This is a genomic window from Streptomyces sp. B93, from assembly GCF_018070565.1.
In the GTDB taxonomy this organism is placed as follows: Bacteria; Actinomycetota; Actinomycetes; order Streptomycetales; family Streptomycetaceae; genus Streptomyces.
The window spans coordinates 1-55,005 of record NZ_JAGPXL010000033.1 but is presented as its reverse complement, the minus strand read 5'-3'; the positions used below and the strand labels follow the sequence as shown (position 1 = coordinate 55,005).

56 protein-coding genes, 1 tRNA gene, 1 pseudogene and 1 riboswitch (1 of these 59 only partly in view) are annotated in these 55,005 nt (G+C 71.6%); of the genes and pseudogenes, 39 read left to right on the top strand and 19 right to left on the bottom strand.

Features of this window, described 5'->3' with window-relative positions; translation table 11 throughout:
* The 7 genes from KBY47_RS26385 to KBY47_RS26355 form a co-directional block, all read left to right on the top strand.
* A protein-coding gene (locus tag KBY47_RS26385) for a 2Fe-2S iron-sulfur cluster-binding protein (protein WP_210925033.1) crosses the window boundary here: on the top strand, positions 1–592 show its end. It extends 992 nt beyond the left edge of the window; 592 of the gene's 1,584 nt are visible here — the last part of the coding sequence; the start codon falls outside the window, past its left edge; the stop codon is at positions 590–592.
* A complete protein-coding gene (locus KBY47_RS26380) occupies positions 589–2,898 on the top strand; it encodes a molybdopterin cofactor-binding domain-containing protein (protein ID WP_210925031.1) in 2,310 nt (769 codons plus the stop codon). Before KBY47_RS26385 ends, KBY47_RS26380 begins: the two co-directional genes overlap by 4 nt.
* Before the next feature lie 133 nt (positions 2,899–3,031).
* Complete coding sequence (locus KBY47_RS26375) at positions 3,032–4,255, top strand: SUKH-4 family immunity protein (RefSeq protein ID WP_210925029.1); 1,224 nt, start codon at positions 3,032–3,034, stop codon at positions 4,253–4,255.
* Between the two features lie 101 nt (positions 4,256–4,356).
* Positions 4,357–5,808, top strand: coding sequence for an MFS transporter (locus tag KBY47_RS26370; protein ID WP_210925027.1), 1,452 nt, complete (start codon positions 4,357–4,359; stop codon positions 5,806–5,808).
* Between the two features lie 162 nt (positions 5,809–5,970).
* Positions 5,971–7,773, top strand: coding sequence for a DEAD/DEAH box helicase (locus tag KBY47_RS26365; protein ID WP_210925025.1), 1,803 nt, complete (start codon positions 5,971–5,973; stop codon positions 7,771–7,773).
* A gap of 307 nt (positions 7,774–8,080) precedes the next feature.
* Positions 8,081–8,722 (top strand): IclR family transcriptional regulator, encoded by a 642-nt coding sequence (locus tag KBY47_RS26360; RefSeq protein WP_210925023.1) that lies wholly within the window; start codon positions 8,081–8,083, stop codon positions 8,720–8,722.
* A 242-nt stretch (positions 8,723–8,964) separates the two neighbouring features.
* Positions 8,965–9,756: a S16 family serine protease gene (locus KBY47_RS26355; protein WP_210925021.1), complete on the top strand. Its 792-nt coding sequence runs from the start codon at positions 8,965–8,967 to the stop codon at positions 9,754–9,756.
* Between the two features lie 10 nt (positions 9,757–9,766).
* On the opposite strand, the gene KBY47_RS26350 is transcribed toward KBY47_RS26355, so the two are convergent.
* From KBY47_RS26350 to KBY47_RS26330, 5 genes are all read right to left on the bottom strand, one after another.
* Complete coding sequence (locus KBY47_RS26350) at positions 9,767–10,744, bottom strand: glycine betaine ABC transporter substrate-binding protein (RefSeq protein ID WP_210925019.1); 978 nt, start codon at positions 10,742–10,744, stop codon at positions 9,767–9,769.
* Entirely contained in the window at positions 10,741–11,562 is an 822-nt protein-coding gene (locus tag KBY47_RS26345) for an ABC transporter permease (RefSeq protein WP_210925017.1), read from the bottom strand. Before KBY47_RS26345 ends, KBY47_RS26350 begins: the two co-directional genes overlap by 4 nt.
* Positions 11,559–12,818, bottom strand: coding sequence for a betaine/proline/choline family ABC transporter ATP-binding protein (locus tag KBY47_RS26340; protein ID WP_210925016.1), 1,260 nt, complete (start codon positions 12,816–12,818; stop codon positions 11,559–11,561). Before KBY47_RS26340 ends, KBY47_RS26345 begins: the two co-directional genes overlap by 4 nt.
* The gene (locus tag KBY47_RS26335; RefSeq protein ID WP_210925013.1) at positions 12,811–13,458 is read right to left on the bottom strand and encodes an ABC transporter permease; all 648 of its coding nucleotides are present in this window, start codon (positions 13,456–13,458) and stop codon (positions 12,811–12,813) included. Before KBY47_RS26335 ends, KBY47_RS26340 begins: the two co-directional genes overlap by 8 nt.
* A gap of 98 nt (positions 13,459–13,556) precedes the next feature.
* On the bottom strand, positions 13,557–14,036 hold the full coding sequence (locus tag KBY47_RS26330; protein ID WP_210925011.1) for an Lrp/AsnC family transcriptional regulator: 480 nt from the start codon (positions 14,034–14,036) through the stop codon (positions 13,557–13,559).
* A gap of 125 nt (positions 14,037–14,161) precedes the next feature.
* Between KBY47_RS26330 and hppD the strand changes: the two genes are divergently transcribed.
* On the top strand, positions 14,162–15,307 hold the full coding sequence (hppD, locus tag KBY47_RS26325) for a 4-hydroxyphenylpyruvate dioxygenase (protein ID WP_210925009.1): 1,146 nt from the start codon (positions 14,162–14,164) through the stop codon (positions 15,305–15,307).
* A 33-nt stretch (positions 15,308–15,340) separates the two neighbouring features.
* Here the strand turns inward: hppD and KBY47_RS26320 are convergent, their stop codons facing one another.
* Complete coding sequence (locus KBY47_RS26320) at positions 15,341–16,741, bottom strand: lipopolysaccharide assembly protein LapB (RefSeq protein ID WP_210925008.1); 1,401 nt, start codon at positions 16,739–16,741, stop codon at positions 15,341–15,343.
* Positions 16,742–16,850: 109 nt separating this feature from the next.
* Between KBY47_RS26320 and KBY47_RS26315 the strand changes: the two genes are divergently transcribed.
* Positions 16,851–18,218 (top strand): FAD-binding oxidoreductase, encoded by a 1,368-nt coding sequence (locus KBY47_RS26315; protein ID WP_210925007.1) that lies wholly within the window; start codon positions 16,851–16,853, stop codon positions 18,216–18,218.
* Between the two features lie 10 nt (positions 18,219–18,228).
* On the opposite strand, the gene KBY47_RS26310 is transcribed toward KBY47_RS26315, so the two are convergent.
* Entirely contained in the window at positions 18,229–18,639 is a 411-nt protein-coding gene (locus KBY47_RS26310) for an SsgA family sporulation/cell division regulator (RefSeq protein WP_210924999.1), read from the bottom strand.
* Positions 18,640–18,888: 249 nt separating this feature from the next.
* On the opposite strand from KBY47_RS26310, the gene KBY47_RS26305 reads away from it, so the two are divergent.
* Both KBY47_RS26305 and KBY47_RS26300 read left to right on the top strand, forming a co-directional pair.
* Positions 18,889–20,307 carry an RDD family protein gene (locus KBY47_RS26305; RefSeq protein WP_210924997.1) on the top strand — a complete coding sequence of 473 codons (1,419 nt, stop codon included), beginning with the start codon at positions 18,889–18,891 and terminating at the stop codon, positions 20,305–20,307.
* 89 nt (positions 20,308–20,396) lie between these two features.
* Entirely contained in the window at positions 20,397–21,149 is a 753-nt protein-coding gene (locus tag KBY47_RS26300) for an RDD family protein (RefSeq protein ID WP_210924995.1), read from the top strand.
* A gap of 94 nt (positions 21,150–21,243) precedes the next feature.
* Here the strand turns inward: KBY47_RS26300 and KBY47_RS26295 are convergent, their stop codons facing one another.
* Positions 21,244–21,522 (bottom strand): hypothetical protein, encoded by a 279-nt coding sequence (locus KBY47_RS26295; protein WP_210924993.1) that lies wholly within the window; start codon positions 21,520–21,522, stop codon positions 21,244–21,246.
* A gap of 407 nt (positions 21,523–21,929) precedes the next feature.
* Between KBY47_RS26295 and KBY47_RS26290 the strand changes: the two genes are divergently transcribed.
* Positions 21,930–24,272 (top strand): immune inhibitor A domain-containing protein, encoded by a 2,343-nt coding sequence (locus KBY47_RS26290; protein ID WP_210924990.1) that lies wholly within the window; start codon positions 21,930–21,932, stop codon positions 24,270–24,272.
* 121 nt (positions 24,273–24,393) lie between these two features.
* Positions 24,394–24,735: a hypothetical protein gene (locus KBY47_RS26285; protein ID WP_210924984.1), complete on the top strand. Its 342-nt coding sequence runs from the start codon at positions 24,394–24,396 to the stop codon at positions 24,733–24,735.
* 36 nt (positions 24,736–24,771) lie between these two features.
* On the opposite strand, the gene KBY47_RS26280 is transcribed toward KBY47_RS26285, so the two are convergent.
* Both KBY47_RS26280 and KBY47_RS26275 read right to left on the bottom strand, forming a co-directional pair.
* Positions 24,772–25,365 (bottom strand): nicotinamidase, encoded by a 594-nt coding sequence (locus tag KBY47_RS26280; protein ID WP_210924982.1) that lies wholly within the window; start codon positions 25,363–25,365, stop codon positions 24,772–24,774.
* A gap of 216 nt (positions 25,366–25,581) precedes the next feature.
* Positions 25,582–26,928, bottom strand: a complete 1,347-nt coding sequence (locus tag KBY47_RS26275) for a nicotinate phosphoribosyltransferase (protein WP_210924980.1) — start codon at positions 26,926–26,928, stop codon at positions 25,582–25,584.
* 8 nt (positions 26,929–26,936) lie between these two features.
* Between KBY47_RS26275 and clpS the strand changes: the two genes are divergently transcribed.
* The 7 genes from clpS (at position 26,937) to KBY47_RS26245 (ending at position 31,877) form a co-directional block, all read left to right on the top strand.
* Entirely contained in the window at positions 26,937–27,302 is a 366-nt protein-coding gene (gene clpS, locus KBY47_RS26270) for an ATP-dependent Clp protease adapter ClpS (RefSeq protein ID WP_210924978.1), read from the top strand.
* 31 nt (positions 27,303–27,333) lie between these two features.
* Positions 27,334–27,936, top strand: a complete 603-nt coding sequence (locus tag KBY47_RS26265) for a DUF2017 domain-containing protein (protein WP_210924976.1) — start codon at positions 27,334–27,336, stop codon at positions 27,934–27,936.
* Positions 27,937–28,308: 372 nt separating this feature from the next.
* A complete protein-coding gene (locus KBY47_RS26260) occupies positions 28,309–29,847 on the top strand; it encodes a sodium:alanine symporter family protein (RefSeq protein WP_210924974.1) in 1,539 nt (512 codons plus the stop codon).
* Positions 29,848–29,937: 90 nt separating this feature from the next.
* Positions 29,938–30,360 carry a Mov34/MPN/PAD-1 family protein gene (locus tag KBY47_RS26255; protein WP_210924971.1) on the top strand — a complete coding sequence of 141 codons (423 nt, stop codon included), beginning with the start codon at positions 29,938–29,940 and terminating at the stop codon, positions 30,358–30,360.
* Positions 30,361–30,448: 88 nt separating this feature from the next.
* Positions 30,449–30,544, top strand: coding sequence for a putative leader peptide (locus KBY47_RS37405; RefSeq protein ID WP_374103111.1), 96 nt, complete (start codon positions 30,449–30,451; stop codon positions 30,542–30,544).
* 97 nt (positions 30,545–30,641) lie between these two features.
* Positions 30,642–30,920 carry a MoaD/ThiS family protein gene (locus KBY47_RS26250; protein WP_210924969.1) on the top strand — a complete coding sequence of 93 codons (279 nt, stop codon included), beginning with the start codon at positions 30,642–30,644 and terminating at the stop codon, positions 30,918–30,920.
* A gap of 6 nt (positions 30,921–30,926) precedes the next feature.
* Positions 30,927–31,877, top strand: coding sequence for a PLP-dependent cysteine synthase family protein (locus KBY47_RS26245; RefSeq protein WP_210924967.1), 951 nt, complete (start codon positions 30,927–30,929; stop codon positions 31,875–31,877).
* A gap of 119 nt (positions 31,878–31,996) precedes the next feature.
* Here KBY47_RS26245 and KBY47_RS26240 read toward each other — a convergent pair whose 3' ends face one another.
* Positions 31,997–32,446, bottom strand: a complete 450-nt coding sequence (locus KBY47_RS26240) for a type II toxin-antitoxin system PemK/MazF family toxin (protein WP_210924965.1) — start codon at positions 32,444–32,446, stop codon at positions 31,997–31,999.
* Positions 32,447–32,651: 205 nt separating this feature from the next.
* Between KBY47_RS26240 and KBY47_RS26235 the strand changes: the two genes are divergently transcribed.
* On the top strand, positions 32,652–33,404 hold the full coding sequence (locus tag KBY47_RS26235) for an MBL fold metallo-hydrolase (protein ID WP_210924963.1): 753 nt from the start codon (positions 32,652–32,654) through the stop codon (positions 33,402–33,404).
* Positions 33,405–33,477: 73 nt separating this feature from the next.
* Here KBY47_RS26235 and KBY47_RS26230 read toward each other — a convergent pair whose 3' ends face one another.
* A complete protein-coding gene (locus KBY47_RS26230) occupies positions 33,478–34,728 on the bottom strand; it encodes a PTS transporter subunit EIIC (RefSeq protein WP_210924961.1) in 1,251 nt (416 codons plus the stop codon).
* A gap of 185 nt (positions 34,729–34,913) precedes the next feature.
* Positions 34,914–36,209, bottom strand: a complete 1,296-nt coding sequence (locus KBY47_RS26225) for a PTS transporter subunit EIIC (RefSeq protein WP_210924959.1) — start codon at positions 36,207–36,209, stop codon at positions 34,914–34,916.
* 155 nt (positions 36,210–36,364) lie between these two features.
* On the opposite strand from KBY47_RS26225, the gene KBY47_RS26220 reads away from it, so the two are divergent.
* The 4 genes from KBY47_RS26220 to rdgB all read left to right on the top strand — a co-directional run bounded on the left by KBY47_RS26220 (position 36,365) and on the right by rdgB (position 38,702).
* The gene (locus KBY47_RS26220) at positions 36,365–36,628 is read left to right on the top strand and encodes a glucose PTS transporter subunit EIIB (protein WP_210924957.1); all 264 of its coding nucleotides are present in this window, start codon (positions 36,365–36,367) and stop codon (positions 36,626–36,628) included.
* A 73-nt stretch (positions 36,629–36,701) separates the two neighbouring features.
* Positions 36,702–37,439 (top strand): ribonuclease PH, encoded by a 738-nt coding sequence (gene rph, locus KBY47_RS26215; RefSeq protein ID WP_210924955.1) that lies wholly within the window; start codon positions 36,702–36,704, stop codon positions 37,437–37,439.
* 142 nt (positions 37,440–37,581) lie between these two features.
* Entirely contained in the window at positions 37,582–37,983 is a 402-nt protein-coding gene (locus tag KBY47_RS26210) for a hypothetical protein (RefSeq protein WP_210924953.1), read from the top strand.
* 116 nt (positions 37,984–38,099) lie between these two features.
* The gene (gene rdgB, locus KBY47_RS26205; protein WP_210924951.1) at positions 38,100–38,702 is read left to right on the top strand and encodes an RdgB/HAM1 family non-canonical purine NTP pyrophosphatase; all 603 of its coding nucleotides are present in this window, start codon (positions 38,100–38,102) and stop codon (positions 38,700–38,702) included.
* A gap of 14 nt (positions 38,703–38,716) precedes the next feature.
* Here the strand turns inward: rdgB and KBY47_RS26200 are convergent.
* Both KBY47_RS26200 and bcp read right to left on the bottom strand, forming a co-directional pair.
* Positions 38,717–38,803: transfer RNA gene (locus tag KBY47_RS26200), tRNA-Leu, on the bottom strand.
* 55 nt (positions 38,804–38,858) lie between these two features.
* Complete coding sequence (gene bcp, locus KBY47_RS26195; protein ID WP_210924949.1) at positions 38,859–39,326, bottom strand: thioredoxin-dependent thiol peroxidase; 468 nt, start codon at positions 39,324–39,326, stop codon at positions 38,859–38,861.
* A 123-nt stretch (positions 39,327–39,449) separates the two neighbouring features.
* Between bcp and KBY47_RS26190 the strand changes: the two genes are divergently transcribed.
* The 3 genes from KBY47_RS26190 to KBY47_RS26180 all read left to right on the top strand — a co-directional run bounded on the left by KBY47_RS26190 (position 39,450) and on the right by KBY47_RS26180 (position 40,664).
* On the top strand, positions 39,450–39,782 hold the full coding sequence (locus KBY47_RS26190; protein WP_210924947.1) for a DUF3618 domain-containing protein: 333 nt from the start codon (positions 39,450–39,452) through the stop codon (positions 39,780–39,782).
* A 43-nt stretch (positions 39,783–39,825) separates the two neighbouring features.
* Entirely contained in the window at positions 39,826–40,185 is a 360-nt protein-coding gene (locus KBY47_RS26185) for a co-chaperone GroES (protein WP_210924945.1), read from the top strand.
* Positions 40,186–40,233: 48 nt separating this feature from the next.
* A riboswitch (guanidine-III (ykkC-III) riboswitch) is annotated at positions 40,234–40,307 on the top strand.
* 36 nt (positions 40,308–40,343) lie between these two features.
* Positions 40,344–40,664 (top strand): multidrug efflux SMR transporter, encoded by a 321-nt coding sequence (locus KBY47_RS26180; protein WP_210924943.1) that lies wholly within the window; start codon positions 40,344–40,346, stop codon positions 40,662–40,664.
* Between the two features lie 34 nt (positions 40,665–40,698).
* Here KBY47_RS26180 and KBY47_RS26175 read toward each other — a convergent pair whose 3' ends face one another.
* Complete coding sequence (locus tag KBY47_RS26175; protein ID WP_210924941.1) at positions 40,699–42,993, bottom strand: transglycosylase domain-containing protein; 2,295 nt, start codon at positions 42,991–42,993, stop codon at positions 40,699–40,701.
* Between the two features lie 232 nt (positions 42,994–43,225).
* Here KBY47_RS26175 and KBY47_RS26170 point away from each other — a divergent pair, with 232 nt between their 5' ends.
* From KBY47_RS26170 to KBY47_RS26150, 5 genes are all read left to right on the top strand, one after another.
* Positions 43,226–43,996 carry an ABC-2 family transporter protein gene (locus tag KBY47_RS26170; protein ID WP_210925100.1) on the top strand — a complete coding sequence of 257 codons (771 nt, stop codon included), beginning with the start codon at positions 43,226–43,228 and terminating at the stop codon, positions 43,994–43,996.
* Positions 43,997–44,045: 49 nt separating this feature from the next.
* Positions 44,046–44,810, top strand: a complete 765-nt coding sequence (locus KBY47_RS26165; RefSeq protein WP_210925090.1) for an ABC transporter permease — start codon at positions 44,046–44,048, stop codon at positions 44,808–44,810.
* A 5-nt stretch (positions 44,811–44,815) separates the two neighbouring features.
* A complete protein-coding gene (locus KBY47_RS26160) occupies positions 44,816–45,808 on the top strand; it encodes an ATP-binding cassette domain-containing protein (protein ID WP_210924939.1) in 993 nt (330 codons plus the stop codon).
* Between the two features lie 34 nt (positions 45,809–45,842).
* Positions 45,843–46,643 carry a DUF1707 domain-containing protein gene (locus KBY47_RS26155; RefSeq protein ID WP_210924937.1) on the top strand — a complete coding sequence of 267 codons (801 nt, stop codon included), beginning with the start codon at positions 45,843–45,845 and terminating at the stop codon, positions 46,641–46,643.
* A gap of 130 nt (positions 46,644–46,773) precedes the next feature.
* On the top strand, positions 46,774–47,232 hold the full coding sequence (locus KBY47_RS26150) for an SRPBCC family protein (protein WP_210924935.1): 459 nt from the start codon (positions 46,774–46,776) through the stop codon (positions 47,230–47,232).
* A gap of 21 nt (positions 47,233–47,253) precedes the next feature.
* Here the strand turns inward: KBY47_RS26150 and KBY47_RS26145 are convergent, their stop codons facing one another.
* Positions 47,254–48,594: an SGNH/GDSL hydrolase family protein gene (locus tag KBY47_RS26145; protein WP_210924933.1), complete on the bottom strand. Its 1,341-nt coding sequence runs from the start codon at positions 48,592–48,594 to the stop codon at positions 47,254–47,256.
* Positions 48,595–48,871: 277 nt separating this feature from the next.
* Here KBY47_RS26145 and KBY47_RS26140 point away from each other — a divergent pair, with 277 nt between their 5' ends.
* Positions 48,872–50,260: a DUF445 domain-containing protein gene (locus KBY47_RS26140; protein WP_374103110.1), complete on the top strand. Its 1,389-nt coding sequence runs from the start codon at positions 48,872–48,874 to the stop codon at positions 50,258–50,260.
* 19 nt (positions 50,261–50,279) lie between these two features.
* Here the strand turns inward: KBY47_RS26140 and KBY47_RS26135 are convergent, their stop codons facing one another.
* On the bottom strand, positions 50,280–50,729 hold the full coding sequence (locus tag KBY47_RS26135) for a hypothetical protein (RefSeq protein ID WP_210924931.1): 450 nt from the start codon (positions 50,727–50,729) through the stop codon (positions 50,280–50,282).
* A gap of 151 nt (positions 50,730–50,880) precedes the next feature.
* Here KBY47_RS26135 and KBY47_RS26130 point away from each other — a divergent pair, with 151 nt between their 5' ends.
* From KBY47_RS26130 to KBY47_RS26110, 5 genes are all read left to right on the top strand, one after another.
* Positions 50,881–51,837 carry a GlxA family transcriptional regulator gene (locus KBY47_RS26130; RefSeq protein ID WP_210924929.1) on the top strand — a complete coding sequence of 319 codons (957 nt, stop codon included), beginning with the start codon at positions 50,881–50,883 and terminating at the stop codon, positions 51,835–51,837.
* Between the two features lie 102 nt (positions 51,838–51,939).
* Positions 51,940–52,362, top strand: a complete 423-nt coding sequence (locus tag KBY47_RS26125; RefSeq protein WP_210925087.1) for an Hsp20/alpha crystallin family protein — start codon at positions 51,940–51,942, stop codon at positions 52,360–52,362.
* A gap of 151 nt (positions 52,363–52,513) precedes the next feature.
* Entirely contained in the window at positions 52,514–52,978 is a 465-nt protein-coding gene (locus tag KBY47_RS26120; protein WP_374103109.1) for a DUF2267 domain-containing protein, read from the top strand.
* Between the two features lie 84 nt (positions 52,979–53,062).
* Positions 53,063–53,551, top strand: a complete 489-nt coding sequence (locus tag KBY47_RS26115; RefSeq protein WP_210924927.1) for a MarR family winged helix-turn-helix transcriptional regulator — start codon at positions 53,063–53,065, stop codon at positions 53,549–53,551.
* A 162-nt stretch (positions 53,552–53,713) separates the two neighbouring features.
* Complete coding sequence (locus tag KBY47_RS26110; RefSeq protein ID WP_210924925.1) at positions 53,714–54,547, top strand: alpha/beta fold hydrolase; 834 nt, start codon at positions 53,714–53,716, stop codon at positions 54,545–54,547.
* Positions 54,548–54,662: 115 nt separating this feature from the next.
* Here the strand turns inward: KBY47_RS26110 and KBY47_RS26105 are convergent.
* Positions 54,663–55,005, bottom strand: a pseudogene (locus tag KBY47_RS26105) (hypothetical protein); the annotation flags it as partial.

Genomic DNA, 55,005 nt, shown 5'->3' with positions numbered 1-55,005 from the left:
GCTGTACGTGCTGCGGGAGCGGCTCGGCCTCGCGGGCGCCAAGGACGGCTGCTCGCAGGGCGAGTGCGGCGCCTGCAACGTCCAGGTCGACGGACGGCTCGTCGCCTCCTGCCTGGTGCCCGCGGTCACCGCGGCGGGCAGCGAGGTGCGCACCGTGGAGGGCCTGGCCGCCGACGGGCAGCCGTCGGACGTGCAGCGGGCGCTCGCCAGGTGCGGCGCGGTGCAGTGCGGCTTCTGCGTGCCCGGCATGGCGATGACCCTGCACGACCTGCTGGAGGGCAACCCCGCCCCGACCGAGCTGGAGACCCGCCAGGCGCTCTGCGGCAACCTGTGCCGCTGCTCCGGCTACCGGGGCGTCCTGGACGCCGTCAGGGAGGTCGTCGCCGAACGCGAGGCGCACGCCGCAGGCGATGATGAGCCCGCCGAGGGCCACGACGGCCCCGACGCCGGGGAGCCCCGCATCCCGCACCAGGCGGGTCCGGGCGCCGGCGGCGTCAACCAGGCCGCGTTCGAGTCATCGGGGTCGCCCGGCGCACCGGGACCGCATGACCAGCAGCCGTACGGACACGGACAGGACGGAGGCCAGGCGTGAGCAACGAAGCCGCCACCGCGACCACCGCCGCGCAGCCCGCCCCCGTCCCGGAGCCGATCCCGCACGGCCTCGGCGCCTCCCTGCCCGCCGCCGACGCCCGCGCCAAGACCGAGGGCACCTTCCCCTACGCGGCCGACCTGTGGGCCGAGGGCCTGCTGTGGGCGGCCGTGTTGCGTTCGCCGCACCCGCACGCGCGCATCACGTCCATCGACACCACCCACGCGCGCGAGATGCCCGGCGTGCGGGCCGTCGTCACCCACGAGGACGTGCCCGGCACCCCGCTGCACGGACGCGGCCGGGCCGACCGGCCGGTGTTCGCCTCCGACGTCGTACGCCACCACGGCGAGCCGATCGCGGCCGTCGCCGCCGACCACCCGGACACCGCGCGGATGGCCGCCGCCGCCGTCATCGTCGAGTACGAGGTGCTCGACCCGGTGACCGACCCCGAGCAGGCCTTCGAGGCCGAACCGCTGCACCCTGACGGCAACCTGATCCGGCACATCCCGCTGCGCCACGGCGACCCTGACGCCGCCGGGGACGTCGTCGTCGAGGGCCTGTACCGCATCGGCCGCCAGGACCCCGCGCCCATCGGCGCCGAGGCCGGTCTCGCCGTGCCCCGCCCGGACGGCGGCGTGGAGCTGTACCTGGCCTCCACCGACCCGCACACCGACCGGGAGACGGCCGCCGCCGCGTTCGGTCTGGAGCCCGAGCGTGTCAAGATCGTCGTCACCGGTGTGCCCGGCGCCACCGCCGACCGCGAGGACCAGGGCTTCCAGCTGCCGCTCGGTCTGCTCGCGCTGACGACCGGCTGCCCGGTCAAACTCACCGCCACCCGCGAGGAGTCCTTCCTCGGCCACGTCCACCGCCACCCCACCCTGCTGCGCTACCGCCACCACGCGGACGCCGAGGGCAGGCTGGTCAAGGTCGAGGCGCAGATCCTGCTCGACGCGGGCGCCTACGCCGACACCTCCTCGGAGGCGCTGGCCGCCGCGGTCGCCTTCGCCTGCGGACCGTACGTCGTCCCGAACGCCTTCATCGAGGGCTGGGCGGTGCGCACCAACAACCCGCCGTCGGGCCATGTGCGCGGCGAGGGCGCCATGCAGGTGTGCGCCGCCTACGAGGCGCAGATGGACAAGCTCGCCAAGAAGCTCGGTGTCGACCCGGCCGAGCTGCGGCTGCGCAACGTCCTGGCGACGGGCGACCTGCTGCCCACCGGCCAGACGGTGACCTGCCCGGCGCCGGTCGCCGAACTCCTCCAGACGGTCCGGGACTTCCCGTTGCCGCCGCTGCCGAAGGACACCCCCGAGGAGGAGTGGCTGCTGCCCGGCGGGCCCGAGGGCGCGGGCGAACCCGGCGCGGTGCGGCGGGGCGTGGGATACGGCGTCGGCATGGTCCACATGCTCGGCGCGGAGGGCGCCGACGAGGTGTCCACGGCGACCGTGAAGGTCCACGACGGGGTGGCGACCGTGCTGTGCGCGGCCGTGGAGACCGGCCAGGGCTTCACCACGCTCGCCCGGCAGATCGTGCAGGAGACCCTCGGCATCGACGAGGTGCACGTGGCGCCCGTCGACACCGACCAGCCCCCCGCCGGGGCGGGCTGCCGGGGCCGTCACACCTGGGTGTCCGGCGGTGCGGTGGAGCGCGCGGCGAAGATGGTCCGCACCCAGCTCCTCCAGCCCCTCGCCCACAAGTTCGGTATGTCCACCGAACTGCTCCAGATCACCGACGGCAAGATCACCTCGTACGACGGTGTCCTGTCGACGACGGTCGCCGAGGAACTGGCGGGCAAGGAGCTGTGGGCGACCGCCCAGTGCCGTCCGCACCCGACCGAGCCGCTGGACGCGACCGGGCAGGGCGACGCCTTCGTGGGGATGGCGTTCTGCGCGATCCGTGCCGTCGTCGACGTCGACATCGAGATCGGCTCGGTACGGGTCGTGGAGCTGGCGGTCGCGCAGGACGTCGGCCGGGTCCTCAACCCGGCGCAGCTGGCGGCGCGGATCGAGGCCGGGGTCACCCAGGGCGTCGGTATCGCCCTCACCGAGAACCTGCGCACCCCTCGGGGCGTGATACGGCATCCCGACCTCACCGGGTACGCGCTGCCGACGGCGCTGGACGCCCCCGACATCCGGATCGTGAAGCTGGTCGAGGAGCGGGACGTGGTCGCCCCGTTCGGCGCCAAGGCGGTCAGCGCGGCGCCGGTGGTGGCGTCCCCGGCGGCGATCGCGTCGGCGGTGCGGGCGGCGACCGGACGGCCGGTGAACCGGCTGCCGATCCGGCCGCAGGCGGCCGTGGTGACGGGGCAGTAAACAGCGCCGGGGACGGCCCGGCACCGGACCGTCGCCGCGGGTTGGGGCCGTTGTCAGTGGTGCCGCGTAGTGTTCCGGGCAGTGGGACGAGGCGGTCGCGACGACCGCCGGACGGAACATGCGCGGGGGACCGATGAGCACGACTGACGCCGTAGTCGCGACGATCACCTTCACCGAGGCCGGCCTGGACCCGTATGTCACGCACGCGCCGACGCGCCGCTGGCTGACGGGACCCGGACTGCCGGGCGGCGGTGACCTGTTCACCTTCGAGGTGCTGCGCGGGGACGGGCTGCGCACGGTCGCGGACTCGACGGGCGACGCCCCCCGCGCGCTCGCTGCCGGGCTGCGGGACCAGCTGGTCATAGGGGAACTGCTGGCGCCCGGCGGCATGGAGGGCGAGTCGGTCCTGCTCGACGGCGCGACCGGCGAGGTCTCCACGACGTACGTCCTGCACGACCGGCCCGACCTGATGGAGGCCAGCCCGCTGGCGCCCTCGCTGCGGCTGCTGGTGCGGTTCGCGGCGGCGACGGAGGAACTGGCCGGGCTGCGCGGCCAGTTCGCGTCGTACGCGGGCCGCCATGGCCAGCAGGCGGCGGCGGAGGCGTCCCGGCAGCTGCTGGCGGTGTTCGAGGAGGGCATGCGCGAGGCGGGGTCGGACGCCGAGATGCCGCTGTACTGGCGGATCGCGGCGGTCATCCGTCCGCTCGCCCTGGTCGCGGGTCCCGGCACCAGGTCGGGGCTGGCGGTCGACCTGCCCGCGTGGCTGCTGGAGGAGGAGTACGGCGCCGGGGCCGTGGTCCGCTTCGAGGACATCGACTTTCCGGCCGCGCTGGTCCATGAGCCGACCCGGCGCTTCCTGCGGGAGGTCGGGCTGCCGGAGGACGGCGTCTGGTTCGGCCTGGACTCGGACGTGCCGCTGCCCACCCTCGCCCAGTACGTCGCGGACGAGCGGGAGAGCGTCTTCCGGACCGCCGGCGTCCCGGCCCGCGACCGCCTCCCCGAAGGCGCCCACCGGCTGATACGCCTCGGCCACCTGCTGGAGGACACCAGCCTGGTCGTCGACGGCGGCTCGGGCGCGGTGTTCGCCTGGAGCGAGGCCGGGACGGTCCTGCGCCCGCTGAACACCGACGTCTCCACGCTGGCGTTCACCCTGTGGCTGATCCAGCGGGCCAAGTCCCTCGACGCCGAGTACGAACTGACCGACGCCTACGAACAGCTCGCCGCCACCCTGGCCCGCACCCTGGCCGCCGTCGACCCGCTCGCCGTCGACCCGGCGCCGCGGACACCGGGCGACGACGGCTGGCGGTACTGGCCGGAGATGTTCGAAGACGAGGCGGGGGGCGGGCTGTGCGCATAGCCGGTGCTCCGGGTGCTCCGGTGGTCGTAGGACGAAGGTCGCGGTCCCGGCCCGACCTCTGACAGCAGTCACCCGGCACTGTGACCCTTACGCTGTCCGGCATGACCAAGCTGGAGCCGCGCGACAACGGTGTCGCCGAGGCCCCGGAGGAGAGCCTCCGGGGCGAGACCGAGACGGTGCTGGGGCGGTCCTTCAGGGCGTTGAGCACCGGGATCGTGTCCGTGGTGCTGCTGATCGCCTTCGAGGCGACCGCGGTCGGGACGGCGATGCCGGTGGCCGCCCGGGAGCTGGACGGGGTGTCGCTGTACGCGTTCGCGTTCTCGGCGTACTTCACCACCAGCCTCTTCGGCATGGTCCTCGCCGGTCAGTGGTCCGATCTACGGGGCCCGATCGCGCCGCTGAGCTGCGGAATCGGCGCCTTCGCGGCGGGGCTGCTGCTGTCCGGGGCGGCCGGGGCGATGTGGGTGTTCATCGCCGGGCGGGCGGTGCAGGGGCTCGGCGGCGGGCTGGTGATCGTCGCGCTGTACGTGGTGGTCAGCCGGGCCTACCCGGAGCGGCTGCGGCCCGCGATCATGGCGGGGGTCGCCGCGGCGTGGGTGCTGCCGTCCGTGCTCGGCCCGTTGCTGGCGGGCACGGTCACCGAACACCTCGGCTGGCGCTGGGTGTTCACGGGCATCCCCGTCCTGGTGGTGCTCCCGCTGGCCCTCGCGCTGCCGCAGATACGGCGGCGGGCGGCCGGGCCGGTCGGGGGCGCCGGAGACCGGGGCTCCGGCAACCGGCGGCGGATCCGGCTGGCGCTCGGCATCTCGGCGGGCGCCGGACTGCTCCAGTACGCCGCGCAGGACCTGCGGTGGGCGTCCCTGCTCCCGGGGGCCGCGGGGGTGGCGCTGCTGGTGCCGGCGGTGCTGGGTCTGCTGCCGCGCGGCACCTACCGGGCGGCGCGGGGGCTGCCGTCCGTGGTGCTGCTGCGCGGGGTCGCCGCCGGGTCGTTCATCGCGGCGGAGTCCTTCGTGCCACTGATGCTGGTCACCCAGCGGGGGCTGACCCCGACCCTGGCCGGGCTCTCCCTCGCGGCGGGCGGCGGGACCTGGGCGCTGGGCTCCTGGGCGCAGTCCCGGCCCCGCCTTGAGCCGTACCGGGAGCGGCTGATGGTGTTCGGGATGGTGCTGGTGGCCGCGTCGATCGCGACCGCGCCGACGGTGCTGGTCGACTCGGTGCCGGTGTGGACCGTCGCCGTCGCCTGGGGCTTCGGCTGCTTCGGCATGGGCCTGGTGATCTCCTCGACCAGCGTGCTCCTGCTGAGCCTGTCCGCCCCCGAGGAGGCGGGCAGCAACTCCGCCGCCCTCCAGATCTCCGACGGCCTCTCCAACGTCCTCCTCCTCGCCACCGGAGGAGCGGCCTTCGCGGCCCTCGGCGGCGGCACGGTCTCCCACGCCTCAGCCGAGGCGGGCGCCTCCCCGCCAGCGGCCTTCGCGGTGGTGTTCCTGCCGATGGCGGCGGTGGCCCTGGCGGGGGCCTGGGTGGCGGGGAGGGTGCGGGCGCGGGCGGACTGACCCCGCCCGGTTTCGGTCCGGTCGCCGGGTCCCGCCCGCCGACTGTGAGGTGTGTCCCACCCTCGGCGGCCCGGCGGCGTCCCCGCGATGACCGCCTCGTGGCGCCGGTAGGGTGGCCCGGTTGTCATACGTAGCCGAGCCGTTCGACCCACCACGGAGACCGTGACTACCACCGCCCACTCGACGTCCTCGCACTCCCACCATCTGTCGCCCGCCTTTCCGGGACGGGCGCCCTGGGGTACCGCAAGCAAGCTGCGGGCCTGGCAGCAGGGGGCGATGGAGAAGTACCTCCAGCAGCAGCCGCGTGACTTCCTCGCGGTCGCCACGCCCGGCGCCGGGAAGACGACGTTCGCGCTGACGCTGGCGTCCTGGCTGCTGCACCACCATGTCGTGCAGCAGGTGACCGTGGTCGCGCCGACCGAGCACCTGAAGAAGCAGTGGGCGGAGGCCGCGGCGCGGATAGGGATCAAGCTGGACCCCGAGTACAGCGCCGGGCCGCTCGGCAAGGAGTACCACGGGGTCGCCGTCACCTACGCGGGTGTCGGCGTGCGGCCCATGCTGCACCGCAACCGGGTCGAGCAGCGCAAGACGCTCGTCATCCTCGACGAGATCCACCACGCCGGTGACAGCAAGTCCTGGGGCGAGGCCTGTCTGGAGGCGTTCGAGCCCGCGACCCGGCGGCTCGCGCTCACCGGTACGCCGTTCCGCTCCGACACCAACCCGATCCCCTTCGTCACGTACGAGGAGGGCGGCGACGGCATCCGGCGCTCCGCCGCCGACTACACCTACGGGTACGGCTCCGCGCTCGCCGACCACGTCGTCCGCCCCGTCATCTTCATGTCCTACAGCGGCAACATGCGCTGGCGGACCAAGGCCGGTGACGAGATCGCCGCCCGGCTCGGCGAACCCATGACCAAGGACGCCATCAGCCAGGCCTGGCGCACCGCGCTCGACCCGCGCGGTGAGTGGATGCCCGCCGTGCTGCGCGCCGCCGACCAGCGCCTCACCGAGGTGCGCAAGGCCATTCCCGACGCGGGCGCGCTGGTCATCGCCTCCGACCAGGACTCGGCCCGTTCCTACGCCAAGCTGATCCGCGAGATCACCGGGCACGCGGCGACCGTCGTGCTCTCCGACGACGCAGGGGCGTCCAAGAGGATCGACGAGTTCAGCGAGGGCGACGACCGGTGGATGGTCGCCGTCCGCATGGTGTCCGAGGGCGTCGACGTGCCCCGGCTCGCGGTCGGCGTGTACGCCACGACCATCTCCACCCCGCTGTTCTTCGCCCAGGCCGTCGGGCGTTTCGTGCGGTCGCGGCGGCGCGGCGAGACCGCGTCCGTGTTCCTGCCGACCGTGCCCGACCTGCTCTCCTTCGCCAGCGAGATGGAACGCGAGCGGGACCACGTCCTCGACAAGCCCAAGAAGGGCGGCGAGGAGGACCCGTACGCCGAGGAGGAGAAGCTCCTCAAGGAGGCCGAGCAGCAGAAGGACGAGGACACCGGCGACCAGGACATGCTGCCCTTCGAGGCGCTGGAGTCCGACGCCGTCTTCGACCGGGTGATGTACAACGGCGCCGAGTTCGGCATGCAGGCCCACCCGGGCAGCGACGAGGAGCAGGACTACCTCGGCATCCCGGGCCTGCTGGAACCCGACCAGGTGCAGATGCTGCTCCAGAAGCGGCAGGCCCGGCAGATCGCGCACAGCCGCAAGAAGCCCGACCACGAGGCCGACCTGGTCGAACTGCCCGCCGAGCGGCGGCCGGTGGTCACCCACAAGGAACTGATGGAGCTGCGCCGCCAGCTGAACACCATGGTCGGCGCCTACGTCCACCAGAGCGGCAAGCCGCACGGCGTCATCCACAACGAGCTGCGCCGGGTGTGCGGGGGACCGCCGAGCGCGGAGGCGACGGCGGGGCAGCTGCGGCAGCGGATCGCCAAGGTGCAGGAGTGGGCCACCCGGATGCGGTGAGGGGTGCGCGCGGGCTTCGCGCGCCGTGCGTATCAGGGCAAAAGGAAGGCAAAGGGAACCCGCGTCGACAGGTCGGTGCCCGGATTCTGGACGGAGCCTTCCGCTCAGCGAACCTGCTTCGCTAATGTCCCGCTACGCACACGCCCCGTGGCAGCGCCGCCGCGGAGCGCAGCCGTGAAGCGACTGGGCCCGGAGCGGCCGGGCCGTCCGCCGATCGGCAGCCTCTGAAGCGCGTCGCCGGGACGGGACCCGGTGGCGCAACGACCGCGAGGGGGCTGCCGACCTCACCACTGAAGGAGTGGGCGTCGTGACCGCGGAGACCTCTCAGACGCTCGACCGGGGACTGCGGGTCCTCAAGCTGCTGGCCGATACGGATCACGGGCTGACCGTCACCGAGCTGTCCAACAAGCTCGGAGTGAACCGGACCGTTGTCTACCGGTTGCTCGCCACGTTGGAACAGCATGCGCTGGTACGGCGTGACCTCGGCGGGCGGGCCCGGGTCGGGCTCGGGGTGCTGGGGCTGGGCCGACAGGTGCATCCGCTGGTGCGGGAGGCCGCGTTGCCCGCGTTGCGGGCGTTGGCCGAGGACATCGGGGCGACGGCGCATCTGACGTTGGTGGACGGGACGGACGCGTTGGCCGTGGCGGTGGTGGAGCCGACGTGGACGGACTATCACGTGGCGTACCGGGCCGGGTTTCGGCATGCCTTGGAGCGGGGGGCGGCGGGGAAGGCGATTCTCTCCGCTCGGCAGAAGCCGTTCGGTGATCCTGGTTACACGCTGACGCATGGGGAGCTGGAGGCGGGGGCGAGTGGTGCTGCGGCGCCGTTGCTCGGGGTGACGGGGGTCGAGGGGAGTGTGGGGGTCGTGATGTTGGCGGATGCGGTGCCGGAGCGGGTGGGGCCGCGGGTGATGGATGCGGCGCGGGAGGTCGCGGAGGCGTTGCGCTAGCGCGGGCTGGGCGGGGCGGGGGCGATGCGGTGACCGGCGGTTGGCTGGTGCGCGGCGTTGGTGCTGGGCGGGGGGCGTTGCGCAGCCCGGCGCTGGCGGGTGCCGCTGCGCCCACCCGTGCCGCCCTGCGGCACGACTGCCCGCAGCTACGCGGAGACGGGCCCGCAGCTACGGGGAGGCGGCCCGCAGCTACGGGGAGGCGGCCCGCGGCTGCGCCAGGGCTCGCAGGTTAGATTGAACCCGTGTTCTCTCGTCTCTCTCGGCCGTGGGCCGTCGTCGTGTCCGCTGTGCCGGTTGTGGGGCTGATTGTCACTGCCGTGGCCGCGCCGTTGCCGTTCTCGGTGGCTCAGCCGGGGATGACGGCGAATGTGCTGGGGGAGGACAAGGGGACGCCGGTGATCACGATCTCCGGGGCGGACGTGCGGGAGACGCGCGGGCAGCTGCGGATGACGACGATCGAGGCGACCGGCCCCGATGCCCGGGTCGGGCTGGGCGACGTGCTCGACGGGTGGTGGCGTACCGATCAGGCGGTGATGCCGAGGGACTCGGTGTATCCGAGCGGCGACAACCTGAAGGAGATCGAGCGGTACAACACCGAGCAGATGCGGCAGTCGCAGGACGCGGCGACCGAGGCGGCGCTGTCCTATCTGAAGCTCGGGGACGACGACGTCAAGGTCACCCTGGAGCTTGCCGACGTCGGCGGGCCCAGCGCCGGACTGCTGTTCTCGCTGGGGATCGTCGACAAGCTGGACGGCGACGGCAGCGGCGGGGACCTCACCGGGGGGCGGGTCATCGCCGGGACCGGGACCATCGACCCCGACGGCACCGTCGGCCCGGTCGGCGGTGTGGCCCTCAAGACGCAGGCCGCCCGGCGGGACGGGGCCACCGTCTTCCTGGTGCCGAAGGCCGAGTGCACCGACGCCAAGTCGGACCTGCCCGAGGGGCTGCGGCTGATCCCCGTGACGACGCTCAAGGGCGCCGTGGAGTCGCTCGTGGCGCTGGAGAAGGGCGGCGGGTCGGTGCCGAGCTGCTGAGCGAGGCCCCTCAGCCCTCCTTCACGAACCCCTCCTTCACCATCCAGTCCAGCGCCACCTGGTGCGGGTCCTCCCCGTCGACGTCGACCTTGGCGTTCAGTTCCTGGGCCACGGCGTTGTCGAGGCGTGCCGTGACGGGGTTGATCACGTTGGCGATGGCGGGCCATTCCTTGAGGGTCTTGGTGTTGATCTCGGGCGCCGCGTTGTAGTTCGGGAAGAACTTCCTGTCGTCGTCCATCACCACCAGGTCCATGGACTTGATCCGGCCGTCGGTCGTGAACACCTCCCCGTAGGTGCAGGCGCCCTTGGCGGTCTGGGTGTAGATGATGCCGGTGTCCATCTGGGTGATGTTGGCGGCCGGGACGTCCATGCCGTACTTCTCGCTCATGCCCGGCAGTCCGTCGGCCCGGTTGCGGAACTCGCCCTCCACGCAGAGGGTCACGGCGCCGGGGTCGGAGTCCGCGAGTTCGGCGACCTCGGTGAGGGTCTTGGTGCCGTACTTCTTGGCGTTGGACTGGTTCATGGCGAGGGCGTAGGTGTTGTTCAGCTCGGCCGGGGGCAGCCAGGTCAGGCCCTCCTCGAGGTCGGCCTTGCGCACCGCCTCCCACTGTTCCTGCGGGTCGGCGATCGGCTCGGTGTTGCCGAGGTAGGTGATCCAGGCGGTGCCCGTGTACTCGTAGTTGGCGTCCGCGTCGCCGCTCTTGACGGCCTCCCGGGTACCGACGGAGCCCTGGATGCCGGTGCGGTCGAGGACCTCCGCCCCGGCGGCCTCGAAGGCGATGCCCATGATCGCGCCGAGGATCAGCTGCTCGGTGAACTCCTTCGAGGTCACGGTGAGTTCGGCGCCCTTGAGCGGTTCGCCCTGGCCGATCGAGCCGGGCCGGACGTCGTCGACCATGGGTGAGCCGCTGGTCAGCCCGCACCCGGCGGACGCCAACGCCGAAGCCCCCGCCACCGACGCCAGCAGTGTCCTCGTACGCCACCTCATGTCCCCACCTCCAGCCCCCGCGGCCGTAGCAGCAGCTCCGCCAGGGAAGCCAGCCAGTCCACCAGCAGGGCGAGGGCGATGGTGAGAATCGAGCCCAGCATGAGCACCGGCATGCGCTGGCTGGTGATGCCCGTCGTGATGAGGGTGCCGAGGCCGCCGCCTCCGCCGAAGGTCGCCAGGGTCGCCGTACCGACGTTGAGGACGAGCGCGGTGCGCACGCCCGCCAGGATGAGGGGGACGGCGAGGGGGAGTTCCACCCGGGTCAGCACGCCGAGCGGGGACATGCCGATGCCGCGGGCCGCCTCCAGCAGGGTGGGGTCGTTGGCGCGCAGGCCGGCGATGGTGTTCGCCAGCACCGGCAGGACGGCGTAGATGATGATGCCGATGAGCGCCGACCGGCGGCCGATGCCCAGCCAGATCACGAGCAGCGCCAGCAGACCGATCGCCGGGGTCGCCTGGCCCATGTTGGCGAACGCCATCGCCACGGGGGTGGCCCTCCGGAACGCCCCGCGGGTCAGCAGGATGCCCAGCGGGATGGCGATGACCAGCACGAAGAAGGTGGAGATCACCGTCAGCTGGATGTGCTGCCACAGCGCCTTGGTGACCGCGCCGTCCGACAGGGCGTTGCGGGTGAGCTGGTCCACGTCCGCCTGGGCGAACCAGGCCCAGGTCGCCATCAGCAGGGCGATCAGCAGGGTGGGCAGGAACACCAGTTTCCGCCAGGTGACCCGGCGCGCGGTCTCCGGTGGCGGGGGCGGCGCCTCGGGCTCGTTCTCGAGGTCGGCCACTGCGTCGGAGCGTTCCAGGGAGACGGTCACGCCTTCGGCACCCCCTCCTCCTCGCCCTCCTGTTCGGCGTGGGTCCGGGCCGCCCGGGTCTCCTCCAGCTCGTGCTGGTGTTCCAGGGCGTCGAGGCGGTCGGCTTCCAGCAGTTCGTGCACGGAGTTCATCAGCGTCTCCATGTCGACGACTCCCTCGTAGGCGCCGCGTCGCCCGGTCACCGCGACCCGCCCAGCGTTGTCGGTGAGGACCGCCTCCAGCGCGTCGCGCAGGGTGGCGTCCCGGGTCACCGTGTCGTGCACCAGGGTGCCCGCGCGGGCGAGGGAGCCCCGGGCCCGCATGAGGTCGCCGCGGCGCAGCCACTTGTAGGGCCGGCGCCGCCTGTCGAGCAGCAGGATCTCGTTGGTGCCGCCGGACCGCAGCCGGTTGAAGATGTCCTGCAAGGGGTCGTCGACGGTCACCGTCGGGTAGTCGGTGATCTCCACATCGCGTACACGGGTCAGGTTGAGCCGCTTCAGGGCCGCTCCGGCGCCCACGAAACCGGAGACGAAGTCGTCGGCCGGGTTGGTGAGGATCGCCTCCGGGGTGTCGAACTGGGCGATGTGCGAGCGCTCCCGCAGCACGGCGATCCGGTCGCCCAGCTTGATCGCCTCGTCGAAGTCATGGGTGACGAACACGATCGTCTTGTGCAGTTCGCGCTGGAGCCGGATCAGCTCGTCCTGGAGGTGGTCGCGGGTGATCGGGTCCACGGCGCCGAACGGCTCGTCCATCAGCAGCACCGGCGGATCGGCCGCCAGTGCCCGGGCGACGCCGACGCGCTGCTGCTGGCCGCCGGAGAGCTGGCGGGGGTAGCGGCCCCGGAACTCGCCGGGGTCGAGGCCGACCAGGTCGAGGAGTTCCTCGACGCGCGCCTTGATCCGGGCCTTCGGCCAGCCGACCATCCTCGGCACGAGTCCGATGTTCTGGGCGACGGTCATGTGCGGGAACAGCCCGGCGGACTGGATGGCGTAGCCGACCTTGCGGCGCAGCTTGACCGGGTCCATGTCGGTGACGTCCTCACCGTTGATCCGGATGCGGCCACCGGACGGCTCGATCAACCTGTTGATCATCTTGAGCGTCGTCGACTTACCGCATCCCGACGGCCCGACGAAGATGACGGTCTCGCCCGCCTTGATCTCCATGCTGACGTTGTCGACGGCGGGCTGCGGGCTCCCCGGGTACCGCTTGGTGAGGCACTCCAGCTCGATCGTCGCGCCGGTCCCGGGCCCGGTCTCCTCGATGGCCGTCTCAGACACGGATCCCCCTGGGAATGGTCAGTCGCCCGATCAGGACGTACACGGCGTCGAACAGCAGGGCCAGCACGATGATCCCGAGGGTGCCCGCGAGCACCTGGTTCAGCGCGTTCTTGCTGCCCAGGGAGGCGATGCCCCGGAAGATCAGATTGCCGAGGCCGGGTCCGGAGGCGTAGGCGGCGATGGCCGCGATGCCCATCAGCATCTGGGTGGAGACCCGGATACCGGTGAGGATGGGCGGCCAGGCCAGCGGCATCTCCACCCGCACCAGCCGGGACAGCCGGGACATGCCGATCCCGGTGGCGGCGTCCACCAGCGAGGGGTCGACGCCGCGCAGCCCGACGATGGAGTTCCGCACGATCGGCAGCAGCCCGTACAGCGTCAGCGCGATCACGGTCGGCGGCACACCGAGGCCGACGACCGGGATCAGCAGGCCGATCATGGCGAGCGACGGAATGGTCAGGATGGTGGAGGTGGTCAGGGTGGCGAGGTTCCCGGCCCACTCGGAGCGGTAGGTGACGACGCCGACGAACACACCGATCAGGGTGGCCACGACCATGCACTGGAAGACGACGCTGGCGTGCTGGTAGGCGTCGATGAGCAGCTGCTGGTGGCGGCTGCCCAGGTACTCCAGGAAGTTCACGCGCGGGCACCCCCAGACGGTCATCCCAAACGGTCATCCCAGACGGTCGTCCCAAACGGTCGTCCCAAACGGTCGTCCCAGACGGTCGTCCCTGACGGTCAGGTCCTCTCCGGCTCCTCCGCCGCCTGCTCCACCAGCGGGATGATCCGCAGTGGAACGGGGTTCTCCATGACGATGGCGGTGGAAGCCCGGACGATGCCATCAAAGCCGACAACCCGGTCGATCACCCGTTGAAGATCGGCGTTGGAGCGGGCCACCAGACGGCACAGCATGTCCCCGGTGCCGGTCGTCGTGTGCAGTTCCAGCACCTCGGGAACGGTCGCCAAGTGCGCCCGTACGTCGGCCCCTTGGCCCTGTCGGATCTGGAGCGTGGCGAAGGCGGTGACCGGGTAGCCGAGGGCCGCCGGGTCCACCTCGGGGCCGAATCCGCGGATGACTCCGTTCGACTGAAGCCGGTCCAGGCGGGCCTGCGCCGTCCCGCGTGCCACGCCGAGCCGCCGGGACATCTCCAGCACCCCGATGCGTGGCTCCCGCGCGAGCAGCACGATGATCCGCCCGTCCAGTTGATCGATCGCCATGACGCACACCTCCGGGTGGTCATCCTGTACAGAAGGTCCGCTCATACCGCCGTACGGCTGAGCAGAATGTCCAGCCGAGACGCAAACTATTGCGCACCTTGCCGGGCGGGGGAGACGCTGCGGCTATGACGCAGACCACACACCACACTCCCGACACCGCCCGGCAGGCCGACCCCTTCCCGGTCAAGGGAATGGACGCGGTCGTCTTCGCCGTGGGCAACGCCAAGCAGGCGGCGCACTACTACTCCACCGCCTTCGGCATGCGGCTCGTCGCGTACTCCGGACCGGAGAACGGCAGCCGCGAGACCGCCAGCTATGTGCTGGAGAACGGCTCCGCCCGGTTCGTGTTCACCTCGGTCATCAAGCCCGCCACCCCCTGGGGCCACTTCCTCTCCCAGCACGTGGCCGAGCACGGGGACGGCGTCGTCGACCTCGCCATCGAGGTCCCGGACGCGCGGGCCGCGTACGCGTACGCCGTCGAGCACGGCGCCCGCTCGGTGACCGAGCCGTACGAGCTGAAGGACGAGCACGGCACGGTCGTCCTCGCCGCGATCGCCACCTACGGCGAGACCCGCCACACCCTCGTCGAGCGCTCCGGCTACGACGGCCCCTACCTGCCCGGCTACAGCGCCGCCGACCCGATCGTCGAGCCGCCCGCCCAGCGCACCTTCCAGGCCGTCGACCACTGCGTCGGCAACGTCGAACTCGGCCGGATGAACGAGTGGGTCGGCTTCTACAACAAGGTCATGGGCTTCACGAACATGAAGGAGTTCGTGGGCGACGACATCGCCACCGAGTACAGCGCGCTGATGTCGAAGGTGGTCGCCGACGGCACCCTGAAGGTGAAGTTCCCGATCAACGAGCCCGCGATCGCCAAGAAGAAGTCCCAGATCGACGAGTACCTGGAGTTCTACGGCGGCGCGGGCGTCCAGCACATCGCCCTCAACACCAACGACATCGTCGCCACGGTGCGGACGATGCGCGCGGCCGGGGTCCAGTTCCTCGACACCCCGGACTCCTACTACGACACCCTCGGCGAGTGGGTCGGCGACACCCGCGTCCCCGTGGAGACCCTGCGCGAGCTGAAGATCCTCGCCGACCGCGACGAGGACGGCTATCTGCTCCAGATCTTCACCAAGCCGGTCCAGGACCGTCCGACGGTGTTCTTCGAGATCATCGAACGCCATGGCTCGATGGGCTTCGGCAAGGGCAACTTCAAGGCCCTGTTCGAGGCGATCGAGCGTGAGCAGGCCAAGCGCGGCAACCTGTGATCCGCCCGGAGTGACCCCCGGGCGGACCAGGGGTCACTCCGGCACGTCCTCGTCCACCGGGACCTCGCCCAGCTCCTCCAGCGCCTCCCGGGCCGACGGCACGGCGAGCGGCGAGAAGTACGGGTTGATCCGCAGCGCCTCCCGCAGGTGCCGCCGCGCGGGCGCGTCCAGCCCGAGCGCCTTCTCGATCATCCCCCGGTGGTAGGCGTACGACGCGCTGCGCAGCCCGCCGCCGTGCTCCGGGTCCATCGCCCGCGCCGCGTACCACAGCGCCTCCTCGTCCTCCCCGGCCCGGTGCAGCGCCCAGCCCAGCGCGTCGGCCACCTCCGCGCTCGGCCGCGCCCGCCACTCGGCCCGCAACCGGCGCACCGCCGACTCCACGGCCTCCTCGTCCCCGTGGTCGGCCTCGAACCGCCCCAGCACCAGGTCCTCGTCGACCCCGCCCGCCGCCGCGCCCCGCACCCGCTCCCGCAGCAGGTCGTACTGCACCCGCGCGGCGTGGTCGAGCCCCAGCGACTCGTACAGCTCGCCCAGTTCGAGGGCGTACTGCGGCAGCGGCTGCTTGGCCAGCGCGATCCGGTACGCGCTCAGCGCCTCCGAGGTGCGGCCCAGCGCCGCCAGCGCCCTGCCCTGCCCGGCCTGCGCGGCCCGCTGGTCCGGGTCGGTGCGCACCGCCTCCTGGAAGTACCGCAGCGCCGCCTCCACATCGCCCCGCTCGAAGGCGAGCTGCCCGGCCCGCTCCAGCCACGCCGCGCGCTCGGCGGGCTCCGTCGCCCCGGCCGCCGCGTCGGCCAGCGCCGCCGCCGCGTCCTCCCGGCGGCCGTGGTCCCGGTACACGGCCGCCGCCCGCGCCCGCGCGGCGGGCGCGGGGTGCAGCTTCAGCATCCGCTCCAGCGCCCGCCCCGCCCCCTGCTGGTCACCGAGCCCGGAGCAGGCGTCGACGAGCAGCGCGTACGACGTCCAGCGCGCGCCGTCCGCCTCGGTGGCCGCCCGCGCCCAGGTCCGCCCCGCCCGGAAGTCGCGCCGGGCGTTCGCCAGCGCCGCCATGCCCTCCAGCGCCTCCGCGTTGCCGCGCGGCCGGACCTTCAGCGACGTCCGCAGCGCCTCCTCGGCCTTCGGGTAGTTCGCGGCGGCGTCCCCGGAACGGCGGCCCTGCTCGACGTACGCCGCACCCAGCACCGCCCACGCCCGGGCGTCCCGGGGCTTGGCCCGCACCCGCTCCGCCCGTTCGGCGATCAGCGCGGCGAGGTCGGGCAGCGCGGCCGGGACCCCCGCGACGACCGCCGTCATCGCCTGCGCCGCCGCCGGTCCGGGCGCGGGCGCCGGGCCGCCGGTGGGCCGCTCGGGCGGCAGCAGCATCAGCGTCCCGCCGAGGACCAGGCACCCCACGAGCGAACCACCCAGCACCCAGGTCCGCCGTGCTCTGTTCTCCATGCCGCTGTCCATGCCGCTCACTGTGCGTCAGTACGACGACCACATCCGGGTGGCGGCCGGATGGCGCAGACGGGTTCACACCGATGGCCCCGGGTGACACGCTGTGATCATGAGCTTCCTCGTCGACCGGTTGCTCGGCGGTCTGCCCGCCGAGGCCGTCCTGACCGACCCCGACGTCACCGCCTCCTACGCCCACGACATGGCCAGCTTCTGCCCGGCCGGCACCCCGGCCGTGGTCGTGCTGCCCCGCACCGTCGAGCAGGTCCAGCACGTCATGCGCACCGCCACCGAGCTGCGCGTGCCGGTCGTCCCGCAGGGCGCCCGCACCGGGCTGTCCGGCGCGGCCAACGCCACCGACGGCTGTGTGGTGCTCTCCCTGACCAGGATGGACCGCATCCTGGAGATCAGCCCCGTCGACCGGATCGCCGTCGTCGAACCGGGCGTCGTCAACGCCGCCCTCTCCCGCGCCGTCGGCGAGCACGGCCTCTACTACCCGCCGGACCCCTCCAGCTGGGAGACGTGCACCATCGGCGGCAACATCGGCACCGCCTCCGGCGGACTGTGCTGCGTGAAGTACGGCGTCACCGCCGAGTACGTCCTCGGCCTCGACGTCGTCCTCGCCGACGGACGGCTGATGTCCACCGGCCGCCGCACCGCCAAGGGCGTCGCCGGATACGACCTGACCCGGCTGTTCGTCGGCTCCGAGGGCTCCCTCGGCATCGTCGTACGGGCGGTGCTGGCGCTGCGCCCGAAGCCGCCGCGGCAGCTGGTGCTGGCCGCCGAGTTCGCGTCCGGCGCCGCCGCCTGTGACGCCGTCTGCCGGATCATGGCGGGCGGACACGTGCCCTCCCTGCTGGAACTGATGGACCGTACGACCGTCAAGGCCGTCAACGACATGGCGCACATGGGACTGCCGGAGAGCACCGAGGCGCTGCTGCTCGCCGCCTTCGACACCCCCGACCCCGCCGCCGACCTCGCCGCGGTGGGCGCGCTGTGCGAGGCCGCGGGCGCCACCCAGGTCGTCCCGGCGGACGACACCGCCGAGTCCGAGCTGCTGCTGAAGGCACGGCGGCTGTCGCTGACCGCGCTGGAGGCGGTGCGGGGCACGACGATGATCGACGACGTGTGCGTGCCCCGCTCCCGGCTCGGCGACCTGGTCGACGGTGTGGCGCGGATCGCCGGGAAGTACCAGCTCACCATCGGCGTCGTCGCCCACGCGGGGGACGGCAACACCCACCCCACCGTCTGCTTCGACGCCGCCGACCCCGACGAGTCGCGGCGCGCCCGGGAGTCGTTCGACGAGATCATGGCCCTCGGCCTGGAACTCGGCGGCACCATCACCGGCGAGCACGGCGTCGGTGTGCTGAAGAAGGAGTGGCTGGCGCGTGAGATAGGGCCGGTGGGCCTGGAGATGCAGCGGGCCGTCAAACAGGTCTTCGACCCGCTGGGCATCCTCAACCCGGGCAAGCTCTTCTGACCCGGTGGGTTCACCGGGCCAGCAGCTCGTCGAGCGCGGCGTCGATGCCGAGCTGCCCGCCCTCGGTCCCCGGGGGGACCACCCGCAGGGTCCGCTCCAGCCAGGCCGACACCTGCGGGATGGGCGCCTCCAGCAGGGCGTCCCCGTCCGGTGAACTCAGGGCCATCAGTACGACGCTGCGCCCCCGCGACTTCGTCGGCCACACCCGTACGTCCCCGCTGCCGCAGGGCCGGAACACGCCCTCCACCAGCAGGTCCCGGGCGAACGTCCAGTGCACCGGGGCGTCGGAGTCGATGTGGAAGGTGATGTGGACGGCGTAGGGGTCGTCGGTGCGGTAGCCCAGCCGGGCCGGGACCGGGACGCCGCGCTCCGGGGAGAGGACCAGTCTGAGTTCGAGTTCGCGTTCCACGACGGTGTGCATATCCGTTCTTCCTCTTCTCTGCGGGGTTCGTATGCGCCTCACGCGCACCCGTACGAGGGAGAGGGGGCTGGGCGCCGAGCATTACGCGGCTCGGGGAAAGTTTTTTCGGCGGGCTCGCCGACGGGCTCCCGCGGCAGCGCAACGGCGCTCGAAAGGGGGCGGTCCGGTGGGAGGGGCGGTATGTCCCGCGCCGTTCTGGTAGATGTGGAGGCCCCCAACCCACCCCCGAGCAGATACGGGACGACGGACATGAGCGCCCCAACCCCGGCACCCGGCGACGACCGGCCCCGCGAAGGGTATTACCCGGACCCCTCCATCCCCGGATACGTCCGGTACTGGAACGGTGCCGCCTGGGTGCCCGGCACCAGCCGCCCGGCCCCCGCCGACGGCGCACCGCTCGCCCCGCCGCCCGGCTCGCCCCCCGCCCAGCCGTCCGTCGAGGAGACCGGCCCGCACTTCTTCGACGAGGACCCGGCGCCGTCCGAGACCGACGCCCCCGTCCGGCCCGAACCGGCCGCCCCCTGGGACGCCGCGCCCCAGCGCCCCGACCCCCGGGTGCCGCACGCCCCGGCCCAGCCGGACGGCGAGTCCGGCCGCACCGACGGCACCACGACCATCCCGCCCGCGGCGGCCGACGGCGACTCCGCCCCCACCGACGGCACGTTCGTGTTCCGCAGGCCCGGCGGGAACGCGCCGGTGCCGGACGCGGGCGGCGGTGACGACGGGACGATGACCTTCCGGGCCGTCAAGCCGCGGCCCGGACAGCAGTCCGCGGCGACGCCGTCCGCGGCGCCCGCCCAGGGGTCCCCCGGTTTCGGCGCGGGGAAGGCGGCGGCGGCCCGTGCGGCGGCGGGGCCCGCGGCGGCCCCCGCCGGTCCGCAGCGACAGCCCGGCGCCCAGCCCGGCAGCCCTTCCGGTCCTCAGCCCGGCGGTCCGTCCGGCTCCCAACTCGGCGGTCCGTCCGGCGCGTCCTCCGGCACCCCCGCGGCCCCGGCCGCCGCGAGCGTTCCGCAGCAGGCCGCCGCGCCCGCCGCCACCCCGGTCACCTCCGGGGTCGGCGGCGGTCAGACCTCCTGGGCGCAGCAGGTGCACCGGCTGGCGGGCGTCCCGGCCGGGGAGCAGCCGGTGGCGCCGTGGAAGCCGCCGGTGGACGACCCGTTCCAGGCGGCGGCCCGGCGGCAGGCGGCGGCCCGGCCCGCGGCGGTGGGCAGGCGGCTGGCCGCGCGGCTGATCGACACCGTCGTCGTCGGCGGTCTCACCGCGGTCGCGGCCGTACCGCTCGGCGCGCGGGCCGCCGACCACGTCCAGGACAAGATCGACCAGGCCAAGCTCTCCGGGCAGACCGTCACTGTCTGGCTGCTGGACGGCACGACCGCGGTCCTGCTGGGCGGGGTCCTCGGTGTGCTGCTGGTCGCGGGTGTCCTCTTCGAGGCGCTGCCGACCGCCAAGTGGGGCCGCACGCTGGGCAAGAAGCTGCTCGGCATCGAGGTGCGGGACATCGAGGCGCACGAACCCCCGTCGTTCGGTGCGGCGCTGCGCCGCTGGCTGGTGTACTGCGTGCCCGGACTGCTCGTGTTCGGTGTGATCGGCGTCGTGTGGGGGCTGTTCGACCGGCCCTGGCGGCAGTGCTGGCACGACAAGGCGGCGCATACGTTCGTCGCGGGATGAGCGGGTACGTCGTTCGGCCCGGATGATTCGGTACTCCGGACGGCCGCGCGCCGGATGCGGAACGCGGGGGTTCGCGATGCACTCGGGCCATGAGTTCCGAACCGCCTCCCGGCTCCGGACAGCCGCCGGACGACGACCCGTTCAGGAAGCAGCCCCCGCCGCCCGGCCAGGGGTCGGGTTCGCCGTACGACACCCCCGCCGGAGGCGGTCAGCCGCCCCCGCCGGGCGGCGAGCCGCCCCCGCACGGCGGTCAGCCCCCACCGCCCGGGGGCCAGCCCCCGCCCTACGGCGGCGGCCAGCCGCCTCCCCCGGGGGGCGGCGGCCCCTACGGCGGCGGTCCTTACGGCGGTGGCCCTTACGGCGGCGGGCCGTCCCCCTCCGATCCGCTCGCCGGGATGCCGCCGCTCGCGGACAGCGGCAGGCGCACGCTGGCCCGGATCATCGACATGATCCTGGTCGGCGTCGTCGTCTGGCTGCTGACCTGGCCGCTGGGCATCGCCGAGTACAACGTGGACACCGACGAGTTCGAGACGGCCAGCACCTTCGGGCAGTCGATCGTCGCGGCCGTCCTGTACATCGCGTACGACACCGTCCTGATCGGCAGGACCGGGCAGACGCTCGGCAAGAAGTGGCTGGGCATGCGGGTGGCCAACCTCGACAACGGCGCCACGCCCTCCATGCAGACCTCGCTGATGCGGGCCGCGGTGCTGTGGATCCCGTTCGCGTTCTGCTGCGCCTGTCTGTGGACGGCGGTCGCGGGCGGCTGGAGCTTCTTCGACCGGCCCTACAAGCAGGGTCTGCACGACAAGGCGGCCAAGACGGTGGTGGTCAGCGCCCGCTGACACGCCGTACGGCGGCGGGTCGGCGCCCCGGCGGTGTAAGGGGCGCCGACCCACCGCCGTACCGTGTGCGGGTGGGTGGCCGGTTGAGCGCGGTTCAGGAGGCCGTGGGCTCCCGGACCGGCTCGGCCGTCGTCGCCGACGCGGTCACCCGGTGCCGTACGACGGCCGGGCGGGGTGCGGCGGCCGGGGCCGGCGCGGTCCGCTTCGGCGTCGGCAGGGTGAGGGCGACCAGCAGTCCCAGGGCGAGGGCCGCGACGGCGATGACCGCGATCACCGCGGCCGAACTCGTCTGGGACAGCAGCAGCATGGCGAGCGTCGACAGGATCACGGTGCACGAACCGTAGGCGAGCTGTGCGGCGGTCGGACGAGGCATGGCAATCGGTGTCCTCGGGGGGTGAGACAAGGATGTCGGCCTGGTTTTCCGCCCCCTTGCGGGCGTTCCGCCGGTCGACTCTAATCGGCTGCATGCCCGAGCGGAACGATGAGTAAGCGTGACCTGACCAACAGTGCCGGTGCACGGGGGGCGCACCGATTCATGAGGTCTTCACGGCGTCCAGCAAGTGGACGCGTACGCGCGCGTGTCGGGACGGGCCGGGTGTCCGCTGAGCGAGGAGCGGACTCCGCATAGTGCCATTGACCTGTTCAAGTCAAGGTCTGTCTTTTCTGCCGAACCTCTAGTCCAATGTCGTCACTTGACTACACGCGTCACAGGGACGCGCGCGGATTCCTCGACTCTCCAGGACCCCCAGCCGCGCGCGCGGACGCGGGGGAGGAATTCAAGTGACCAGTAGACCCTGGACGTTCAGAGCGACCGCTACCGCGGTGGCGTTCGCGGCGGCCACCGCCACGTTCTCGGCCGCCACGGTGGCCCAGGCCGCTCCGGCGGGCGGCCCCGCCGCCGTCGACCGGCAGGACCCGGCGTCGGGCAAGGCGGTGAAGGACCACGACTTCGACGGTCCGCTCAGCAAGACCCAGGAGGCCCAGCGCGAGGAAGCCCTCAAGCAGGTCATATCCGGCAAGGCCGAGGTCAAGGAGCGCGACGGCTCCAAGGTCGTCCGGCTCAAGGGCAAGAAGGGCGACAGCAAGTACGTCGAGCTGGGCCGGGAGAAGACCGACAAGATCTTCACCATCCTGGTCGAGTTCGGCGACCAGACCGACCCGCGCTACGGCGGCACCCCCGGCCCGCTGCACAACGAGATAGCCGAGCCGGACCGCTCCAAGGACAACAGCACGGCCTGGCAGGCGGACTACAACCGCGAGCACTTCCAGGACCTGTACTTCGGCGACGGCGTCGGCTCGATGAAGACGTACTACGAGAAGCAGTCCTCGGGCCGCTACTCCATCGACGGCGAGGTCACCGACTGGGTCAAGGTGCCGTACAACGAGGCCCGTTACGGCTCCAACGCCTGCGACCCCGACAACTGCGCCTGGTACGCGGTGCAGGACGGCGTCAACGCCTGGGTCGACGACCAGAAGGCGGCCGGGAAGACCACCGCCGAGATCAGCGCCGCGCTCGCCGAGTACGACCAGTGGGACCGCTACGACCACGACGGCGACGGCGACTTCAACGAGCGCGACGGCTACATCGACCACTTCCAGATCGTGCACGCCGGTGAGGACGAGTCCGCGGGCGGCGGCGCGCAGGGCGAGGACGCCATCTGGGCGCACCGCTGGTACGCGTTCGGCACCGACGCGGGTGCCACCGGCCCCGACTTCAACAAGCTCGGCGGCACCCAGATCGGCGACAGCGGGATCTGGGTCGGCGACTACACCATCCAGCCGGAGAACGGCGGACTCGGCGTCTTCGCCCACGAGTACGGCCACGACCTCGGTCTGCCGGACCACTACGACACCGCGGGCGGCGAGAACTCCACCGGTTTCTGGACGCTGATGTCGTCCGGTTCCTGGCTCGGCACCGGTGAGGACACCATTGGTGACATGCCCGGCGACATGACCGCCTGGGACAAGCTCCAGCTGGGCTGGCTCGACTACGACGTGGCGAAGGCCGCGACCGGCTCGAGGCACAAGCTGGGTGTGGCGGAGTACAACACCAAGAACCCGCAGGCCCTCGTGGTGCAGCTGCCCGAGAAGGCGGTCACCACCGAGATCGTCGCCCCGGCCGAGGGTGAGACCCAGTGGTGGAGCGGCAGCAGCAACGACCGCCGCGCCACGCTCGCCCGCTCCGTCGACCTGACCGGCAAGGCCTCGGCCGCGCTGACCCTGGACGGCTGGTGGGAGATCGAGAAGGACTACGACTACCTCTACACCGAGGTCTCCACCAACGGCGGCAGCAGCTGGACCCCGGTCGACGGCACCGTGGACGGCGCCCCGATCGGCCGTGACGGCAGCGACCAGCCCGCCCTCAGCGGGGTCTCCGAGGGCCACCAGCAGCTGTCGTACCCGCTGGACGCCTACGCCGGTCAGAAGATCGACGTCCGCTTCCGCTACGCCACCGACGGCGGCGTGTCCCTGAAGGGCTTCACCGCCGACCGGATCACGCTCACCGCCGACGGCGCCCCGCTGTTCAGCGACAACGCGGAGAGCGCGGACGCCGCTTGGACCGCCAACGGCTTCTCGCGCATCGGCGCCTCCTTCACCAAGGACTACGCGCAGTACTACATCGCCGAGAACCGCCAGTACGTGTCGTACGACAAGACCCTCAAGGTCGGCCCGTACAACTTCGGCTTCGCGAACAGCCGTCCGGACTGGGTGGAGCACTTCGCCTACCAGCCCGGCCTGTTGATCTGGAAGTGGGACACCTCGCAGCAGGACAACAACACCAGCCAGCACCCGGGTGCCGGTCTGCTGCTGCCCGTCGACTCCCACCCGACCGCGCTGAAGTGGTCGGACGGCACGCTGATGCGCAACCGCATCCAGACCTACGACTCGCCGTTCAGCTGGTACCCGTCGAGCGGCATGACCCTCCACAAGGCGGACGTGCCGACCCGGGTCAAGCCGTCGCTGGGTGTGCCGGTCTTCAACGACCACGCCAGCACCTACTACGACGAGTCCAACCCGCGAGCCGGTGTCAAGATCACTGACACCAACACCAAGATCAAGATCGTCGACCAGCCGCTCAGCGGCTCGACGATCACGGTCCAGGTCGGCCCCGCGGTGAAGTAGTCAGTATTTCCGCAGGTCAGACGCGTATCGGCGGCAGCCCCTTGGCGGGTTGCCGCCGATCGTGTTTAGGTGCGTCCTGTGACTGACTTATTGACACCGGCTCGCACGGGGGTGTGACTGCATGGCCGCAGGAGGCTTCAGCAAGCTGCCGAACGGCACCGTGGTGGTGGCACTGAACCTGCCCAGCCCCACCGCCGACGGCCCGAGCGCCCCGGGAGGCGTACGGGTGCTCGTCCACGCCCAGAACCGGGCGCGCGCCCTGACCAGGCTGCGCAACCTCGGTCTGCGCGCGGTCTACCTGCGGGGCAACGCCGCCCCGCCGACGCCGGACGAGATCACCGCCGTACTGCACCACCCGGACGGGCTGATATGGCGCACGGCGCCCGATGTCGGCGGCATCGGCCCGATGGAGCTGTGGCACCCCATCCGGGCCCTGCTGCGCCGCCCGGCGGCCCCGGCGTAGGCGGGTTCCCTGCGGCGTGGGCGGGCCCACCGGCGCTCACAGGCGGGAGACGACCGGCTTCCCCGACAGCTCCACCCCGGCCGCGCGCAGCTCCTCCAGCGCCCGCTCAGTGCTCTCCTCGGCCACGCCCGCCGTGAGGTCGAGCAGGACGTGCGTGCGGAAGCCCTCGCGGGCGGCGTCCAGGGCGGTGGCGCGCACACAGTGGTCGGTGGCGATGCCGACCACGTCGACCTCGTCGATCCCGCGGGCGCGCAGCCAGTCGGCGAGCGGGACGCCGTTCTCGTCGACGCCCTCGAAGCCGCTGTAGGCGGCGGCGTAGGCGCCCTTGTCGAAGACGGCGTCGATCGCGCCGGAGGCGACGGCCGGGGCGAAGTTGGGGTGGAAGCCCACCCCTTCCGTACCGGCGACGCAGTGCGCCGGCCAGGAGTGCGCGAAGTCGGGGTTGTCGGCGAAGTGGCCGCCGGGCGCGATGTGGTGGTCGCGGGTGGCCACGACGTGCCGGTACCCGGCGGGGGCCTGGCCGATCAGCTCGGTGATCGCGGCGGCCACGTCGGCGCCCCCGGCCACCGGGAGGCTGCCCCCCTCGCAGAAGTCGTTCTGCACGTCAACGACGATCAAGGCGCGGCGCATGGTCGGTGTCCTTCGACTCAGGGGGGTCCGGGTGGGCGGTCGGGGGATGTTCAGCTGTGGGGTGCGGGCCCGGGCCGGTGCGGTGAACCTCCGAGCCTAGAGACTTCGCGGTCGGGGCGGGAGGGGGCACGGCAGGGCGCACCCACCGGGTACCCCCGGTGACCGCCCCACGCCGCCTCCGTGCCGGGGAGCGGACGTGCAGTCTCCGCGCGCCGGTCATGATCCCGTGAGCCCCGGCACGTACTCCGTCGGGATCACCGGCTCCCCGCGGGAGAGCTGCGTCGCCGACAGGGGCAGGGCCGCGCGGGCGGCGATGTGCCGGTCGCGGGGGGCGTCCAGGGGCTCGCGGGCGATCACCTCGCCGCCCTTGACCAGCTCGACCAGCAGGGCGTGGTCGGCCAGGTCGGCCGGGACCGGCCCGGTGCCGACGACCTCGGCCTCCGCCACACCGTCGGCGTCCGGGCGCCGCGCGGCCCACTTGCGGCCGCCGATGGAGGTCTTGCCCCCGGTGGCCTTCTTGGCGACCGGTACGAGCGGGGCGGCCGGGTCGGCGGAGTCGGCGCGGGCGACCAGCTTGTAGACCATCGAGCAGGTGGGGTGCCCGGAGCCGGTGACGAGCTGGGTGCCGACGCCGTACGCGTCGACGGGCGCGGCGGCGAGCGAGGCGATGGCGTACTCGTCGAGGTCGGAGGTGACGATGATCTTCGTGCCGGTGGCGCCCAGCTCGTCCAGCTGCTGGCGTACCCGGTGCGCGACCAGCAGCAGGTCGCCCGAGTCGATGCGCACCGCGCCCAGGCCGGGTCCGGCGACCTCCACCGCCGTACGGACGGCCTCGGTGACGTCGTAGGTGTCGACGAGCAGGGTGGTGCCCCGGCCCATGGACTCCACCTGGGCGCGGAAGGCGTCCCGCTCCCGGTCGTGCAGCAGGGTGAAGGCGTGGGCGGAGGTGCCGACGGTGGGGATGCCGTAGCGGAAGCCCGCGGCGAGGTCGGAGGTGGAGGAGAAGCCGCCGACGTAGGCGGCGCGGGAGGCGGCGACGGCGGCGAGTTCATGGGTGCGGCGGGCGCCCATCTCGATCAGCGGCCGGTCCCCGGCGGCCGACGACATCCGGGAGGCCGCCGCGGCGATCGCCGAGTCGTGGTTGAGGATGGAGAGGATCACCGTCTCCAGCAGGACGCACTCGGCGAAGGTGCCCTCCACCCGCAGGATCGGTGAGCCGGGGAAGTACACCTCGCCCTCGGGGTAGCCCCAGATGTCCCCGGTGAAGCGGTAGTCGGCGAGCCAGGCCAGGGTCTCGTCGTCGACGATGGAGCGCTCGCGCAGGAAGTCCAGCACGTCCGCGTCGAAGCGGAAGTTCTCCACCGCGTCCAGGACCCGGCCGGTGCCCGCGACGACGCCGTAGCGCCGCCCGCCGGGCAGTCTGCGGGTGAAGACCTCGAAGACGGAGCGCCGTCCGGCGGTGCCCGCCTTCATGGCGGCCTGGAGCATGGTCAGCTCGTACTGGTCGGTGAAGAGCGCAGTGGAGGGCACTTCGACCGGCAAACCAAGGTCCGCTGTGTTCATGGCAACCGATGCTACCCCCATTTCGTCAGTGTGACGATTTATGGGGCCCGTGGCAGCATGGTCATGTGACGTCAGCCGCTCCCATCGAGATCGAACGCACCGAGTCGGCGGAGGAGGTTTCCGCCGTCCCCGAGCCGGACGTCCCCTGGGTCACCATCGTCCACAACGACCCGGTCAACCTCATGAGCTATGTGACGTACGTCTTCCAGACGTACTTCGGCTACTCCAAGGACAAGGCCACCAAGCTCATGCTCGACGTCCACCACAAGGGCCGCGCGGTCGTCTCCAGCGGCACCCGTGAGGAGATGGAACGCGACGTCCAGGCCATGCACGGCTACGGCCTGTGGGCCACGCTCCAGCACGACCGCAAGTAGCCAGCGCCCACCGCCACCTACGAAGAGACCCATGCCCGGACACTTCGAACCGCTTCCCGGCGGCGGCGCGGCCGTCGCGCTCGACGACGTCGAGATCTCCATCATCCGCTCGCTCGCCGTGCAGCTGCTGGAACTCATCGGCCCAGGCCCCGCCGAGGACGCCCCCGACGACCCGCTCGCCGAACTTTTCGCCGAGGGCCCCAGCGAGCCGCCCAGCGACCCGGTGCTGAAGAGACTGTTCCCGGACGCCTACGACGACCCGGAGGGCGCCCCCTCCGCCGCCGAGGCCGAGGAGCGGCGGGCCTACTCCGCGGAGTTCCGCCGCTACACCGAGAACGACCTCAGGGCGGGCAAGCGCGACAGCGCCCTGGCGGTGATCCGCTCCCTCGACGGGCTGTCCGCCGCCGGTGAGGGCGGGGCGGTGCTGAAGCTGTCGCCGGACGACTCCCGGCTCTGGCTCGGCGCGCTGAACGACCTGCGTCTCGCGATCGGCTCCCGGCTGGAGATCACCGACGAGGACGACACCGACCTCCTCTACCGGCTCCCGGACGACGACCCGCGCAAGCCGATGGTGATGGCGTACTTGTGGCTCGGCGGGCTCCAGGAGACCCTCGTCTCGACGCTGCTGCCGTAGCCAGGCCCTTACGTCCAGTTTGTACCAGGAAGTGTTCGCTCAGCGGACGCTCAAATCCGGATAACGATCCAGTCACCGCCCCTGGGGTTTTGCTCCCCGGGGGCCGTTTTGTGTGATCTGTGCCACGTAAGCCCGGGTTAACGCTGTGGTAAGAATTCGCAACTCCTTCCCGGCACCACCCTTCGCCGGGACGGAGTGCCGGTCACCATGCCGGCGCGCACGACAGGAGTAGCACCGGCCCGGGTCCGCGGGCTCGCTCACCGAACTCCACAGTCGCCGAACGGACAACGGCGTTCGATTCAGAGACCGCCCCCGCACCGCTGCTGTGCGCGTACGCCGCCAGCACGTCCCCTGCGCCACCGAGGTAACTCGATGTCACTCGATTCCATCACCACGTCCATCGACGACGCTGTCAGCGACTTCTTCGAACCCGTCGCCGACAAGGTCGCGGACGTCGTCTTCTACACCGTCCCCGTCGGCGACACCGACCTTCCGCTCATCGTCGCCTGGCTGGTGGTCGCCGGTCTTGTCTTCACGGGCTGGTTCGGTCTGATCCAGCTGCGCAAGTTCAAGCTCGCCTTCGACGTCGTCCGCGGCAAGTACGACGAGAACGGCGCCGCCGGTGAGGTCAACCACTTCCAGGCCCTCACCGCCGCCGTCTCCGGCACCGTCGGCCTCGGCAACATCGCCGGTGTCGCCGTCGCCGTCTCCATCGGTGGCGCCGGTGCCACCTTCTGGATGATCCTCTGCGGTCTGCTCGGCATGGCGACCAAGTTCGTCGAGGTCACCCTCGGTGTGAAGTACCGCGAGGAGCACGCCGACGGCACCGTCTCCGGCGGCCCGATGCACTACCTGCCCAAGGGCCTCGCCGAGCGCTTCGGCAAGAACGGCGCCCAGCTCGGCAAGGTGCTCGCCGTGCTCGCCTCGATCATGATCCTGTTCTTCGGTCTGTTCGGCGGCAACCTGCTCCAGGCCAACCAGTCCTACGCGCAGCTCTCCTCGCAGTTCGGCGGCGAGGACGGCTTCCTGGCCTCCTCCGCCGGTGCCGTGCTGTTCGGCCTGGTCATCGCCGCGCTGGTCGGCCTGGTGCTGCTCGGCGGCATCCGCTCCATCGCCTCCGTCACCAGCCGTCTGGTCCCGGCGATGGCCGCCCTCTACATCGTGGCCTGCCTCGCCGTCATCCTGACCAACGTCACCGCCGTGCCGGACGCCGTCCAGACCATCCTGTCCGGGGCCTTCGAGGCCGACGGTGTCGCCGGTGGTGTGATCGGTGCCCTGATCGTCGGCTTCCAGCGCGCCGCGTTCTCCAACGAGGCCGGTCTGGGCTCGGCCCCGATCGCGCACTCCGCGGTGAAGACCAAGCACCCCGCCTCCGAGGGCCTGGTCGCCCTGCTGGAGCCGTTCATCGACACGGTCGTCATCTGCACCATGACCGCGCTGACCATCGTCATCGCCAACCCGGCCAGCTGGGCCGAGGCCCGCGCGGGCGAGAGCATCGGCGGTGTCACCATCACCTCCGACGCCTTCGAGACCGTGCTGCCCTGGTTCCCGAACCTGCTGACCGTCGCGGTGCTGCTGTTCGCCTTCTCCACGATCCTGACCTGGGGCTACTACGGCCTCAAGGCCTGGACGTACCTGTTCGGCAAGAGCAAGACCAGCGAGACCGTCTTCAAGGCCACCTGGAGCGTGTTCGTCATCGCGGGCTCGCTGCTCACCCTGGACTCGCTGATCAGCCTGGCCGACTCGGCGCTGTTCCTGCTGTCGGTGTTCAACATCATCGGCCTCTACCTGCTGGCCCCGGTGGTCAAGCGCGAGCTGAAGTCCTTCCTGGACTGGGCCCGCGACCGCAAGGCCGCCCTGGTCGGCGCCGACCGCGGCGACGAGGACCTGGAGTCCGCCAAGACGCTCTGACGTCCCTGGGCGTCAGGCCTCCGTCCGGTATCCGGGCCGCCCCGTACCACCCTTCGGTACGGGGCGGCCCCACTGCTTATCCTGGCCAGCATGCTGACCATCACCCAGGCCCTGCACGACAGGATCGTCGCCCACGCGCGCGAGGACCACCCCGACGAGGCGTGCGGCGTGGTCGCGGGACCGGTGGGGGAGGGCCGCCCCGAGCGGTTCATCCCGATGCTCAACGCCGCCCGCTCACCCACGTTCTACGAGTTCGACTCGCAGGACCTGCTCAAGCTCTACCGCGAGCTGGACGACCGCGACGAGGAGCCGGTGATCATCTACCACTCCCACACCGCGACCGAGGCCTACCCCTCCCGCACCGACATCTCCTACGCCAACGAGCCCGGCGCGCACTACGTCCTGGTCTCCACCGCCGACACCGACGGCCTCGGCGACTTCCAGTTCCGCTCGTTCCGGATCATCGAGGGCGAGGTCACGGAGGAGGAAGTGAAGGTCGTGGACACCTACTGACGGCGCGGTGCCCAGTGGGTGGGCAGGAATCATCCACGATGTGAGATCACATTCCAGGAGCCGGACCGGGAATCGATACGATGAGCCCATGGTTCTCTTCGACGTGAGCGACAAGACGCCGGGCACGCTGCTCGTGGCGCGGCTGCACGTCGATCTGTGCAGGCTCGCCAGCGCCATCTGTTGAAACTGCGCTTCCGCCGTACGGCCGTGTGCCGCGGCGCGCGCTCACGCGTGCGTGCGCCCTCCCACCAGACCCCTTCCTTCGACAGGAGCCCTTTGACATGGCCATCGAGGTCCGCATCCCGACCATCCTCCGCCCGTACACCGACGGTCAGAAGGCGGTGGAGGGGACCGGGGACACCCTCGCCGACCTGTTCACCGACCTCGAGTCCCGGCACGCGGGCATCCAGGACCGCCTGGTGGACGCCGGGGAGCTGCGCCGCTTCGTCAACGTCTACCTGAACGACGAGGACGTCCGCTTCCTCGACGGCATCAACACCAAGCTCACCGACGGCGACAACGTCACGATCCTGCCGGCCGTCGCCGGTGGTATGGCCTGATCGGCGATGCGCTACGACTCCCCGCTGGCCGCGGTGGGCAACACCCCCCTGGTGCGCCTGCCGCGGCTGTCGCCGTCCGCCGACGTCCGGATCTGGGCCAAGCTGGAGGACCGCAACCCGACCGGCTCGGTCAAGGACCGCCCCGCCCTGCACATGATCGAGCAGGCGGAGAAGGACGGCCGCCTCACCCCCGGCTGCACGATCCTCGAGCCGACCAGCGGCAACACCGGCATCTCGCTGGCCATGGCGGCCAAGCTCAAGGGCTACCGCATCGTGTGCGTGATGCCCGAGAACACCTCGCAGGAACGCCGTGACCTGCTCGCCATGTGGGGCGCCGAGATCATCTCCTCCCCGGCCGCGGGCGGCTCCAACACCGCCGTACGCGTGGCCAAGGAGCTGTCCGCCGAGCACCCCGACTGGGTGATGCTCTACCAATACGGCAACCCGGACAACGCGGGCGCCCACTACGCCACCACCGGCCCGGAGATCCTCGCCGACCTCCCCTCGATCACCCACTTCGTCGCGGGCCTCGGCACCACCGGCACCCTGATGGGCGTCGGCCGCTACCTGCGCGAGCACAAGCCGGACGTCAAGGTCGTCGCCGCCGAACCGCGCTACGACGACCTGGTGTACGGCCTGCGCAACCTGGACGAGGGCTTCGTCCCCGAGCTGTACGACGCCTCCGTCCTCACCACCCGCTTCTCGGTCGGCTCCGCCGACGCGGTCACCCGCACCCGTGAACTCCTCCAGCAGGAGGGCATCTTCGCGGGCGTCTCCACCGGCGCGTCGCTGCACGCCGCGATCGGCGTCGGCAGGAAGGCCGTCAAGGCGGGCGAGAGCGCCGACATCGTCTTCGTCGTGGCCGACGGCGGCTGGAAGTACCTCTCCACCGGCGTCTACACGGCGGCCACGACGGAGGAGGCCATCGAGACGCTCCAGGGACAGCTCTGGGCGTAACGCCCTCAAGGGCAACGCCCTACAAGGGGCGCGGGGCTGTGTCATTGTGCGGCTCCGCCGCGTGGGCGCGACCAGCCACGACGGCGCGGCACACGACGAACGGCGCTCCCCGCGGAGCGCTACGCGAGGTGACGGACCTGGTCCCACAGGACCGGGTCCACGACCCCCGCCCGCCGCCGGAAGTCCCCCATCGGGACCCGGCGCAGCTCGTCCGTCTCCAGGAAGCTCGGCCGCCCCCGCGCGTCCCCGACCGTGCCCGGCGGCAGCGGGATCACCCCGGCCCGCTCGTCACGGTACCTGCTGGTGATCTTGGCGACGGTGGCGTGCCGCCCCCGCACGCTCAGCACCAGACAGGGCCGGTCCTTGGACTCCGGCCCGTCCTCGTAGGGCACGTTCGCCCACCAGATCTCCGCGGGCCGCGGCAGCGTCCCGGGTCCCTCCGCCGCACCCCGCGTCCGCCCCCGCCGTGCCGCCCTCGGCGCGTGCCCGCGCCCCCACCCGTCGACGAGCGTGGCGACCAGCGCGAGCAGTACCACCGCCGCGAGCGCCAGCCACCAGGACGTGTCCATACCGCAGACGGTACCGGCGCCCGCCCCTTCCCGCGCGCCCCTTGCTCCGTCCCACACGCCCCACGTCCAGCCGAACCGGTGACAGCACAGGTGAGTTCCCCCACAACAGCCCTTGGCGGAGGAGCGACCGGACGTTTTGCGCCTTACGCTCGACGGACCGCACGACCCCCGTCTCTCACCATCCGCCAGCGGAGGTTTCTGCTTCATGAAGCTCACCGTCGTCGGCTGCTCGGGGTCGTTCCCGTCCGCGGAATCGGCCTGCTCGAGCTACCTCGTCGAGGCCGACGGCTTCCGGCTGCTTCTCGACATGGGCAACGGCGCCCTCGGCGAGTTGCAGCGCCACTGCGGTCTCTACGACCTCGACGCGATCTTCCTGAGCCATCTGCACGCCGACCACTGCATCGACATGTGCGCCTATTTCGTGGCGCGTTACTACCGGCACGACGGCGGCCGCTGCGCTCCGATCCCGGTCTACGGCCCCGAGGGCACCGAACACCGTCTGACCACGGCCTACGCCGACACCCCCACCGCCTCCTCGATGAGCGAGGTGTTCGACTTCCACACGGTCAAGCCGTCCACCTTCGACATCGGGCCGTTCACCGTGCACACCGAGCGCGTCGCGCACCCCGTGGAGGCGTACGGCATCCGGATCGAGCACGCGGGCAGGTCGCTGACGTACTCCGGCGACACGGGGGTCACCCCGGCGCTGGACGCGCTGGCCCGGGACACCGACCTGTTCCTGTGCGAGGCCGCCTTCACCCACGGCAAGGAGGACATCCCCGACCTCCACCTCAACGGCCGTGAGGCGGGCGAGACGGCGGCCCGTGCGGGCGTCCGCCGCCTGGTCCTCACCCACATCCCGCCGTGGACCGACCCCCGGCTCAACCTGGCCGACGCCCGCGCGGTGTACGACGGGCCGGTGGAACTGGCGGCGCCGGGTGCGTCGTACGAGATCTGAGACCGTCGCCGTACGCCGAAGGCCCCCCGAGCCTCATCGCTCGGGGGGCCTTCGTCTGCCGTGCGGCCGGGACTCACGCCTTGGTGAGGTCCTCGACCTCCTCCTCGGGCTCACGGCCCGGGGTGGCGAGGTTGAACTTGGTGATGGCGAAGCGGAAGACCACGTAGTAGATCACCGCGAAGACCAGACCGATGGGGATGATCAGCCAGGGCTTGGTGGCGAGGTTCCAGTTGAGGCCGTAGTCGATGACGCCCGCGGAGAAGGTGAAGCCCGCGTGGACACCGAGCGCCCAGGTGATCGCCATGGACAGGGCCGTGAGCACCGCGTGGATCACGTACAGCACCGGGGCGATGAACATGAACGAGAACTCGATCGGCTCGGTCACACCGGTCACGAAGGAGGTCAGCGCCAGCGAGATCATCATGCCCATCACGGCCTTGCGGCGCTCCGGGCGGGCGGCGTGCGCGATGGCGAGGGCTGCGGCCGGGAGGCCGAACATCATGATCGGGAAGAAGCCCGACATGAACTGACCGGCGTCCGGGTCACCGGCGAAGAAGCGGTTCAGGTCACCGTGCACGACCTCGCCCGCGGCGTTGGTGAAGTCGCCGATCTGGAACCAGGAGACGGTGTTCACGAACTGGTGCATGCCGATCGGGATCAGCGCGCGGTTGATCAGACCGAAGAGACCGGCGCCCGCGGCACCCAGCCCGGTGATCCACTCACCCACGTCCGAGATGCCCTCACCGATCGGTTCCCAGACCAGACCGAAGAAGACGCCCATGAGGGTGCCGACGAAGGCCATGATGATCGGGACCAGCCGGCGGCCGTTGAAGAACCCGAGCCAGTCCACCAGCTTGGTGCGGTGGAAGCGCTGCCACAGCACCGCCGACAGCAGACCCATCAGGATGCCGCCGAGGACACCGGGGTTGTTGTAGGTCGCGGCTATGTCCGCGCCCTCCTGGACCTTGGCCTCGGTGACCGGGAACGCCTTCAGCACGTTGCTGTAGACCAGGAAGCCGACCACGGCGGCCAGCGCGGTGGAGCCGTCGGCCTTCTTGGCGAAGCCGATGGCGACACCTATGCAGAACAGCAGCGGCAGGTTGGCGAAGACGGCGTCACCGGCGGTGGCGAACACGTCGGCCACCTTGCCCCAGCCCAGACCGTCGTCGCCGAAGACGTCGGGCTGGCCGAGGCGGAGCAGGATGCCCGCCGCCGGAAGGACGGCGATCGGCAGCTGTAGGCTGCGGCCGACCTTCTGAAGACCCTGGAACAGACCGGATCCCCGCTTCTTTGCGGGGGCCGCCGAATCGGTGGCGGTGCTCATACTTCCTCCATCGGGTGGTGGTCTACACCACTCAGTGGTGTAGACCTGTTCTAGCACGATGAAGGTGAGATAAGGAACCCGCGCTTCCTACCGGTTTTGTGACGTCAGAGACCCCGTGTCCGGCCGGTCGCTGACCGTGCTCGGAGACGGGGTCCGTGGGTCTTCGGGCGGCACTTCCGCCGGGGTCAGACCTTGGTGACGTCCTCCACCTCGTCCTCCGGTTCGCGGCCCGGGGTCTTGAGGTCGAAGCGGGTGATTGCGAAGCGGAAGACGGCGTAGTAGACGGCCGCGAAGCCCAGCCCGATCGGGATGATCGCCCACGGTCTCGTCGCCAGGTTCCAGTTGATGATGTAGTCGATCAGCCCGGCCGAGAAGCTGAAGCCGTCGTGCACCCCGAGCCCCCAGGTCAGCGCCATCGACACCCCGGTCAGCACGGCGTGCACCGCGTACAGCGCGGGCGCGATGAACAGGAACGAGTACTCGATCGGCTCGGTGATGCCGGTGACGAACGACGTCAGCGCCACCGACAGCATCAGACCGCCGACCTCCTTGCGGCGGTGCGGTTTCGCGCAGTGCGTGATGGCGAGCGCGGCGGCGGGCAGCGCGAACATCATGATCGGGAAGAAGCCCGAGGTGAACTGGCCCGCGTCCGGGTCCCCCGCGAGGAACATGTTGATGTCGCCGTGCACCACTTCCCCGTCCGGCTTGGTGTAGCTGCCGAACTGGAACCAGATGGGCACGTTGAGGAACTGGTGCAGCCCGATGACCAGGAGCGCCCGGTTGGCGACGCCGAAGACGCCCGCGCCCCAGGCGCCGAGGTCGCTCATCCAGTCGCTGAAGCTCTCCAGCGCGTCGCCGATCGGCGGCCAGACCCACAGACAGAGCGCGGCGAAGGCGATCGCCACGAACGCCATGATGATGGGGACCAGTCGGCGGCCGTTGAAGAAGCCCAGCCAGTCGACCAGCTTGGTGCGGTGGAAGCGGGCCCAGAAGAAGGCCGCGAGCAGCCCCATCACGATGCCGCCGAAGACGCCGGGGTTCTGGTAGGTGAAGGCCGTCACCGTCCCGTCGGCCGTTCCCTGGCAGCCGACGTTCGGGACTTCCTCCGTACCGTCCGGGCAGTCCTCCGGGAACTGGAGCAGCACGTTGTAGTAGACGAGGAACCCGGCCACCGCCGCCAGCGCCGTGGAGCCGTCGGCCTTCTTCGCCATGCCGATCGCCACGCCGACGCAGAACAGCAGCGGCAGCCCCAGCGCGCTGTCCAGCAGCGCGCCGCCCGCGCCGTTCATCACCTTGGCGACATCGGTCCAGCCCAGCCCGTCGTCGCCGAAGACGTCCGGCTGCCCCAGCCGGTTGAGGATGCCCGCCGCCGGGAGGACGGCGATGGGGAGCTGGAGGCTGCGCCCCATCTTCTGGAGGCCCTGGAACAGCCTGTTCCAGCGGGCGCGGGCCGGGCTGGGGGCGGCGGCGTCGGAACTCATACGCGTGGGGCGTCCTTCCGGGCGGTTTGGCGACCGTCTGTGAGGTGGTGTAGACCAGTCGTGGGACGAGGGTGTCGCCGTGACGTCATCCTGCGGTCCCCACGGCCCGAACGCTCGCGTAGCTGGGCCAACTGTGGGTTACTGCGGTTACTGCGATGAACGCGGTTCGGATCAGGGAGAAGCACATGGCCAGCAAGGCTGAGAAGATCGTTGCCGGGCTCGGCGGCATCGACAACATCGAGGAGATCGAGGGCTGCATCACGCGCCTGCGGGTCGAGGTCGGCGACGCCTCGGTGGTCGACGACGCCGCCCTGAAGGCCGCGGGCGCCCACGGCGTCGTCAAGATGGGCACCGCCATCCAGGTCGTCATCGGCACCGACGCCGACCCGATCGCGGCGGACATCGAAGACATGATGTGACCTCTGGTCCCGTCGGTGAAGGGCCCTTCCCCGGGTGGGAGGGGCCCTTCGCCATGGGGGCTAGGCTCACCCCATGTCTCGAATCGACGGCCGCACCCCCGAACAGCTCCGCCCGGTCACCATCGAACGCGGCTGGAGCAAGCACGCCGAGGGCTCCGTCCTCGTCTCCTTCGGCGACACCAAGGTGCTCTGCACCGCCTCCGTCACCGAGGGCGTCCCGCGCTGGCGCAAGGGCAGCGGTGAGGGCTGGGTCACCGCCGAGTACGCCATGCTGCCCCGCTCCACCAACACCCGCGGCGACCGCGAGTCCGTCAAGGGGCGCATCGGCGGCCGTACCCACGAGATCAGCCGCCTCATCGGGCGCTCCCTGCGCGCCGTCATCGACTACAAGGCGCTCGGCGAGAACACCATCGTCCTCGACTGCGACGTCCTCCAGGCCGACGGCGGCACCCGCACCGCCGCCATCACCGGCTCCTACGTCGCCCTCGCCGACGCCGTCTCCTGGGCCCAGGGCAAGAAGATCATCAAGCCCGGACGGCAGCCCCTCACCGGCACCGTCAGTGCCATCTCGGTCGGCATCGTCGGCGGCGTCCCGCTCCTCGACCTCTGCTACGAGGAGGACGTCAGGGCCGAGACCGACATGAACGTCGTCTGCACGGGCGACGGCCGCTTCGTCGAGGTGCAGGGCACCGCCGAGGCCGAGCCCTTCGCCCGCTCCGAACTCGACGCCCTGCTCGACCTGGCGGTCGCCGGATGCACGGACCTGGCGGCGGCGCAGCGGGCGGCACTTGGTACCGTCCCGGAAAAGTAAAGGGCGTACCAAGGCTGGTGGTCGGCGCGGGCAACCGCGCCGGGTGCCGTCGCGTCCGTACGGGTACGGGCGCACGGCTCATCCCTGTGCGCCCGGCCAGGAGCCAGGGCCCCGCGGGCCCGCACGAGGGAGGGACCCATCCATGGCCGTGAGCCGTCGTCGGCGCAGCCGTACCGTCATCGCCACCACCGTGGCAGCCATCGGGCTGACGGTCGGGCTGACCACGGGGTGCGACGCCGTCAGCAAGGCGCTCGACTGCGTCGAGACGGCCGACGCCGTCGCCGACGCCGTCACCGATCTCCAGCAGGCGGTGGACGCGGCGGCCGAGGACCCCACCCAGACCCAGGAGGCCATCGAGGCGGTCGATGACAGCCTCGACCGGATCGACAGCGAGACCGGGGACGCCGACCTCGACAAGGCGACGGCGAATCTGCGGGAGGCGTTGGTGGAGGTCACCACCGCGGTGGAGAACGGGGATGCCACGCCCGACATCAGCGGTGTGACGGACGCGGCCGGGGAACTGACGAAGGTCTGTACGCCGTAGCGGTTGCGGTGGGTGAGGGTGGGCCGTCTGCCGGCCGCGGGTTCGTCGTGGCCGGGCGCGCAGTTCCCCGCGCCCCCTGAAGGGGCGCCTTGCGGCGCCCCGGGATACTGGGCCGCATGACCCGCCTGATCCTCGCCACCCGTAACGCCGGAAAGATCACCGAACTGAGGGCCATCCTCGCCGACGCAGGGCTGCCGCATGACCTCGTCGGCGCGGATGCCTACCCCGAGATCCCGGACGTCAAGGAGACCGGCGTCACCTTCGCCCAGAACGCGCTGCTGAAGGCGCACGCCCTGGCGCGGGCCACCGGACTGCCCGCCGTCGCCGACGACTCCGGTCTCTGCGTGGACGTACTGAACGGCGCCCCCGGCATCTTCTCCGCCCGCTGGGCGGGCCGTCACGGAGACGACAAGGCCAACCTGGACCTGCTGCTGGCGCAGCTCGCCGACATCGACGACGAGCACCGCGGCGCCCACTTCGCCTGCGCCGCCGCGCTCGCCCTGCCGGACGGCACGGAGCGGGTGGTCGAGGGGCGGTTGCCGGGGATGCTGAGGCACGAGCCCGCAGGGACGGGCGGCTTCGGCTACGACCCGGTCCTCCAGCCGGAGGGGGAGACGCGTACGTGCGCCGAGCTGACCCCCGAGGAGAAGAACGCGATCAGCCACCGGGGGAAGGCGTTCCGCGCGCTGGTGCCCGTGGTGCGGGAGCTGCTGGGCTAGAACGGTCCCGAGGCTGGTGCGGCCGGAGGGACTCGAACCCTCACGGGAGTTACCCCACTGGGACCTAAACCCAGCGTGACTGCCAATTCCACCACGGCCGCCTGACGTTGCCCGGCCCATGCTACTGGCCGGGCAACGCTCGCAGAGCCGGGACCCTCAGATGCCGAGATCCTTGATGATCTTGGCGACATGGCCGGTCGCCTTGACGTTGTACAGGGCCCGTTCGACCTTGCCGTCCTCGTCGACGACCACCGTGGAGCGGATCACGCCGACGACCGTCTTGCCGTAGAGCTTCTTCTCGCCGAAGGCCCCGTACGCCTCCAGGACCTGCTTGTCCGGGTCGGCGAGGAGGGTGACCTTCAGGGACTCCTTGTCGCGGAACTTCGCCAGCTTCTCGGGCTTGTCCGGGGAGATGCCGATCACGTCGTACCCGGCGCCCGCGAGGACGTCGAGGTTGTCCGTGAAGTCACAGGCCTGCTTGGTGCAGCCGGGGGTCAGGGCGGCCGGGTAGAAGTACACGATGACCTTGCGGCCCAAGTGGTCGGCCAGGGACACCTCGGTGCCGTCGGCGTCGGGGAGGGTGAAGGCGGGGGCCACGTCCCCCGGCTGGAGTCGCTCGCTCATCGGGCCAGCCTAACCGGGGGTGCTGACAGTGCGGTCGGCGCCGGAACTGACAGACTGTGCGCAGCACGACAGCAGACAGCACCAGACAGCAGCAGACTTCAGCTGACTTCGGAGGCGGCAACGGTGGCGGACACGTCGGACACCAGGACCCCGGCCCAGATCGAGGCGGACATCAGGCGCCGCCGCGAGACCCTGGCCGAGACGCTCGACGAGATCGGGGTGCGGGTGCACCCGAAGACCATCGTCGGCGACGCGAAGGCGAAGGTCGCCTCCGACATCGACCGCACCCTCGGCCGGGCCTACGTCCAGGTCAACCGGGTCGTCAGCGAGGTGCGCGCGCAGTTCGTCGACGAGGACGGCGCGCCCCGCATGGAGCGGGTGCTGCCCGTCGCGCTGGTCGCCGTGGGCGTCGTGGGACTGTTCGCCCTCAGCGGCTCCCGGCGCCGTAAGCGCTGACCCGACCGGTACGGACACGGCCCAGGCAGGTAGGTTCAAAGGCGTGAGCGCCAAGAGAAACGACTCCAGCACCCCCCAGCACGACAAGCTGCCCATCCGGATGCTGCACGACCGTGTGCTCGTGCGGCAGGACACCAGCGAGGGCGAGCGGCGTTCCGGCGGCGGCATCCTGATCCCCGCCACGGCGGCCGTCGGCCGTCGGCTGGCCTGGGCGGAGGTCGTCGCCGTCGGGCAGAACGTGCGGACCGTGGAGCCCGGCGACCGGGTGCTGTTCGATCCCGAGGACCGTGCCGAGGTCGAGGTGCGGGGTGTGCCGTACGTGCTGATGCGTGAGCGCGATCTGCACGCGGTGGCCGCCGACCGCTTCGAGGGCTCGGAGGACTCGACGGGGCTTTACCTGTAGCCAGAGCGGTGCGGAAAGGGCCGGTGACCATCGTCACCGGCCCGTTTCGTCGTCCTCCGGTTACCGTGGAGGCACCGCCCGACGAGACGCGCCGTACCGGGCCAAGGCAAAGACGACGCACCGCTGTGTTGCCGTCTCTCGCCTCGGAGGTGCCCGTCATGGCCTGGGTTCTGCTGCTCGTCGCCGGTCTGCTCGAAGTCGGCTGGTCGATCGGGATGAAGTACACCGACGGTTTCACCCGGCTCGTCCCCAGTCTGTTCACCGGCGCCGGGATCGTCGCCAGCATGGTGCTGCTGTCGTACGCCGCGAAGTCCCTGCCGATCGGCACCGCCTACGGCGTGTGGGTGGGGATCGGGGCGGCCGGGTCCGCGGTGCTCGGGATGGTGGTGCTGGGCGAACCCGCCACCGCCGCGCGGATCTTCTTCGTCTGTCTGCTGCTGGTGGCGGTGGTGGGGCTCAAGGCGACCTCCGGGCACTGAGCGGGCCCCGCGGCCCCAGGGGCGTCCCGCCGCCTCACCGGCCCGGTGGGCCGCCCGCCGTCCCCGTCGTCAGCCCGCCGTCCGTGAGGCCCCCGCCGGGCCCGGTCGTCGCCGTACCGCCCTCGGTGGGGGTGGCGGGCGGGGTCTCCGTCACCGTGCCGTCGCCCGCGGTCGCGCCGCCGTCGGTGGCCGGGGCGGACCCCGTCGTCGTGCTGCCGGTCGGGGCGGTGGTCTCGTGGGTCGGGGTGCTGGGCGTGCTCGGCGTCGCCGGGCCGGTCGGTGCCTCGGAGGCCGGGGGCGCCGACGAGGGCTCCTCGGCGGGGAGGTCGACGTCCCACTCCTCCGACGCCGTCTGGAGCCGCAGGCTGAAGTCCGTCGCGGGGGTGTCCTTCAGGGCGTCCCTCGTGAACTGCGCCCAGATGTCGGCGGGCGCGCCGCCCCCGTTCATCCGGGGCAGGCCCATCGCCTTGTACAGCGGCATGTGGGCGGCGATGACCGGGTCCTGGCCCATCACGGAGACCACGGTGGCCAGGTCGGGCGTGTAGCCCGCGAACCAGGCCGCGGTGTCCTCCTCGGCGGTGCCGGTCTTGCCCGCGGCGGGCCGTCCGGCGGCCTGCGCGGCGGAGGCGGTGCCGTTCTCCACGGTGCTGCGCAGCATCGAGGTGGTGGTGTCGGCGGCCTCCCGGCTGATGGTCCGCCGGACCTGCCGGGCGGGCAGCTCGACCTCCGTGCCGTCCTTGGTGATCTTCTCGAGCAGGGTGTACGTGCCGTGCTCACCGTGGTTGGCGAGCGTCGCGTACGCCTCCGCCATGTCGAGCACGCTCGCGGTGGCGGTGCCCAGCGCCACGGAGGGGCCCTCGTGCAGTTCGGGGGTGTCGGCGGGCAGCCCCAGATCGATCGCGGTCTGCTTGACCTTGGCGGGGCCGACGTCGACGGCCATCTGCGCGTACACCGAGTTGACGGACCGGTCGGTGGCCTCCCGGACGGTGATCTCGCCGTAGTCGACGTGGTCCTCGTTCTCGGGGGCGTACGCCTCCCCGCTCCACCCCTCCACGGGGCGCTCGCTGGTGCCGTCGTAGCGCGTGTCCGGGGTGATGATGCGGCCGTCCTGGGTGCTGGCGGCGTTCTGCACGGCCGAGGCGAACACGAACGGCTTGAAGGTGGAGCCGACCTGGAAGTCCCGGCGGGTGGCGCCGTTGGTGTACTGCTTGACGTAGTCGATGCCGCCGTACAGCGCGACGACCCTGCCGGTCTTCGGGTCGACGGCGGCGCCGCCCGCGCGGACGTAGCCGTCGACCTTGCGGGCCTTGGGGTCGAGGCGCGACATCAGCTGGTCGTTCACGGCCTTCACGAAGGCGTCCTGCCGGGGCTTCTCCAGGGTGGTCGTGATCCGGTAGCCGCCGCGCTCCAGCTCCTCCGGGGTGACGACGCCGTGCTCGGCCAGGTACTGCTTGACGGCCTCCACGACATAGCCGCGCTGCCCGGACAGACCCGTGGAGACGGTGGTCTGCTTCGGCACCGGGAAGGTCAGGCCCGCCCGCTCGGCGGCGCCCAGCCAGCCCTCCTTGACCATGCCGTCCAGGACGTAGTTCCAGCGGGCCTCGGCCGGTGCCCGGTTCTCCGGGTGCGCCACGACGTCGTACTCGCTGGGCGCGTTGAGGAGCGCGGCGAGGTAGGCGCCGCGGGCCGGGTCGAGGTCGGTGGCGTCCATGCCGTAGTAGGCGTGGGCGGCGGCCTGGATGCCGTAGGCGTTGCGGCCGAAGTAGCTGGTGTTGAGGTAGCCCTCCAGGATCTGGTCCTTGGTCTCGGTGCGGTCCAGCTTGATCGCGATGAAGAACTCCTTCGCCTTGCGGGTCAGGGTCTGGTCCTGTGCGAGGTAGTAGTTCTTCACGTACTGCTGGGTGATCGTGGAGCCGGACTGCCGGCCCTTGCCGGTGGCGGTGTTCCAGGCCGCGCGGACCATCGCCTTGGGGTCGACGGCTGACTCGGTGTAGAAGTCGCGGTCCTCGGCGGCCAGCACGGCGTGCTGGGCGTCCTTGGAGACCCGGGCGAGGCGCACGCTCTCCCGGTTGACCTCGCCGTCGCGGGCGAGCTGGGAGCCGTCGGCGTAGAGGTAGACGTTGCTCTGCTTGACGGCCAGGGCGTTCGCGGACGGGATCTCGACCAGGGTGTAGCCGAGGAGGAACCCGCCGGCCAGCAGCATCACGCCGATGACGAAGGCGCCGAGCACCATGCGCCAGGTGGGGATCAGGCGGCGCCAGCCGGTGCGCTTGGGCCGCGCCGGGCGCCCCTTCTTGTCGACGCCTGGCTGCTGCGGCTGGTCGTTCATGGTGTGCGCGGGCTCCTGTGCTGTTGTTCCGCTGCGTACGTTCCGTACGCCCTCGTACGCCTTCTGCGTCCCCTGCTGAAGACTCTCGCACCAAGCGTTCCGTTCCCCGTGCGCGGCACGCGTTCGTCGGGAAAACGCGTGGCGGGGTGGGCGGGGCGGGCGTTAGGCTCCTGCGCTTCGGTGTCTTTCGGAAGGGGCGGCGGTGGGCGCGGGGCGGTTGTACCTCGCCGTCATGGTGAGCGGTTTCCGGCGGTACGCGACCTACCGGGTGGCCACGGCGGCGGGAGTGTTCACCAACACCGTCTTCGGGCTCATCCTGGCGTACACCTACCTCGCGCTGTGGGCGGAGCGGCCGCAGCTCGGCGGCTACGACCAGGCGCAGGCCGTCACCTATGTGTGGCTGGGGCAGGCGCTGTTCGCGACGCTGGCGATCCAGGGCGGCGGCTTCGAGAACGAGCTGATGGAACGCATCCGCACCGGCGAGGTCGCCATCGACCTCTACCGGCCCGCCGACCTCCAGTTGTGGTGGCTCGCCAACGACCTGGGGCGGGCCGTCTTCCAGCTGCTGGGCCGCGGGGTGCTCCCCTTCGCCTTCGGTGCGCTGGTCTTCCCGGTGGCGCTGCCCACCGATCCGCTGGTCTGGCTGGCCTGTCTGGTCGCCGTCCTCCTCGGCATGGTCGTCAGCTTCGCGATCCGGTACCTGGTGGCGCTGAGCGGGTTCTGGCTGCTCGACGGCACCGGCGTCCTCCAGATGATGATGATCACCGGGCTGTTCTGCTCGGGCATGGTGCTGCCCCTGAACGCCTTCCCCGGCGCGCTCGGCGACGCCGTGCGCACCCTGCCGTGGGCGGCGCTGCTCCAGACGCCCGCGGACGTGCTGCTCGGCCACGCCGCCCCGCTGCGGATGTTCGCCTTCCAGGCCGGGTGGGCGGTGGTGCTGCTGGCGGCGGGACGGGTGGTGCAGTCGGCGGCGACGCGGCGGGTGGTGGTGCAGGGTGGCTGAGACCGGCCGTCTGGTGACGGGACTGCGCGCCTATGGGCTGATCGCCGGGATGTGGATCCGCTCCACCATGGCCTACCGGGCCTCCTTCGCGATGACCCTGCTCGGCAACCTGCTGATCACCGGTCTCGACTTCCTCGCCATCGTGCTGATGTTCGCGCAGGTCGACGCGCTCGGCGGCTACACCCTGCCCGAGGTCGCCCTGCTCTACGGCCTGTCCGCCACCTCCTTCGGCCTGGCCGACCTGGCGTTCGGCTCGGTGGGCCGGATCGGCGGCCGGGTGCGCGACGGCACGCTGGACACGCTGCTGGTCCGCCCCGCCCCCGTGCTGGCGCAGGTCGCCGCCGACCGGTTCGCGGTGCGCCGGATCGGCCGGGTGGTGCAGGGCGCGCTGGTGCTGGGCTATGCGCTGGCCTCCCTCGACCTCGACTGGACCTGGCAGAAGGCGCTGCTGATGCCGGTGATGATCGCCAGCGGCGCCGGGATCTTCTGCGCGCTGCTGGTGGCGGGGGCGGCGTTCCAGTTCGTGGCGCAGGACGCGGCGGAGGTGCAGAGCGCGTTCACCTACGGTGGCACGACGATGCTCCAGTACCCGCCGACCGTGTTCGGCAGGGACATGCTGCGCTCGGTGACGTTCGTGCTGCCGCTGGCCTTCGTCAACTGGCTGCCCGCCGCCTACGTCCTGGGGCGGTCGTACCCGCTGGGGCTGCCGCGGTGGGTGGCGTTCCTGCCGCCGGGGGTGGCGGTGGCGTGCTGCGCGCTGGCGGGCCTGGCGTGGCGGGCGGGGTTGCGGTCGTACCGGAGTACGGGGAGCTGAGGGCTGTGGACGGACACTTCACCGAGCGGGACCGGAGTCACTTCATCGAACTCGACCGGGTGGAGAAGGTCTTCGACGTACGCCGGAAGACCGGGTTCATGCGGCGGGAGCGGCGCCAGGTGCGGGCGGTGGACTCGCTGTCGTTCACCGTGGCGCGCGGCGAGATGGTCGGCTACATCGGGCCGAACGGCGCCGGGAAGTCGACGACGATCAAGATGCTGACCGGCATCCTGACGCCGACCGGTGGACGGCTGCGGGTCGCGGGCATCGACCCGCAGCGGGAGCGCACCCGCCTGGCGCACCGGATAGGGGTGGTGTTCGGGCAGCGTACGACGCTGTGGTGGGACCTGCCGCTGATCGACTCCTACCGGCTGATGCACCGTATGTACCGCATCCCCGGCGCCCGTTACCGGCGGAACCTGGACCGCCTGGTCGAACTGCTCGACCTGGGCGCCCTGTTGGACGTGCCCGTGCGGCAGCTGTCGCTGGGGCAGCGGATGCGGGGCGACATCGCGGCGGCGCTGCTGCACGACCCCGAGGTGCTGTACCTCGACGAGCCGACGATCGGTCTGGACGTCGTGTCGAAGGCGAAGGTCCGCGCCTTCCTGCGGGACCTGAACGCCGAACGCGGTACGACGGTGCTGCTGACCACGCACGACCTCCAGGACATCGAGCAGCTCTGCTCCCGCGTCATGGTCATCGACCACGGGCGCCTGATGTACGACGGCCCGCTGGCCGGGCTGCACGAGGCGGGGGAGAGCGAGCGGACCCTTGTGGTGGACCTGGAACGGGAGCTGCCGCCGATCGACGCCCCGGCGCCCGCGCGGGTGGTACGGGTGGAAGGGCCCCGGCAGTGGCTGGCGTTCCCGGCGTCGGAGTCGGCGGCGGCGCTGGTGGGGCGGATCGCCGCGGAGTACCCGCTGGTCGACCTGTCCGTGCGGGAGCCCGACATCGAGGCCGTCATCGCGCGGATGTACGAGGAGCGGGCGACGGCGTAGTCGCGGGCGGGGTGCAGTCCGTAGGCTGAGTCCCATGACCGACGATGCCCCGGAACTGCGCGCCTCCGACGCCGATCGTGAACGAGTCGCCGAGGTCCTGCGGGACGCCCTCGCGGAGGGCCGCCTCGACATGGCGGAGTTCGACGAGCGGCTCGACGCGACGTACAAGGCGCGTACGTACGGGGAGCTGGCGCCGATCACCAGGGACCTGCCCGCCGCCGGAGGTGCCCAGACCCTCCCCGCGACGTCCCTGTCCAAGGAGGCGGCGGCCAGCGGCGACTGGTCCGGGCGGATCGTCGGGGGCGAGGGCTCGTCCAGGTGGGGCGTCGCCGTCATGTCCGGCTTCCAGCGCAAGGGGCGCTGGACCGCGCCGCGCCGTTTCAACTCCTTCGCCTTCTGGGGCGGCGGTGAGATCGATCTGCGCGAGGCCAACTTCGCCGACCGCGAGGTCGTCGTGAACTGCGTCGCGATCATGGGCGGGATCAATGTGGTCGTGCCGCCCGGCGTCGACGTCGAGGTCCGCGGCATCGGCGTCATGGGCGGCTTCGACCAGCGCGAGGACGGTGCCCCGGGCGACCCCGGCGCGCCCCGCGTGATCGTCACCGGGTTCGCCTTCTGGGGCGGCGTCGGCGTCGAGCGCAAGGTCACCCGCGCCGAGCGCCGCCGGTTGAAGGAGGAACGCCGCGCGGCCCGACACGAGCTGCGTGGCACGGCGGAGGGCCCGTCGTCCCGCGAGGAGATCGCGGAGAGCCACCACCGCATGCTGGAGAACCACCGCGACTTCGCCCACGGCCTGCACGAACAGCGGCGGCGCGAGCGACGCGAGGACCGCTAGGACCGGGGCCGGGGGGGGCGTTCGCTGAGACAGCGCCGCCGATTCTGCCTACGCTCGGTGCGGAGGTCGTTTCCCACCTCCTCGAGGGCGGCCGTGGCGCACCGCCGCGGCCCAGGCCATGGGAGTGCCCATGTCAGGTCAGTTCGAAGCGACGGTGGACATCAACCGCCCCATCGACAAGGTGTTCGACTATCTCGCCGACGGCCGGAACGACCCCCAGTTCAGCCCCCGTGTCCAGCGCATCGAACGCGTCCCCGACGCCCCCACCACCGTGGGCACCCTCTTCCGGAGCACCGTCAAGGACGCCGGGATGAAGACCGCCCGTGAGTTCCGCATCACCGACCTCCAGGCCCCGGCGCGGATCCGGTGGACCGAGACCTCCAAGAACACCGTCACCGTCCGCGAAGGCGGCTACGACCTGGTGGCCCTCCCCGGCGGAGGCACCCAGGTCCGCATCTTCAACGAACTGGAGGGCCACGGCGTCGGCAAGCTGCTCGTCGGCCTGGCCCTCGCCGCCGCCCGCCGGGACGCCCCCGCCTTCGGCACCCGCATCAGGACGGCGGCCGAGGCGGCGATCGCCGCTCCCTGAACCGGCGACGGCCGACGACGACTACAGCTCCGCGGGCGCCGCCCCCGTCAGGTCCTCCATCCGCACCGTCTCCGCCATCCGCGCGAACCCCTTGTCGCTGGGGTGCAGATGGTCCCCGGAGTCGTAGTCGGACCGGAACCGCCGCGGGTCGTAGGGGTCCCGGAGCGCCTTGTCGAAGTCGGCGTACGCGTCGAAGACCCGCCCCGCGCGGATCTCGGCGTTGACCCGCTGCCGTACCTCCTCGCGCGCCTCCGTGTAGCCCCGGTGCCCGAGGAAGGGCATGAGCGTCGCCCCGACGACCTTGACGCCCCGCGCGTGCGCCTGCCGCACCAGCGTCCGCAGCCCGTCGAGGATCTCCTCGGAGTCGTGCTCGGGCCGCGCGGGCAGCGGGTTGCGCAGGATGTCGTTGACGCCGAGATCGATGACGACGACCTTGACGTTGGTCCGGGACAGCACGTCCCGCTCGAACCGGTTGAGCCCACTGGGGTTGTCCGCGGGCCGCCCCAGCCCGTCCGCGAGGACCCGGTTGCCGCTGATGCCCTGGTTCACGACGCCGTAGCGCGGCACGTCCGCGCCGTCCTCGGCGGCCTCCCGCAACCGGTCGGCGAGCACGTCCGGCCACCGCCGGTTCTCGCCCAGGGCGGAGCTGATCCCGTCGGTGAGGGAGTCCCCGAAGGCGACGACGGTCCCGTCGGACTCCCGGCTGAGCACGTCGAGCGCGGTCAGGTACCGCCAGGCCTCCACCTGCCCGGTGTACGGGACCCCGGTCGGGTCGTTCGCGTGGGCGCCCCGCGCGGTGTACGAGATCTGCCGGGAGTTCGGGTGCCAGGTGACCGGTCCGGCCCCGTCGGGGGAGTACGTGGTGACCAGGACGTCGGTGTCGTGCGGCACGCGCAGCCGGACGGCGTCGCTGGTCACCTGCTGTCCGGCCGGTACGACGACGGTCGGGGCGCCCCCGAAGGTCAGCCGCCGCATGGTGCCGGGTACGGCGGCGGCCGTGCCGTCGGCGCTCAGGGCGAGGGTGGCGTGGGTGAGGCTCAGCGGTCGCTGGCCGTAGAGATTGGACAGCGTCACGCGGGCACTCGTCCCCCCGACGCTGGTGTGCACGACGTTGCGGACGGAGACCCCGGCCAGGCCGGTCGTCTCGGTGCCGGGCTCGGCGGCGGCCGGGGAGGCCGACCAGGAGCCGACCCAGGTACCGGCGGAGGCGGGCGCCGCGGAGTTGTGCGGGGCGCGGCTCCCGGCGTCGGGAAGCCGCCGCGTGCCGTCGTCGAAGGAGACCCCGACGTATATGGCCGTGGACACGGCGACGACCAGCGCGACGATGGCGGCGAGCAAGGCATAACCGTGTTGCCTGGTCATGCGGTGCGGGTCTCCTCGGGAGGTACGGAGCCCAGTCTCCTGGGGCCCCGAAGCGATCAACCCCATGATGAGGCATGGAGCGGAGGGAAGATGAACAGGACCCCCCATTGGGCCACAGGCGTTCCACGGTGAACTTCCCCGACCGGACAGACGCCGGGAACTCTCGTTTCGTTCCGGGAGTAGGACAGGAAGGGACAATGTCGGCCAGGGCTGGTGCGGTGGCCGGTGTGGTGAAGGCGGACGGGTGGAGCGGATGGAACGGCGGCGGACGGACGGCATGAGGACTACGGCCGCCGGGAGAGCGAATACCGGGGCCGGGACGGCTGAGACCGGGGCCGGGACCGGGACGGCTGAGGCGGCGACCGCGGGCGGCACCGGCGTGCCCGTCTCCGCCGCCCGCGCCATGACCACCTTCAGCGCCGCCGACGAGGAGAAGCGCCGCGGCGTACGCCGGATGAAGCTCACGGCGACCGGCCTGCTGCTCTTCGTCGCGGTGGTGTACGCCCTCGCCGAGTGGGCCGCGCACGCGGGCGCGGGCGCCTGGGCCGGTTATGTCGCCGCGGCCGCCGAGGCGGGCATGGTCGGCGCGCTCGCCGACTGGTTCGCGGTGACCGCCCTGTTCCGGCACCCGCTGGGCATCCCCATCCCGCACACCGCGATCATCCCCAACAAGAAGGACCAGCTCGGCGTCTCGCTCGGCGAGTTCGTCGGCGAGAACTTCCTCTCCGAGGACGTCGTACGGCAGCGACTGCGCGCCGTCGGCATCGGCAGCAGACTCGGCGCCTGGCTCGCCGAGCCCGAGCACGCGGACCGGGTGACGGCGGAGCTGGCGACTGCCCTGCGCGGCGCCCTGACCGTGCTGCGCGACACCGACGTCCAGGCCGTCGTCGGCGAGGCCATCACCCGGCGCGCCGACGCCCGCGAGATCGCCCCGGGCCTCGGCAAGATGCTGGAGAAGGTCGTCGCGGACGGCGGCCACAAACGCGTCGTCGACCTCGTCGTCAGCCGCGCCCACGACTGGCTGGTGCTGCACAGCCAGGACGTCATGGTCGCCGTGGAGGGCGGCGCGCCCGGCTGGACGCCGAGGTTCGTGGACAAGCGGATCGGCGAGCGGGTCTACAAGGAACTGCTGCGCTTCGTCACCGAGATGCGCGACATGCCCTCGCACCCGGCGCGCGGCGCCCTGGACCGCTTCCTCACCGACTTCGCCTCCGACCTCCAGTCCGACACGGACACCCGCGCGCGGGTCGAGCGCCTCAAGAGCGACGTGCTCGCGCGGGGCGAGGTCCAGGACCTGATCGCGTCGGCCTGGACCGCCGTACGCGCCATGATCGTGTCGGCCGCCGAGGACGAGCGCAGCGAGCTACGGCTGCGGGTGCGGGCCTCGCTGCTGTCGCTGGGCGCCCGGATGGCCGCCGAGCCGTCGATGCAGGGCAAGGTGGACCGCTGGGTCGAGGGCGCGGCGGTGCACGTGGTGACGACGTACCGCGGGGAGATCACGTCCCTGATCACGGACACCGTGGCCGGGTGGGACGCCGGGCACACCACCAAGAAGATCGAGGCGCACATCGGCCGCGACCTCCAGTTCATCCGGATCAACGGCACCGTGGTGGGGTCGCTGGCGGGCCTGCTGATCTACACGGTGGCGCGGGCGCTGGGGGCGTAGGGACGCCGGCCGGGGGCGCTCAGGCGCCGGTGGTCGACCCCGGCCGGACGATCATCAGCACCGTCACGGTCGCCCACAGCAGATTGAACATCCCGGTGAACATGGCCAGCCGGGCGGTCGTCGCACGCGTCCCGCCGCCCTCCACGAAGACCTCCTGCCGGGGCAGCACCAGCACGACCAGGACGAGGGCGGCGAGCGTGGTCAGCGCGATCGACACGATCAGCCAGGCGTCACCCATGACCCCCATGGCACTCGCCGTCCCGAACCCGAACACGGGCACGGCGATGCCTACGGCGGCGTAGACCCGGCAGATCCGGTGCAGCAGCCGCACCGTCCCGGCGGCCTGGACGTCGTCGGGGGCGTCCAGGGCACGGCGGGCGGCGGGCGGGAACATGCTGGCGGCGACGGTCACCGGCCCGATCGCGACGATCGCGGCGATGACATGCACGGCGAGGAGGAACTTGGTCACGGCCCGACGGTAGGGCCCCGGACGATCACCGGGAAGCGGCAGGATTGCCACCACCCAACGGATTCCCGCCATACGCTTCTGACAGGCACCTCACCCCACGTAGCTGATGGAGGAGGTTGGCGAGAACCCGTCACCCCCATACTCTCCTGCCATGCACACCGTTGCCGTACTCGCCCTGGACGGGGTCGTCCCGTTCGACCTCTCCGCCCCCGTCGACACCTTCGGCTGGGCCCGGCTGCCGGACGGCCGGGAGGCGTACCGGGTGAAGGTGGTCTCGGCCGGGGAGGAGGTGAGCGCGGGTCTGTTCACGGTCCGGGCGCCCTACGGCCTCGAGACGCTGGCCGAGGCCGACACGATCATCCTGCCCGGCGTCGAGGAGCCGCCCGACCCGCTGCCGCCGGGCGTCACCGAGGCGCTGTGCGCGGCGGCGGCGAACGGCACACGCATCGCCTCCGTCTGCGTCGGCGCGTTCCTCTTCGCGGCCACCGGCCTGCTGGACGGCCTGCGCGCCACCACGCACTGGTTCGCCGCGCCCGACCTCGCCGCCCGCTACCCGAAGGTCACCGTCGACCCGAACGTCCTCTACGTCGACAACGGCCAGTTCCTCACCTCGGCGGGCGCCGCCGCGGCCCTGGACATGTGCCTGCACATGATCCGCAAGGACTACGGCTCCGCGGTCGCCGCCCACACCGCGCGGATGTCGGTGATGCCGCTGGAACGGGAGGGCGGCCAGGCCCAGTTCATCGTCCAGGACCCGCCCAGGCCCCCGGCCCCCGCGGGCGCGGCCCTGGAACCCCTCCTCCGCTGGCTGGAGGAGCACTGTGACCGAGACCTGACCCTGGACGACATGGCGGCCCGGGCGGGCATGAGCACCCGCACCCTGAACCGCCGCTTCCGCGAACAGACCGGCACGACGCCGCTCCAGTGGCTGCACCGCGCGCGGGTGCGCCGCGCCCAGCACCTGCTGGAGACCACGGCGTACTCCGTGGACCGGATCGCCGCGCAGGCGGGCTTCGGCTCACCGACCGCCTTCCGTGAACGCTTCCGCCGGGTGGTCGGCACCAGCCCGCAGGGCTACCGGAGGGCTTTCCGGACTCACCAAACCTGAGTCGGGGCTTGTCAACTCACCGCCGCCGAGTTATATAACTACACGTAGGGCATCGCAGCGGCACACAACGCCTGATGAGAGGAGAGAAAGGAGTTGACCGTGATGCTCATGCGCACCGACCCCTTCCGTGAGTTCGACCGTCTCGCCCAGCAGGTCCTGGGCTCCGCCACCCGCCCCACGGCGATGGCGATGGACGCCTACCGCTCCGGGGACGACTTCATCGTCCACTTCGACCTCCCCGGCATCGACCCCGAGACGATCGAGCTGGACATCGAACGCAACGTCCTCAACGTCCGCGCCGAGCGCCGCAACCCCGCCCCCGAGGGCGCGGAGATGATCGCCGCCGAGCGCCCCACGGGTACCTTCACCCGTCAGCTCTTCCTCGGCGACACCCTCGACACGGAACGCGTGGACGCCTCCTACGACGCGGGCGTCCTCACCCTGCGCATCCCCGTGGCGGAGGCGGCCAAGCCCCGCCGCATCCAGATCACCGGCGGCAGCGACCGCAAGCAGCTGAGCGGCTGAGCCCGCTCACCAGCCGCGTCCCGTGGACCGGGCACCCCGCCCCACGGGACGCGGCCCCTTGCTGCCCGCTGCCCCCGCCCGCCGCCACCCTTCCCGCCCCCTTCTCACTCCCTTCCCGCCCCCTTCCCGACAACGGACCGGAGGAGGACCCATGACCACGATGACGATGCCGACCCCACGCACCCCCGCCCCCACCTCCACCCCCACCGAAGCCTCCCCGGCCTGGGCGGCACTGGTCGAAGCCGTACGGGAAGCGGGCCAGTACGCCACCCCCGCGGAGGCGGAACGCATCACCCGCACCGTCCTCTCCGCCCTCGGCGGCCACGTCACCGGCGAGGAACGGGTGGCGCTGGCCCACTCCCTCCCGCACGAGGCGGCCCGCCTCATAGCCGCCGAGATCCCGGCCACCCACCCCCTCACGGCCGCCGAGTTCGTCGACTCCGTCGCCGCCCGCCTGGAGGACACGCCCCCGGCGACGGCCCGCTGGCACGTCAGCTCGGTCCTGACGACCCTCCCCAGGCTGGTACCCGACGAGGTGATCGACGACGTCCTCACCCAACTCCCGCCGGGGTACGCCCTCCTGTTCGGCAGAGCGGAACTGGCGCCGACGCTCTGAACACCAGGCATGTGGGCGTGTTCCTCGCGCACGAGGAGCACGCCCACGTGGGCATCGCGGACGCCGAAGGGTACGGTGGCTCGCATGACCGACCCGGACCCCGAGCCAACTCCCGTCGGCCCCGGGCCCCAACTGCTGGACGACCGGATGTGCTTCGTGCTCTACGCCGCGTCGCGCGCGGTCACCGGGGTGTACCGGCCGCTGCTGGACGGCCTCGGCCTCACGTACCCCCAGTACCTGGTCCTGCTGGCCCTGTGGGAGCGCGGCGAGCTGTCGGTCAAGCAACTGGGGGCGATGCTCTACCTCGACTACGGCACCCTGACGCCGCTGCTGAAACGCCTGGAGACCAACGGGCTGATCCGCAGGGAGCGGCGCCCGGACGACGAGCGAACGGTGACGATCACGCTGACCGCCGACGGGATCGCGATGCGGGAGCGCGCCCGGGACATTCCGGGGAAGATCGGCGAGGCCATGGGGATGGGGCCGGACACCGCCGAGGAGTTCGAGAACGCCCGGACCGTGCTGCTCGGCATGATCGACAGGATCAACCGAGGCGGTTCCCCGCGGAGGTGACCGCGGTCGTCGATGTCTGAGAGCGGCTCAGGAAGAAGCCGTTCACCATTGCGCCCTATTAAGTTGCGCACGATGTAATTGCACACTCTTTAATTTTGGACTATGTTCTCCGACAGGGCAGCAGCCCCCGCACCACCCACCCAACGAGAGGCAGTGATCACCATGCCGTTCATCACCGTCGGCCAGGAGAACTCCACCAACATCGACCTCTACTACGAGGACCACGGCACCGGACAGCCGGTCGTGCTGATCCACGGCTACCCGCTCGACGGTCACTCCTGGGAGAAGCAGGCCGCCGCCCTGCTGGAGGCCGGCTACCGCGTCATCACCTACGACCGCCGCGGGTTCGGCCGCTCCAGCCAGCCCACCACCGGCTACGACTACGACACCTTCGCCGCCGACCTGAACACCGTCCTGGAGACCCTCGACCTCAACGACGCCGTCCTCGTCGGCTTCTCCATGGGCACCGGTGAAGTCGGCCGCTACCTCGGCACCTACGGCTCCGCCCGGGTTGCCAAGGCGGCCTTCCTCGCCTCCCTGGAACCGTTCCTGCTCAAGACCGACGACAACCCCGGGGGTGTCGACGGGAGCGTCTTCGAGGGCATCAAGCAGGCCGTCACCGCCGACCGGTACGCCTACTTCACCGCCTTCTACCAGGACTTCTACAACCTCGACGAGAACCTCGGCACGCGCATCAGCGAGGAGGCCGTCCGCAACAGCTGGAACGTGGCCGCCGGCGCCTCCTGGTACGCCTCCCTGGCCTGCGTCTCCACCTGGACCACCGACTTCCGCACCGACATCCCGAAGGTCGCCGTACCCGCGCTGATCCTGCACGGCACCGCCGACCGCATCCTCCCGATCGAGGCCACCGGGGAGCCCTTCCACCAGGCGCTCCCGCAGGCCGACTACGTGGTCATCGAGGGCGCCCCGCACGGACTGCTGTGGACCCACGCCCAGGAGGTCACCGACGCCCTCCTCGCCTTTCTGGCCAAGTAGGACGCGCCGCCCGGCCCCCTCCGGCCGGGCGGCCCACCGGAAGACGGGCCCCGCTCCCTCAGCGCCCTGGGCAGCGGTGCCCGCCCGGCGCGGCAGGCGCGGCCCGTGACACGGCCTACCGAAGCTGCCCGGAGCCGCCGCCCTGCCCCCGCCGAGCCCGCAACTCCCCCCGGTACCCGGCCCCGACGGCACACCCCACCCCGGCCAACGCCAGCCCGAACACCACGGGATTGACGTACGACGGCACCTCGCCGCTGTCGTACCGCCCTCCGTCGCTGGTCACACACTCGAACCCCAGCGGCAGCCAGCTCACGTCGTAGTCCACGACCCGCATCCACTGCTCGTTCTGCTCCGGCGTGCCATCGCGCCGACACGACCCGATCGGCGAGGAACTGGTCCCCCCGTCCTCCGCCTCCAACACGGCCCCGCCCACGTACAGCACCCCCCACAGATACATG

Bases quoted from the DNA above. Each gene is read 5' to 3' on its own strand.
- KBY47_RS26265 (WP_210924976.1), top strand. From the start codon at position 27,334: ATGCCCGGACACTTCGAACCGCTTCCCGGCGGCGGCGCGGCCGTCGCG.
- KBY47_RS26320 (WP_210925008.1), bottom strand. From the start codon at position 16,741: ATGGAGAACAGAGCACGGCGGACCTGGGTGCTGGGTGGTTCGCTCGTG.
- KBY47_RS26370 (WP_210925027.1), top strand. From the start codon at position 4,357: ATGACCAAGCTGGAGCCGCGCGACAACGGTGTCGCCGAGGCCCCGGAG.
- KBY47_RS26310 (WP_210924999.1), bottom strand. From the start codon at position 18,639: ATGCACACCGTCGTGGAACGCGAACTCGAACTCAGACTGGTCCTCTCC.
- KBY47_RS26225 (WP_210924959.1), bottom strand. From the start codon at position 36,209: ATGAGTTCCGACGCCGCCGCCCCCAGCCCGGCCCGCGCCCGCTGGAAC.
- KBY47_RS26145 (WP_210924933.1), bottom strand. From the start codon at position 48,594: ATGACCAGGCAACACGGTTATGCCTTGCTCGCCGCCATCGTCGCGCTG.
- KBY47_RS26120 (WP_374103109.1), top strand. From the start codon at position 52,514: ATGACCACGATGACGATGCCGACCCCACGCACCCCCGCCCCCACCTCC.
- KBY47_RS26285 (WP_210924984.1), top strand. From the start codon at position 24,394: ATGGCCGCAGGAGGCTTCAGCAAGCTGCCGAACGGCACCGTGGTGGTG.
- KBY47_RS26125 (WP_210925087.1), top strand. From the start codon at position 51,940: ATGCTCATGCGCACCGACCCCTTCCGTGAGTTCGACCGTCTCGCCCAG.
- KBY47_RS26130 (WP_210924929.1), top strand. From the start codon at position 50,881: ATGCACACCGTTGCCGTACTCGCCCTGGACGGGGTCGTCCCGTTCGAC.
- KBY47_RS26170 (WP_210925100.1), top strand. From the start codon at position 43,226: ATGGTGAGCGGTTTCCGGCGGTACGCGACCTACCGGGTGGCCACGGCG.
- KBY47_RS26240 (WP_210924965.1), bottom strand. From the start codon at position 32,446: ATGGACACGTCCTGGTGGCTGGCGCTCGCGGCGGTGGTACTGCTCGCG.
- KBY47_RS26305 (WP_210924997.1), top strand. From the start codon at position 18,889: ATGAGCGCCCCAACCCCGGCACCCGGCGACGACCGGCCCCGCGAAGGG.
- KBY47_RS26280 (WP_210924982.1), bottom strand. From the start codon at position 25,365: ATGCGCCGCGCCTTGATCGTCGTTGACGTGCAGAACGACTTCTGCGAG.
- KBY47_RS26165 (WP_210925090.1), top strand. From the start codon at position 44,046: ATGTGGATCCGCTCCACCATGGCCTACCGGGCCTCCTTCGCGATGACC.
- KBY47_RS26275 (WP_210924980.1), bottom strand. From the start codon at position 26,928: ATGAACACAGCGGACCTTGGTTTGCCGGTCGAAGTGCCCTCCACTGCG.
- KBY47_RS26175 (WP_210924941.1), bottom strand. From the start codon at position 42,993: ATGAACGACCAGCCGCAGCAGCCAGGCGTCGACAAGAAGGGGCGCCCG.
- KBY47_RS26230 (WP_210924961.1), bottom strand. From the start codon at position 34,728: ATGAGCACCGCCACCGATTCGGCGGCCCCCGCAAAGAAGCGGGGATCC.
- KBY47_RS26260 (WP_210924974.1), top strand. From the start codon at position 28,309: ATGTCACTCGATTCCATCACCACGTCCATCGACGACGCTGTCAGCGAC.
- KBY47_RS26295 (WP_210924993.1), bottom strand. From the start codon at position 21,522: ATGCCTCGTCCGACCGCCGCACAGCTCGCCTACGGTTCGTGCACCGTG.
- KBY47_RS26255 (WP_210924971.1), top strand. From the start codon at position 29,938: ATGCTGACCATCACCCAGGCCCTGCACGACAGGATCGTCGCCCACGCG.
- KBY47_RS26155 (WP_210924937.1), top strand. From the start codon at position 45,843: ATGACCGACGATGCCCCGGAACTGCGCGCCTCCGACGCCGATCGTGAA.
- KBY47_RS26350 (WP_210925019.1), bottom strand. From the start codon at position 10,744: ATGAGGTGGCGTACGAGGACACTGCTGGCGTCGGTGGCGGGGGCTTCG.
- KBY47_RS26110 (WP_210924925.1), top strand. From the start codon at position 53,714: ATGCCGTTCATCACCGTCGGCCAGGAGAACTCCACCAACATCGACCTC.
- KBY47_RS26210 (WP_210924953.1), top strand. From the start codon at position 37,582: ATGGCCGTGAGCCGTCGTCGGCGCAGCCGTACCGTCATCGCCACCACC.
- KBY47_RS26150 (WP_210924935.1), top strand. From the start codon at position 46,774: ATGTCAGGTCAGTTCGAAGCGACGGTGGACATCAACCGCCCCATCGAC.
- KBY47_RS26300 (WP_210924995.1), top strand. From the start codon at position 20,397: ATGAGTTCCGAACCGCCTCCCGGCTCCGGACAGCCGCCGGACGACGAC.
- rdgB (WP_210924951.1), top strand. From the start codon at position 38,100: ATGACCCGCCTGATCCTCGCCACCCGTAACGCCGGAAAGATCACCGAA.
- KBY47_RS26180 (WP_210924943.1), top strand. From the start codon at position 40,344: ATGGCCTGGGTTCTGCTGCTCGTCGCCGGTCTGCTCGAAGTCGGCTGG.
- clpS (WP_210924978.1), top strand. From the start codon at position 26,937: ATGCTACCCCCATTTCGTCAGTGTGACGATTTATGGGGCCCGTGGCAG.
- KBY47_RS26115 (WP_210924927.1), top strand. From the start codon at position 53,063: ATGACCGACCCGGACCCCGAGCCAACTCCCGTCGGCCCCGGGCCCCAA.
- hppD (WP_210925009.1), top strand. From the start codon at position 14,162: ATGACGCAGACCACACACCACACTCCCGACACCGCCCGGCAGGCCGAC.
- KBY47_RS26235 (WP_210924963.1), top strand. From the start codon at position 32,652: ATGAAGCTCACCGTCGTCGGCTGCTCGGGGTCGTTCCCGTCCGCGGAA.
- rph (WP_210924955.1), top strand. From the start codon at position 36,702: ATGTCTCGAATCGACGGCCGCACCCCCGAACAGCTCCGCCCGGTCACC.
- KBY47_RS26140 (WP_374103110.1), top strand. From the start codon at position 48,872: ATGAGGACTACGGCCGCCGGGAGAGCGAATACCGGGGCCGGGACGGCT.
- KBY47_RS26315 (WP_210925007.1), top strand. From the start codon at position 16,851: ATGAGCTTCCTCGTCGACCGGTTGCTCGGCGGTCTGCCCGCCGAGGCC.
- KBY47_RS26330 (WP_210925011.1), bottom strand. From the start codon at position 14,036: ATGGCGATCGATCAACTGGACGGGCGGATCATCGTGCTGCTCGCGCGG.
- KBY47_RS26245 (WP_210924967.1), top strand. From the start codon at position 30,927: ATGCGCTACGACTCCCCGCTGGCCGCGGTGGGCAACACCCCCCTGGTG.
- KBY47_RS26250 (WP_210924969.1), top strand. From the start codon at position 30,642: ATGGCCATCGAGGTCCGCATCCCGACCATCCTCCGCCCGTACACCGAC.
- KBY47_RS26220 (WP_210924957.1), top strand. From the start codon at position 36,365: ATGAACGCGGTTCGGATCAGGGAGAAGCACATGGCCAGCAAGGCTGAG.
- bcp (WP_210924949.1), bottom strand. From the start codon at position 39,326: ATGAGCGAGCGACTCCAGCCGGGGGACGTGGCCCCCGCCTTCACCCTC.
- KBY47_RS26375 (WP_210925029.1), top strand. From the start codon at position 3,032: ATGAGCACGACTGACGCCGTAGTCGCGACGATCACCTTCACCGAGGCC.
- KBY47_RS37405 (WP_374103111.1), top strand. From the start codon at position 30,449: ATGGTTCTCTTCGACGTGAGCGACAAGACGCCGGGCACGCTGCTCGTG.